Annotated in this window: 35 protein-coding genes and 3 pseudogenes; 16 read left to right on the top strand and 22 right to left on the bottom strand. The window is 71.8% G+C overall.

Annotated elements, in window-relative coordinates:
• Positions 1-135: 135 nt before the first annotated feature.
• The 5 genes from AB0L59_RS40425 to AB0L59_RS40405 form a co-directional block, all read right to left on the bottom strand.
• On the bottom strand, positions 136-1,449 hold the full coding sequence (locus AB0L59_RS40425; protein ID WP_365592693.1) for a DUF58 domain-containing protein: 1,314 nt from the start codon (positions 1,447-1,449) through the stop codon (positions 136-138).
• Positions 1,449-2,441, bottom strand: coding sequence for a MoxR family ATPase (locus AB0L59_RS40420; protein WP_365592691.1), 993 nt, complete (start codon positions 2,439-2,441; stop codon positions 1,449-1,451). Before AB0L59_RS40420 ends, AB0L59_RS40425 begins: the two co-directional genes overlap by 1 nt.
• Entirely contained in the window at positions 2,438-3,631 is a 1,194-nt protein-coding gene (locus AB0L59_RS40415) for a DUF4350 domain-containing protein (RefSeq protein ID WP_365592688.1), read from the bottom strand. Before AB0L59_RS40415 ends, AB0L59_RS40420 begins: the two co-directional genes overlap by 4 nt.
• Positions 3,628-4,338: a DUF4129 domain-containing protein gene (locus tag AB0L59_RS40410; protein WP_365592696.1), complete on the bottom strand. Its 711-nt coding sequence runs from the start codon at positions 4,336-4,338 to the stop codon at positions 3,628-3,630. Before AB0L59_RS40410 ends, AB0L59_RS40415 begins: the two co-directional genes overlap by 4 nt.
• Before the next feature lie 73 nt (positions 4,339-4,411).
• Entirely contained in the window at positions 4,412-5,806 is a 1,395-nt protein-coding gene (locus tag AB0L59_RS40405) for a glycerophosphoryl diester phosphodiesterase membrane domain-containing protein (RefSeq protein WP_365592685.1), read from the bottom strand.
• Positions 5,807-5,946: 140 nt separating this feature from the next.
• Between AB0L59_RS40405 and mtnA the strand changes: the two genes are divergently transcribed.
• From mtnA to AB0L59_RS40370, 7 genes are all read left to right on the top strand, one after another.
• Positions 5,947-7,089: an S-methyl-5-thioribose-1-phosphate isomerase gene (gene mtnA / locus AB0L59_RS40400; protein WP_365592683.1), complete on the top strand. Its 1,143-nt coding sequence runs from the start codon at positions 5,947-5,949 to the stop codon at positions 7,087-7,089.
• An 894-nt stretch (positions 7,090-7,983) separates the two neighbouring features.
• Complete coding sequence (mtrA, locus tag AB0L59_RS40395) at positions 7,984-8,673, top strand: two-component system response regulator MtrA (protein ID WP_191870552.1); 690 nt, start codon at positions 7,984-7,986, stop codon at positions 8,671-8,673.
• Position 8,674: 1 nt separating this feature from the next.
• Complete coding sequence (gene mtrB, locus AB0L59_RS40390) at positions 8,675-10,768, top strand: MtrAB system histidine kinase MtrB (RefSeq protein WP_365592681.1); 2,094 nt, start codon at positions 8,675-8,677, stop codon at positions 10,766-10,768.
• Entirely contained in the window at positions 10,758-12,599 is a 1,842-nt protein-coding gene (locus AB0L59_RS40385) for an LpqB family beta-propeller domain-containing protein (protein ID WP_365592678.1), read from the top strand. Before mtrB ends, AB0L59_RS40385 begins: the two co-directional genes overlap by 11 nt.
• A 223-nt stretch (positions 12,600-12,822) precedes the next feature.
• Positions 12,823-13,773 carry a ComF family protein gene (locus AB0L59_RS40380; RefSeq protein WP_365592676.1) on the top strand — a complete coding sequence of 317 codons (951 nt, stop codon included), beginning with the start codon at positions 12,823-12,825 and terminating at the stop codon, positions 13,771-13,773.
• A gap of 312 nt (positions 13,774-14,085) precedes the next feature.
• Entirely contained in the window at positions 14,086-14,778 is a 693-nt protein-coding gene (raiA, locus tag AB0L59_RS40375) for a ribosome-associated translation inhibitor RaiA (protein ID WP_365592673.1), read from the top strand.
• Positions 14,779-14,986: 208 nt separating this feature from the next.
• Positions 14,987-15,733, top strand: coding sequence for a response regulator transcription factor (locus tag AB0L59_RS40370; protein ID WP_365592670.1), 747 nt, complete (start codon positions 14,987-14,989; stop codon positions 15,731-15,733).
• 16 nt (positions 15,734-15,749) lie between these two features.
• Here the strand turns inward: AB0L59_RS40370 and AB0L59_RS40365 are convergent, their stop codons facing one another.
• Positions 15,750-16,925: a crosslink repair DNA glycosylase YcaQ family protein gene (locus AB0L59_RS40365; RefSeq protein ID WP_365592668.1), complete on the bottom strand. Its 1,176-nt coding sequence runs from the start codon at positions 16,923-16,925 to the stop codon at positions 15,750-15,752.
• Positions 16,926-16,988: 63 nt separating this feature from the next.
• Positions 16,989-17,555: a GNAT family N-acetyltransferase gene (locus tag AB0L59_RS40360; RefSeq protein ID WP_365592665.1), complete on the bottom strand. Its 567-nt coding sequence runs from the start codon at positions 17,553-17,555 to the stop codon at positions 16,989-16,991.
• A gap of 252 nt (positions 17,556-17,807) precedes the next feature.
• On the opposite strand from AB0L59_RS40360, the gene secA reads away from it, so the two are divergent.
• Positions 17,808-20,618 carry a preprotein translocase subunit SecA gene (secA, locus tag AB0L59_RS40355; RefSeq protein WP_365592662.1) on the top strand — a complete coding sequence of 937 codons (2,811 nt, stop codon included), beginning with the start codon at positions 17,808-17,810 and terminating at the stop codon, positions 20,616-20,618.
• 191 nt (positions 20,619-20,809) lie between these two features.
• Here the strand turns inward: secA and AB0L59_RS40350 are convergent, their stop codons facing one another.
• Positions 20,810-21,316 carry an Rv3235 family protein gene (locus AB0L59_RS40350; RefSeq protein WP_365592660.1) on the bottom strand — a complete coding sequence of 169 codons (507 nt, stop codon included), beginning with the start codon at positions 21,314-21,316 and terminating at the stop codon, positions 20,810-20,812.
• A gap of 330 nt (positions 21,317-21,646) precedes the next feature.
• On the opposite strand from AB0L59_RS40350, the gene AB0L59_RS40345 reads away from it, so the two are divergent.
• Positions 21,647-22,159 carry a hypothetical protein gene (locus AB0L59_RS40345; RefSeq protein ID WP_365592657.1) on the top strand — a complete coding sequence of 171 codons (513 nt, stop codon included), beginning with the start codon at positions 21,647-21,649 and terminating at the stop codon, positions 22,157-22,159.
• A gap of 57 nt (positions 22,160-22,216) precedes the next feature.
• Positions 22,217-22,885 carry an HAD family hydrolase gene (locus tag AB0L59_RS40340; RefSeq protein WP_365592654.1) on the top strand — a complete coding sequence of 223 codons (669 nt, stop codon included), beginning with the start codon at positions 22,217-22,219 and terminating at the stop codon, positions 22,883-22,885.
• A gap of 157 nt (positions 22,886-23,042) precedes the next feature.
• On the opposite strand, the gene AB0L59_RS40335 is transcribed toward AB0L59_RS40340, so the two are convergent.
• Complete coding sequence (locus AB0L59_RS40335; protein WP_365592650.1) at positions 23,043-23,609, bottom strand: DJ-1/PfpI family protein; 567 nt, start codon at positions 23,607-23,609, stop codon at positions 23,043-23,045.
• Positions 23,610-24,283: 674 nt separating this feature from the next.
• Here AB0L59_RS40335 and AB0L59_RS40330 point away from each other — a divergent pair.
• The 3 genes from AB0L59_RS40330 to AB0L59_RS40320 all read left to right on the top strand — a co-directional run bounded on the left by AB0L59_RS40330 (position 24,284) and on the right by AB0L59_RS40320 (position 31,333).
• Positions 24,284-29,218 (top strand): NAD-glutamate dehydrogenase, encoded by a 4,935-nt coding sequence (locus tag AB0L59_RS40330; RefSeq protein ID WP_365592648.1) that lies wholly within the window; start codon positions 24,284-24,286, stop codon positions 29,216-29,218.
• A gap of 137 nt (positions 29,219-29,355) precedes the next feature.
• Positions 29,356-29,841, top strand: a complete 486-nt coding sequence (locus tag AB0L59_RS40325) for a GtrA family protein (protein WP_365592645.1) — start codon at positions 29,356-29,358, stop codon at positions 29,839-29,841.
• 10 nt (positions 29,842-29,851) lie between these two features.
• Positions 29,852-31,333: a hypothetical protein gene (locus tag AB0L59_RS40320; protein ID WP_365592643.1), complete on the top strand. Its 1,482-nt coding sequence runs from the start codon at positions 29,852-29,854 to the stop codon at positions 31,331-31,333.
• 72 nt (positions 31,334-31,405) lie between these two features.
• Here the strand turns inward: AB0L59_RS40320 and AB0L59_RS40315 are convergent, their stop codons facing one another.
• The 5 genes from AB0L59_RS40315 to AB0L59_RS40295 all read right to left on the bottom strand — a co-directional run bounded on the left by AB0L59_RS40315 (position 31,406) and on the right by AB0L59_RS40295 (position 37,992).
• Positions 31,406-32,107: a rhomboid family intramembrane serine protease gene (locus tag AB0L59_RS40315; RefSeq protein ID WP_365592641.1), complete on the bottom strand. Its 702-nt coding sequence runs from the start codon at positions 32,105-32,107 to the stop codon at positions 31,406-31,408.
• Positions 32,108-32,174: 67 nt separating this feature from the next.
• The gene (locus AB0L59_RS40310) at positions 32,175-33,839 is read right to left on the bottom strand and encodes a glycosyltransferase family 2 protein (protein ID WP_365592638.1); all 1,665 of its coding nucleotides are present in this window, start codon (positions 33,837-33,839) and stop codon (positions 32,175-32,177) included.
• Positions 33,836-36,043, bottom strand: coding sequence for a CDP-glycerol glycerophosphotransferase family protein (locus AB0L59_RS40305; protein ID WP_365592635.1), 2,208 nt, complete (start codon positions 36,041-36,043; stop codon positions 33,836-33,838). The genes AB0L59_RS40310 and AB0L59_RS40305 overlap by 4 nt, the downstream gene beginning before the upstream one ends.
• 178 nt (positions 36,044-36,221) lie before the next feature.
• Positions 36,222-37,085, bottom strand: coding sequence for an ABC transporter ATP-binding protein (locus tag AB0L59_RS40300; RefSeq protein ID WP_365592632.1), 864 nt, complete (start codon positions 37,083-37,085; stop codon positions 36,222-36,224).
• Complete coding sequence (locus tag AB0L59_RS40295) at positions 37,078-37,992, bottom strand: ABC transporter permease (protein ID WP_365592629.1); 915 nt, start codon at positions 37,990-37,992, stop codon at positions 37,078-37,080. The genes AB0L59_RS40300 and AB0L59_RS40295 overlap by 8 nt, the downstream gene beginning before the upstream one ends.
• Before the next feature lie 212 nt (positions 37,993-38,204).
• On the opposite strand from AB0L59_RS40295, the gene AB0L59_RS40290 reads away from it, so the two are divergent.
• Positions 38,205-38,828 carry a TetR/AcrR family transcriptional regulator gene (locus AB0L59_RS40290; protein WP_365592627.1) on the top strand — a complete coding sequence of 208 codons (624 nt, stop codon included), beginning with the start codon at positions 38,205-38,207 and terminating at the stop codon, positions 38,826-38,828.
• Between the two features lie 69 nt (positions 38,829-38,897).
• Here AB0L59_RS40290 and AB0L59_RS40285 read toward each other — a convergent pair.
• The 4 genes and pseudogenes from AB0L59_RS40285 to AB0L59_RS40270 all read right to left on the bottom strand — a co-directional run.
• A pseudogene (locus tag AB0L59_RS40285) lies at positions 38,898-39,698 on the bottom strand (ADP-ribosylglycohydrolase family protein); the annotation flags it as partial.
• A 42-nt stretch (positions 39,699-39,740) separates the two neighbouring features.
• Positions 39,741-40,721 (bottom strand): UDP-glucose 4-epimerase GalE, encoded by a 981-nt coding sequence (gene galE / locus AB0L59_RS40280; RefSeq protein ID WP_365592625.1) that lies wholly within the window; start codon positions 40,719-40,721, stop codon positions 39,741-39,743.
• 128 nt (positions 40,722-40,849) lie between these two features.
• Entirely contained in the window at positions 40,850-42,487 is a 1,638-nt protein-coding gene (locus AB0L59_RS40275) for a glycosyltransferase family A protein (protein WP_365592623.1), read from the bottom strand.
• Positions 42,488-42,531: 44 nt separating this feature from the next.
• A complete protein-coding gene (locus tag AB0L59_RS40270) occupies positions 42,532-43,800 on the bottom strand; it encodes a glycosyltransferase 87 family protein (protein WP_365592620.1) in 1,269 nt (422 codons plus the stop codon).
• 241 nt (positions 43,801-44,041) lie between these two features.
• On the opposite strand from AB0L59_RS40270, the pseudogene AB0L59_RS40265 reads away from it, so the two are divergent.
• Positions 44,042-45,532, top strand: a pseudogene (locus AB0L59_RS40265) (glycosyltransferase family 39 protein); the annotation flags it as partial.
• Here the strand turns inward: AB0L59_RS40265 and AB0L59_RS40260 are convergent.
• Positions 45,468-46,025, bottom strand: coding sequence for a MarR family transcriptional regulator (locus AB0L59_RS40260; RefSeq protein ID WP_365592617.1), 558 nt, complete (start codon positions 46,023-46,025; stop codon positions 45,468-45,470). The pseudogene AB0L59_RS40265 and the gene AB0L59_RS40260 overlap by 65 nt on opposite strands.
• Positions 46,026-46,135: 110 nt before the next feature.
• Between AB0L59_RS40260 and AB0L59_RS40255 the strand changes: the two genes are divergently transcribed.
• Positions 46,136-46,549 carry an organic hydroperoxide resistance protein gene (locus AB0L59_RS40255; protein WP_365592614.1) on the top strand — a complete coding sequence of 138 codons (414 nt, stop codon included), beginning with the start codon at positions 46,136-46,138 and terminating at the stop codon, positions 46,547-46,549.
• A gap of 60 nt (positions 46,550-46,609) precedes the next feature.
• Here AB0L59_RS40255 and AB0L59_RS40250 read toward each other — a convergent pair whose 3' ends face one another.
• From AB0L59_RS40250 to AB0L59_RS40240, 3 genes and pseudogenes are all read right to left on the bottom strand, one after another.
• Positions 46,610-48,817, bottom strand: coding sequence for a CDP-glycerol glycerophosphotransferase family protein (locus tag AB0L59_RS40250; RefSeq protein WP_365592611.1), 2,208 nt, complete (start codon positions 48,815-48,817; stop codon positions 46,610-46,612).
• Between the two features lie 6 nt (positions 48,818-48,823).
• Positions 48,824-51,025, bottom strand: coding sequence for a CDP-glycerol glycerophosphotransferase family protein (locus AB0L59_RS40245; RefSeq protein ID WP_365592608.1), 2,202 nt, complete (start codon positions 51,023-51,025; stop codon positions 48,824-48,826).
• A gap of 124 nt (positions 51,026-51,149) precedes the next feature.
• Positions 51,150-52,553, bottom strand: a pseudogene (locus AB0L59_RS40240) (CDP-glycerol glycerophosphotransferase family protein); the annotation flags it as partial.
• Positions 52,554-52,680: the final 127 nt, after the last annotated feature.

The following is a 52,680-nucleotide window of genomic DNA, read 5'->3' as shown; positions in this document are numbered from 1 at the left end:
TGGTACTGCAGGGGGGACCCTGTGGGAGAGTAGGACGCCGCCGAACAATTCTTGGGAAAGGCCCACGCCACACGGCGTGGGCCTTTCTGCGTTTCAGGGCTTTTAATCCCCGAAGGGCGGCGGAGCGGGAGCCGGTCAGAGCCGGCCCGCCGCCTTCAGAGCCAGATACGCATCAGCCAGTGTCGGCGCCAGCTCCTCCGGCGTGGCGTCCACGACCGTCACCCCGTGACGGCGGAGCTGCTCGGCAGTCCGCTGACGTTCACTCTGGGCCTGAGCCGCAGCCGCCGCCTCGTAGACCGCTTCCGCGTCTCCCCTTGCCTCGGCCATACGCGCAATGTGCGTATCGGCCACCGAAGCGACCAGAAGCGTGTGCCGTTGGGTGAGCTGCGGAAGTACGGGGAGCAGGCCCTGTTCCACCGGAGCCGCGTCTAGCGTCGTGAGCAGCACGATCAGGGAGCGGCGAGGTGCCGTACGCAGAGCCGCCGCCGTGAGCCCGCGAGCGTCGGTCTCGACGAGCTCCGGTTCCAGCGTGGCCATGGCGTTCACCAGGCCCGGGAGTACGTCTCCTGCCGAACGGCTCTGGACCAGGGCGCGTACCCGGCGGTCGTACGCCAGGAGCGCGACACGATCGCCGGCTCGGGAGGCCAGTGCCGCGAGGAGAAGTGCGGCGTCCATGGAGGCGTCGAGGCGCGGTGCGTCGCCTACGCGGCCGGCGGACGTGCGGCCGGTGTCCAGGACGAGCAGGATGTGGCGGTCGCGTTCGGGGCGCCAGGTGCGGACGGCGACGGCGGACTGGCGGGCGGTGGCTCGCCAGTCGATCGAGCGGGTGTCGTCTCCGGGAACGTACTCGCGCAGGCTGTCGAACTCCGTGCCCTCGCCGCGGGTCAGCACGCTGGTGCGGCCGTCGAGTTCACGCAATCGGGCGAGTTTCGACGGGAGATGCTTTCTGCTGGTGAACGGGGGCAGGACGCGTACCGACCAGGGCAGCTTGTGGGTGCCTTGGCGAGAAAAGAGGCCGAGGGGCCCGTAGGAGCGGATCGTCACGCGGTCGGCCTGGTGGTCGCCACGGCGAGTCGGACGCAGCCTGGTCGTCACGCGTCGGCGTTCGCCCGGGGCGACGGTCAGGCGGTGGCGGGAGGCCGCGGTCTCGGTGCCGGGCTGCCAGCTGCTGGGCGGCCATGCGTCCCGCAGCAGCGCCCGCAGGGGGCGACGACGGGACGGGTTGGTGATCGTGAGCGTGACGTCTGCGGTCTCGCCCAGACGGGTGGAGGTGTCGCCGGACCGGGCCAGGACGAGCCGTCGTACGGGTGCGGCGAGCGCGTAGTCGCAGGCGCACGCGAGGGCCAGCGGGCCGTTGACCGCGAGGATGCCCGCCCAGCCTGGTTCGAGGACGCCGACGGGGATCGATCCGAGGGCCGCGAGGAGGGCGGCGCGTCCGGTGAGGGCCATCAGCGGGGGACCGGGACGTGGGTGAGGATGGCGTTGATGACGGAGTCTGCCGTCACGCCTTCCATCTCCGCCTCGGGCCGCAGCTGGACGCGATGGCGCAGCGTCGGCAGGGCGAGGGCCTTCACGTCGTCGGGGGTGACGTAGTCGCGGCCCGTGAGCCATGCCCACGCGCGCGAGGTGGCCAGGAGGGCGGTGGCACCGCGCGGGGAGACGCCGAGGGTGAGGGAGGGCGACTCGCGGGTGGCGCGGCAGATGTCCACGACATAGGCAGTGATCTCGGGGGACACGGCCGTCTTGGCGACGGCGGCGCGGGCCGCTTCCAGGTCGGAGGGGCCGGCGACGGGGCGTACGCCGGCGGCGTGCAGGTCGCGCGGGTTGAAGCCCGAGGCGTGGCGGGCCAGCACGTCGATCTCGTCCTGGCGTGAAGGCAGAGGGATCGTCAGTTTGAGGAGGAAACGGTCCAGTTGGGCTTCGGGGAGAGGGTAGGTGCCCTCGTACTCGACCGGGTTCTGCGTGGCGGCGACCAGGAACGGTTCGGGGAGCGGACGCGGTCTTCCGTCGACCGTGACCTGGCGTTCCTCCATGGCTTCGAGGAGGGAGGACTGGGTCTTGGGCGGGGTGCGGTTGATCTCGTCCGCGAGGAGGAGGTTGGTGAAGACCGGTCCTTCCTGGAAGGAGAACTCGGCGGTGCGGGTGTCGTAGACGAGGGAGCCGGTGACGTCGCTCGGCATCAGGTCGGGAGTGAACTGGACGCGCTTGGTGTCGAGTTCGAGCGCGGATGCGAGGGTGCGGACGAGCAACGTTTTGGCGACTCCGGGGACTCCTTCAAGGAGAACGTGTCCGCGGCAGAGGAGGGCGACGACGAGGCCGGTCACGGCGGGGTCCTGGCCGACCACGGCTTTGGCGATCTCGGCGCGCAGGGCTTCCAGGGAAGCCCGGGCGGTGGCCGCGTCCCCGGTGTTCCCGGCGTTGTCAGTGGTCGGGGCCATCATGGACGGCGTACCTCTCTTTCGAGGGCGTCGAGTTGGTCGGTGAGTGCGAGGAGGGCCGCGTCGTCGCCGGGCGGCGGTCCGAAGAGGAGGGAGTGCAGGGCGGGTCCGTCGCCGGTGAGGTGCGCGGACAGGGCGGGGAGCAGGGCCTCGGGTGTGTGCGCCTGGGCGACGGGGACGCCGACGAGCGGGGCGAGGCGGGTGCGGGTGGCGGAGCGAAGAGCGGTGGCCGCGCGGTCACGGGCGTTGGCTTTGCGGTAGAGGCGGGCGCGGCCTTCGGCGGTCTCGGATGCGCGGATCGCGACGGGGAGTTTCTCGGGCACGAGAGGGCCGAAGCGGCGTGCCCGCCAGAAGGCGGCGAGGACGGCCGCGAGGAACAGCTGCAGGGTGCCCCAGAGCCAGCCCGAGGGGAGCAGGTCGAGAAAGCCCTTCTGGCCGTCGGTGTCGGTGGCCGAGGAGTCGGAGAGTGAGGGGAGGTACCAGGCCAGATGGGGGCGGGAGCCGAGGAGTTGGAGGGCGAGCGAGGCGTTGCCCTGCTTGTCGAGGTGGTCGTTGTAGAGGATGTCGGGCGCGCCGAGCACGACGGTGTCACCGCCCCCGGACGTCTCGGGGATGCGCAGCAGGGTGGCGAGGCGCTCGCTGGGATAGCAGACGTCGGCGTCGAGGTGGGTGGTGGTGTAGCGGATGCCACCGGTGTCGGCGCTGCCGGCGCGTCGGGCTTCGGGCAGGGTGCAGCCGGGCGCGAGCGTGGTGCCGCTGCTGGTGGCGGGGTCCGCGGTGACTCCGGGGGCGAGACGCTCGACGGACGCGCTGCCGGCCGCGACGAGAAGGGTGCGCCCGCCGGAGGTGGCGACGGCCTGGCGCAGCTGAGTCTGTTGACGGCTCGTCAGCAGGTCGGGTACGGCGACCAGGAGGGTGGTGTCCGGACCGGCAGCGGCGCGTGCCCCGCCGAGCGTGGTGACCACGCGTGTGGAGACGCCTCGGTCGGCGAGGAGTTGGGCGATGGCGCGGCTGCCGTAGGGGTCGGCGGAGCGTGGGTCCAGTTCGCCGTGCCGGGCGGTGGAGCGTACGGCCGCGATGGCGACGGCCGCCGCGAGGATCAGTACGGCGGCGAGCGTGATGCCGCGCGCGCGGGTCCACACCTGGCGGACGGTGGGCGCGGTGGACGTGGGCGGCGTGGGCTCGGCGGTCACTGGGCGGCCCCTTGGCGGGTGCTGTGGGCCGTGTTGGCGGTGCTGTGGGCGAGTGCGGGCCTGGCGCGCTCCAGGTCGCGGTCGAGTTCGGCGATGCGGTGGTACGACTGCTCGGTGGCCCCGCGGCCGCCGTATGTCACGTCGTCGAACTCGCGGGCGGCGGCGCGCAGTCGGTCGGCGTGTGCGGGCAGCGTTCGGCCGGCCTCGGCGGCTGCTTCGTCGGCGGTGCGGCCCGGACGGACGTCGAGCAGAGTGCGCTCCTCCAGGGACCGGACGATCGCCCGCATGCGTTCCTGCACGGCTTGGTTCCAGTGGCCCTGGGCCGCGTGTGCCTCCGCGGTCGCGCGGTGTTCTGCGGCGCTGCGGGGGCGGTCGTCGAACAGGACCGTGGTGGTGGAGGGTTGCCGGCGTGGGGTGCCCAGGCGCCACCACAGGGCGGCCAGGACCGCGACGACGAACAGGGCCACGACGATCAGGCCGACCGTGCCGCCGGGTGTCGCGGCGGCGGCCGAGTTGAGCAGCCGGTCGAGCCAGTCCCAGAACGCGTTCAGGGCGCGCTCGAACAGTCCTGGGTCGTTCTCGTGGTACATCCGCTTGGACAGTTCGCGGCGAGCCGCCTCTCGCGCGGGACCGCGCGGGATGGTCACGGGCGGCTGGTCTCCCGAGCCGCCGACCGCGCGGACGGCCGTGTCCGTCGCGCGCAGCAGGCCTCGTACGACTGTGCTGCCGGCGCCCGACTGGGCCGCCGCCGTGAGCACTCCCCCCGTGAGACTCACCGCATCAGCTCCCCGGGACCGGGCCGGGGGCGCTGCTGCCCTGCACATCGGCGGCGCGGGCCAGTTCGAGGTCGAGGGCCTCGCGTCGGATGCGCTGGTCGATGTAGAGGAGGACGGTGACGCCCGCGCTGATGGGCAGGGTGAGCGTGGTGCCGATCAAGGCGCCGATTCCGCTGATGATCAGGGACGTCCAGCCGAGGTGTCCGCCGCCGGCGCCGAGCACGTTGTTGATGGTGTCACCGCTCACGGCGGCCCCGACGGCCGTGAAGGGGACGGTGATGATCGCCGACATGATGGCGGTGATGAGCAGGGTGAGCAGCACGATGCCGAAGGTGCGCCACCAGGCGCCGCGGACGAGTTTCGTGGAGCGCTTCAGTGCCTTCACGACGCTCTGCCGTTCCAGCATCAGGGCGGGTGCGGCCAGGTAGAAGCGGATCCCCAGCCACACCACGACGACGGTGGCTGCCAGCATGCCCAGGACGAGCAGGCCGGCTCCGCCGTCGCTGTTGCCGCCGAGCAGGACGAGGAGGCCGGGCAGTACGCCCACGGTGACGACGGCGGCGAAGATCAGGCCCAGCAGGATGAGCAGCCCGAAGAGCTTCGGAATCTGCGGCCGGGCTTCGCGCCAGGCCTCGCCCGCGCTGATCGGTCTGCCGAGGACGGCTCGGCTGGTGATGGTGGTGAGCAGGGCGGTCGCGATGATCACGGCGACCGAGCGGATCACCGAGATGATCCCGCTGCCGATCATGGTCTCGCGCAGGGCGTGCAGCGCTTCGTGGGGGCTGGCGTTGGGATCGCTGATCGTGGTCTGGACGGCGGTGTCGTTCAGGACGAAGCCCTGCAGCAGGACCATGCTGACGTCGAGGATGAGAGCGACCGCCAGGGAGATGCCGAGCACCGTACGCCAGTGGGCGCGCATGGTGGAGACGGCGCCGTCGAGGATCTCGCCGACGCCGAGCGGGCGCAGCGGGATGACGCCGGGCTTGGCCGCGGGCGGGGGGCTGCCCCAGCCGCCGCCCCAGCCTCCGTAACCGCCGGGGGTGCCGTAACCGCCGTAGCCGGCGGGCGGGCCTCCGTGGCCGCCGGGAGGGCCTGCGTATCCGCCGCCGTGGCCGCCGGTGCCGGGGGCGCCCGGTGGGCGGTCGGCCCAGCCCGGGTGGGGCGGTGGGGGCGGCGCACGGTGGGGGCTGGGGGCACCGGTGGGCGCCGACCACTGGCCGGGTGGCGGCTGCTCCTTGGACCACTTCACGCCGGGGCTCTGCGCGTTCGGGTCCGGCTGCTGTGCGGGCGCGGGGTCGCCGGGGCGGTCGGCAGGCTCGGCGGGATCGGACGCGCCGGGTTCCCGCCCCTCGTTCGACGGGGCGGATCCGGGCGAGGCCCAGCCCGGAGTGTCTGTCATCGAAGCTCCTTCTCGGTGCCCGTCCGCGGTCGCGGCGGCAGGTTGGCAGCCATCGTGCCATGGGGTGGTCATCCGGGGACCTGCCGCGGTGGGGGCTGGATGCCTTCAATTGTCCGCCGGATCCGGGGCAGACTGACCGCATGGCTGATCAGCAGGCGCGACCCGACAGGGACAACCGGCAGACCGAGATACCTGCGATCCGATGGGAGGAACCACCCGAAGGTCCTGTGCTGGTGCTTCTCGATCAGACTCGGCTGCCGGCCGAGGAGGTCGAGCTGGTGTGCACGGACGCGCCGGCGCTGGTGGAGGCGATCCGTTCGCTCGCCGTGCGCGGGGCGCCGCTGTTGGGGATCGCGGGCGCGTACGGTGTCGCGCTCGCCGCCGCGCGCGGCTTCGAGGTGGCCGAGGCGGCACGGGCGCTCGAAGGTGCCCGGCCCACCGCGGTGAACTTGTCCGTCGGCGTGCGCCGGGCCGAGGCCGCGCATCGGGCCGTTCTCGCGAGGAGCGGCGACCCCACGGAGGCGGCCACCGCGGCTCTGGCCGCGGCGCGCGCGCTGCACGAGGAGGACGCAGAGGCCAGCGTCCGGATGGCGGCTCACGGTCTGGCCCTGCTGGACGAGCTGCTGCCCGGTGGCGGGCACCGGATCCTCACGCACTGCAACTCCGGTTCGCTGGTGTCAGGGGGCGAGGGCACGGCCTTCGCGGTGGCCCTCGCGGCACATCGCGAGGGGCGGCTGCGGCGGCTGTGGGTGGACGAAACGCGTCCGCTGCTGCAAGGTGCTCGCCTGACGGCGTACGAAGCGGCCCGCAGCGGCGTGGCGTACACCTTGCTCACCGACAACGCGGCGGGTTCCCTGTTCGCCGCGGGTGAGGTGGACGCGGTGCTCATCGGGGCGGACCGGATCGCGGCCGACGGCTCGGTGGCGAACAAGGTGGGGAGCTATCCGCTTGCGGTACTGGCGCGGTACCACCATGTCCCGTTCATCGTGGTGGCGCCGGTGACGACGGTCGACCCGGACACTCCCGACGGGGCGTCCATCGAGGTCGAGCAGCGACCCGCCTTCGAGGTGACAGAGGTCACAGCGCCCCAGGTTCCGGTGTCGGGAGCGGGGGGCGGGATTCCGGTGGCACCCCTGGGGACCCAGGCGTACAACCCGGCGTTCGACGTGACGCCGCCCGAGCTGGTGACGGCGATCGTCACCGAGGAGGGTGTCGTTTCACCCGTGACGGCCGAGGCTCTCGTGGAGCTGTGTGCCAGGTCACGCCAGGTGACGATGAGCTGATGGGACGGCAGGTGGGACGGGGCTCCCCGCGTACGCCGCTTCCCGCCGGCACGCGCGAGCGGCGCCCTTCCGACCGCAGACCTCACGAGAGCCGTAAAGGAGCCAACCTGCCTACGCCGTGGGTAGGTGCGCCTGTCACGATCAATCCGTGGGCAACTTTTCGAAGGTCGTGAGCCGGATGGACCTCCTCCACGACCTGATGGGCCTGGCGGTCGGCGCAATGCTGTTGGCCGTAGGTGTCAGCATGCACCGCGAGGGCGGATCCGTGGGCTGGCCCATCGCAGGAGCGGTGGTGCTGGTCTCGAACAGCGTCTGGGTGGCTCGGCGCCGACTTGCTCGGCGCCGTAAGCCGACTCCGTCGCCTGACGGCACACAAGGATGAGGCGGATCGGTCAAGGCTCCTGACGGCGCTCCGTTGGCGGTGGAGCGCCCGTGCCCATGCTCGCCGGAGTGGCCGCGTGAGCGCCGATCTAGCCGCCCAGGCGACGAACCGCGCGGGTCGGAAGGCCGCGAAAAGGCCCCGAGTGACCCCTGTGCGCCCCCGATCTTCCGAACTGGTGCTCTGGGGCCCGGCGGCGGCCCTTGACCGGGTCGTCCGGACTCGCCGGGCGCGTCGTACCGGGAGGCGCCCATCGGTGGGGGCGGCGGCGATCGATGATCGCGGGACGACGGGCGATACGGGCTCCCAGGACCAGACGGGGAGCGGCAGGGCTTCACCGACGCCGGCCCTCGTAGTGGTGTCGGGTCACGGCGCCGGCGGGACTCCGCCGAGCCGACCTTCGTCACGGACATCGACGGCGGCGGCCAGGGGCAGACAGTGACGGCTCCGTACGACTAAGGTCACCGGCCAGTGACCTCCCTCACCAGGGCGCCTGTCGCTGTTATGAGAATGGGATGATGTCGTTTATGAAGGGACGAGTCCTTGTCGTCGACGACGACACCGCACTGGCCGAGATGCTCGGCATCGTGCTGCGTGGTGAAGGTTTTGAGCCGTCTTTCGTAGCCGACGGCGACAAGGCGCTGGCCGCTTTCCGGGAGACCAAGCCCGATCTGGTGCTGCTCGACCTGATGCTGCCCGGCCGGGACGGCATCGAGGTGTGCCGGCTGATCCGGGCGGAGTCCGGGGTGCCGATCGTGATGCTCACGGCGAAGAGCGACACCGTAGACGTGGTCGTGGGCCTGGAGTCGGGCGCCGACGACTACATCGTCAAGCCGTTCAAGCCGAAGGAGCTGGTCGCCCGGATCCGGGCGCGGCTGCGGAGGTCGGAGGAGCCGGCGCCGGAGCAGCTCACCATCGGTGACCTGGTCATCGACGTGGCCGGGCACTCGGTCAAGCGGGACGGGCAGTCGATCGCACTGACGCCGCTGGAGTTCGACCTGCTGGTCGCGCTGGCCCGCAAGCCGTGGCAGGTGTTCACGCGTGAGGTGCTGCTCGAGCAGGTCTGGGGCTACCGGCACGCCGCCGACACGCGGCTCGTCAACGTGCATGTCCAGCGGCTGCGCTCCAAGGTCGAGAAGGACCCGGAGCGGCCGGAGATCGTGGTGACCGTCCGTGGTGTCGGTTACAAGGCCGGGCCGAGCTGACGTGTCCGGGGACAGCGCCGCTTCGGCTCCCGGTCGGTCCGGGGCCCCTTCGAGGCGGCCTGTCGGCCGGACGGCGGGCGCCCGGTTCAGGAGTCTCTTCGAGGGCGGGCTGCTCGAGGGCGGGGTCCACGGCAGCCCGGTGTTCCGGCTGTTCCTGCGCTGGGTGCGCCGTCCGCTGCTGCCGGTGATGCGGCTGTGGCGGCGCAACATCCAGCTGCGGGTCGTCGCCACGACGCTGGTGATGTCGTTGGGTGTGGTCCTGCTGCTGGGCTTCGTCGTGATCGGGCAGGTGCGCAACGGCCTGCTGGACGCGAAGGTGAAGGCCTCGCAGAGCCAGGCCACCGGCGGCTTCGCGGTGGCCAAGCAGCGAGCCGACGAGGCGGCCACCGGCACCGGCACCGGTGCCGGGACCGGTACCGCCGACGGCACGGCGAGTACGGACGGCCGGCAGTCGCAGAACGTCATCCAGTGGATGAGCGACCTCGTGGAGTCGCTGTCCAGTGGCGGCGCGGGCGCCTTCGACGTGGTCACCCTGCCCGTCGGCGACGACAGCGGCGGCGGTCGCAGCCCTCGCGGCTCGGGGAACGTCAACCCGACCTCCAGCGTGCCCGCCGACCTGCGCGAGCGGGTCAACAGCGGGACGACTGCCGCCCAGAGCTACACCCGGATCGTCTACTCCAACGGCAAGGACTCGCAGCCGGCGCTGGTCATCGGCAAGCAGGTCAACGACCCCAACGGGCGGCCGTACGAGCTGTACTACCTCTTCCCGCTCACGCAGGAGGAGAAGTCCCTGAGCCTGGTCAAGGGCACGCTCGCGACCGCCGGGCTGTTCGTCGTCGTCCTGCTCGGCGCCATCGCGTGGCTGGTGGTGCGCCAGGTCGTCACGCCGGTGCGGATGGCGGCCGGGATCGCGGAGCGGCTGTCCGCCGGGCGGCTGCAGGAGCGGATGAAGGTCACCGGCGAGGACGACATCGCACGCCTGGGCGAGGCGTTCAACAAGATGGCGCAGAACCTCCAGGTGAAGATCCAGCAGCTGGAGGACCTGTCGCGGATGCAGCGCCGGTTCGTGTCGGACGTCTCGCACGAGCTGCGCACCCCGCTGACGACCGTCCGTATGGCCGCCGATGTCATCCATGAGGCGCGCGAGGACTTCGACCCGGTGACCGCCCGGTCGGCCGAGCTGCTCGCCGACCAGCTGGACCGGTTCGAGTCGCTGCTCGCGGACCTGCTGGAGATCAGCCGCTTCGACGCGGGCGCGGCGGCGCTGGAGGCCGAGCCGATAGACCTCAGGGAGGTCGTGCGGCGCGTGGTCAGCGGCGCCGAGCCGCTCGCCGAGCGCAAGGGCACGCACATACGCGTGCTCGGCGACCAGCAGCCCGTCGTCGCCGAGGCCGACGCCCGGCGCGTGGAGCGCGTGCTGCGCAATCTCGTCGTCAACGCCGTCGAGCACGGCGAGGGCAGGGACGTCGTCGTCAGGCTCGCCGCGGCGGGCGGCGCGGTGGCCGTCGCGGTGCGCGACTACGGCGTCGGGCTCAAGCCGGGCGAGGCGACACGTGTCTTCAGTCGCTTCTGGCGGGCGGACCCGGCACGCGCGCGTACCACGGGCGGCACGGGCCTCGGGCTGTCGATCGCCCTGGAGGACGCGCGGCTGCACGGCGGCTGGCTGCAGGCCTGGGGTGAGCCCGGCGGCGGCTCCCAGTTCCGGCTGACGCTGCCCAGGACCGCCGACGAGCCGCTGCGGGGCTCCCCCATACCGCTGGAGCCCAAGGACTCGCGCCGCAACCGCGGCCTCGACGAGGCCGGTCTGCCCGGCGGGGGCGAGGAGAAGCGGGCGACCGTGCCCGTACAGCAGGGTGGCGCCCAGGCGTCGGCGCTGCCGTCGCGCGCCCCGATCGCGCCGCGGTTGTCCGCCGTCGCACCCGCCGCCGACCCGGCCGCACTGCCCGGCAACGGAAACGGCGCGCGCGTGGTGCCCCGGCCCACCGGTGGCCCACGGCCCGCGGACGACAGGCCCGCCACGGAACCGGCACCCGGCACGGACGCGGCCGCAGCGGAGAACTCGACGGAGCCAGGGGAGGCATTTCGTGGGCGATGACCGCACGGGGGGCGCCCGGCCCGGGCCGGGACGCGCGGTGGCCTACGCCGCCTTGGGGACCGTACTGCTGGCCGGTTGTGCCTCGATGCCCGACAGCGGGGATCTGCGTAACGTGGAGTCCACGCCGCGGCAGGACACGGGTGTCCGGGTGTTCGCCATGCCGCCGGCCGAGGGCGCCGGGCCCGCCGAGATCATGCAGGGCTTCCTGGAGGCGCTGACCAGCGACGACCCGGCGTACGACACGGCCCGCAAGTATCTGACGTCCGACGCGGCGCGCAGCTGGCGGCCCGAGCAGTCCACCACCGTCCTCGCCAACGGGCCGAGCATCGAGCCCGACTGCCGGGCGGGCGGCGGCACGGAACCGACCAGCGTCGTCACCTGTGTCCTGGCAGGCAGCCGGGTCGCGACCGTGGACTCGCAGCAGGCGTACGAGCCCGCCGACGGTCCCTACCGCAAGAAGGTGCACCTTACGCGGGACCCCAAGAACGGCCAGTGGCGCATCGACGCGCTCCCCGACGGTGTCGTCATGGGCAAGTCGGACTTCCAGCGCAACTACACGTCCGTCGACAAGTACTACTTCGCCTCTGACGCCACGGTCGGGTCCACGGGGGAGCCGGTGGCGGTCGCCGATCCGGTGTTCGTGCGCAGCAAGGTCGACCCGATGACACAGATGGTCCGCTCGCTGGTGAACGGCCCCACCCGCTGGCTCGGTCCTGTTGTCAGGTCCAGCTTCCCGACCGGTACGGCGGTGCAGAAGGACGTGTCGGGACTGGCGCCGGACGACCAGAACAAGCTGACCGTGCCGCTGAACCTCAAGGTGTCCCAGGTCGCGGCCACCAAGTGCACCGAGATGGCGACGCAGCTGCTGTTCACGCTGCGGAACCTGGCGCCGACGCTGGAGTCCGTCGAGCTGCAGGGTGTCGGCGGCCACCGGCTGTGCGACCTGAGCGAGGAACGCGCCGAGACCACCGCCTGGCGCGGGTCGGCCAAGAGCCCCGACAACCTGTACTACCTTGACAGCAAGCACCGGCTGGTGCGGACGCCGACGGGGAGTACGACCACCAGCGCCGTCCCGGTGCCCGGTGCGCTGGGCGAGGGCGGCAAGGCGCTCGAGTCGGTGGCGGTGTCGCGGGACGAGCACACCGCGGCCGGCGTCGCCGACCAGGGCAGGTCGCTGTACGTGACGTCGCTGGCGTCGGGCGGTTCGCTCGGAAACGCGCTGGTGACCAGTCAGGGCCCGACCCCGGACGAGCGGTTGACGACACCGAGCTGGGACGCCCGCGGCGACCTGTGGGTGGCCGACCGCAACCCGCACCGTCCGCGGCTGTACGTCCGCCAACAGGGCGCCGCCAAGACGGAGGAGGTCGCGGTCCCGGACCTGTCCGGCCGGATCAAGGACGCGCGGGTCGCCGCCGACGGGGTGCGGATCGCGCTCGTGGTGGAGGGCAAGGACGGCAAGCAGTCCCTGCTCATCGGCCGGATCCAGCGTGACGACGGCACCGGGCAGGGCACGTCGGTGGTCGAGCTGCGCTCCGCGGCACCCGATCTGGAGCAGGTCAGCGCCCTGTCGTGGGCCGGGGACAGCAGGCTGCTCGTGGTCGGCCGGGAGCAGGGCGGTGTGCTGCAGATGCGGTACGTCCAGGTCGACGGCTCGACGCTCGACGGTCCGGCGCCGGGTGCGCTCACCGGCGTCAAGGCGATCGCCGCGTCCGAGGACGAGCGGGTACCGCTCGTGGCCTACTCGGAGGACGACGGGATCGTACGGCTGCCGTCCGGGGCGCAGTGGCAGAAGGTGGACAAGGACGGGACGGCACCGGCTTACCCGGGCTGAGCGACGGTCCGTCCGGTGGGGGTGCCGGTTCAGTTCGTGCCCCTTACGTCCCCTTGGCCCCGCAGAGGCCTGTCGACGGCCCTTGGTTGTTCCGGGAGGTCTGGCTACGGCCTGGCTACGGCCGTTCCCTCGGGATGTCGTGCGGTGGGCGCCGCTGCGGTTGTCCACAGGGGGTTTTCCACAGGGGTGGCCTCGCGGCTGCGACATGGGCACAGTGGTGGACATGCGGGGGTGGTGGCGGGACCTCACCGATCTGGTGCTGCCGGCCGACTGCGCGGGCTGCGGGGCACCTCGTACGCTGCTCTGCCCACGCTGCCGGGCCGCGCTGGACGGAAGGGCGCCGCGCCGGGTGCGGCCGGTGCCGGAGCCGGCCGGACTGCCGGTGGTGCATGCGGCGGCCCCGTACGCGGGGGAGGTGCGCACGCTCCTTCTCGCACACAAGGAGCGGGGTGCGCTGGCGCTCGCGGGAGCGCTGGGCGCGGCCTTGGCCGGGGCCGTGCGGGCGGGGCTCGGCGGGAGCGGTACCGGTAGCGCAGTCACGGCCGTTTCCGGTCATCTCGGTGCTGGTGCTGGTGCTGGTGCTGGTGCTGGTGCGGTCGCCGAAGGCGGTGACCGGTCGGGCCGGGGCGGGAGTCTCGAGCCGGTACTGCTCGTCCCCGTGCCCTCCGCTCGGTGGGCCGTGCGGGCGCGTGGGCACGATCCGGTACGGCGGATGGCACTCGCGGCGGCCGGGCAGCTGCGCCGCACCGGGACGCCGGCCAGGGTGGCGGCCGTGCTGCGCCAGCGGCGGCCGGTGGCGGACCAGGCAGGGCTCGACGCGCGGCGGCGCCTCGCGAACCTCGCTGGTGCCCTGGAGGTGACGGCAGGCGGTGCGCGGCTGCTCGGCTCCGGTCATGTCGTGCTCGTCGACGACCTGATCACGACGGGCGCGAGCCTCGCGGAGGCGGCGCGGGCTGTCCGAGAGGTGGCAGAGGAGCGAACTGGAGTGAGTGCGGCCGTGTACGAGGCCGTAACTCGGGAAGGAAGGGATGAACGACGGATCGGAGCGCGGTGGGAGAACGGGAAGTGGGTGCATGGTGCACCGGAAAAGACGGTGGCGAACCCCCTCCCGCATGCGCTCCAAGCGGCCGTGGTCGCCGCTCCGTGGGATTCTTTCGAAATAAACAGAGACTGACCGCTGACCTGCATCGTTGCAGGTGGCGTGAGGGGTAATTCACCTGAACGGAGGTACGCCGGAGTAGAGGGTGACGACATCCGTCCGGGCGAGATATGTTCGGTTGTGAGGAAAGGCGCAGGCCACACCTCTCATATCGGAATGCCGTGTCACGGGTTTTCCGCAATCACCCGTGCCGGTGGGGTGGAGATCTCGCCCTAGGGGGAGGAGGAGGTGGAAGTCACCGAGTCCGCGGTCCGGTGCTCACCGGACCTGGTGCAAAAGGGAGATGCTCCGCCGAGCGAGCGGGGCGATCCGGGAACGGAGTTCTGCGTGGACATCGTCGTCAAGGGCCGCAAGACCGAGGTGCCCGAGCGGTTCCGCAAGCACGTGGCCGAGAAGCTGAAGCTGGAGAAGATCCAGAGGCTCGATGCCAAGGTGATCAGCCTCGACGTCGAGGTGTCCAAGGAGCCCAACCCCCGACAGGCCGACCGCTGTGACCGAGTGGAGATCACGCTCCGCTCCCGCGGTCCGGTGATCCGGGCGGAAGCGGCGGCCAGCGACCCGTACGCGGCACTCGACCTGGCGGCGGAGAAGCTGGACGCCCGGTTGCGCAAGCAGCACGACAAGCGTTTCTCGCGGCGAGGCGCACGCCGGATCTCGGCGGCCGAGGTGCCCGACCACGTTCCGGGCGCGGCGACGCTGAACGGCAACGGACTCCCCGCCCACGACGAGGACACGGACGGAGTGCCGACGAAGAAGATCGGCTCGCTGGAGGTCAAGGGCGAAGGCCCACTCGTCGTCCGCGAGAAGACCCACGTCGCTGCCCCGATGAGCCTCGACCAGGCCCTCTACGAGATGGAACTGGTCGGCCACGACTTCTACCTGTTCGTCGACGCGGAGACGAAGGAACCGAGCGTCGTCTACCGGCGACACGCCTACGACTACGGCGTGATCCACCTCAGCACGGACCCGATGGTCGCTGAGGCGCAGCCCCCCGCGGCGGGTGGCACGCTGGGTGGCTGACCCACCCGGCCCACGGCGAGCCGGTGCCCGTGCCCCTGGAAGCGCGTGTGCGCCCCCAGGGGCACCTGTGTGCGACCACTTCACGCCCCGCACGTCACCTCTGTGCCGCCCGGGCATGAAATCATGGCCGGACGGCCCAACCGGTGGGCCGCTGCCTTGGGTTGGCGATGGCACAGGACCACAGGCCACAGCCTCAGGGGGAGGAACGATGGCGGACACCTTCGGACCGATGCGGGACGAGGATGGCGACGACGCTGTCATCGGCGTGGGCCCGGACACGGGCTCCGTGCGCGCGGAGCCGATCAGAGTCCTGGTCGTGGACGACCACGCCCTCTTCCGGCGCGGCCTGGAGATCGTGCTCGCGGCCGAGGAGGACATCCAGGTCGTCGGCGAGGCCGGCGACGGCGCCGAGGCCGTGGACAAGGCAGCCGACCTGCTGCCCGACATCGTGCTGATGGACGTCCGCATGCCCAAGCGCGGTGGGATCGAGGCCTGCACCTCCATCAAGGAGGTCGCCCCCAGCGCCAAGATCATCATGTTGACGATCAGCGACGAGGAGGCCGACCTCTACGACGCGATCAAGGCGGGCGCGACCGGATACCTGCTCAAGGAGATCTCCACGGACGAGGTGGCGACCGCCATTCGCGCGGTGGCCGACGGACAGTCGCAGATCAGCCCGTCCATGGCGTCCAAGCTCCTCACCGAGTTCAAGTCGATGATCCAGCGCACCGACGAGCGCCGGCTGGTGCCCGCGCCCCGGTTGACCGACCGCGAGCTGGAGGTCCTCAAGCTCGTCGCCACCGGGATGAACAACCGGGACATCGCGAAAGAGCTGTTCATCTCCGAGAACACCGTGAAGAACCACGTCCGCAACATCCTGGAGAAGCTTCAGCTGCACTCCAGGATGGAAGCCGTGGTCTACGCGATGCGGGAAAAGATCCTCGAGATCCGGTAGCCGGAATCCGGCGGGGTCAGCCGAGGGCGCGGGCGAGTTCCCTGGCCAGGGGCTCGCGCAGGTCGGGCGCGTCCACCCGCTCCACCCGGACGTTCGTGCAGTTCACCCAGGTCGCCGCCTCGATCAGGGCCTGGGCGACCGCCGGGACCGCCTTCGGGCCGTCCAGCGTGACCTGCTTGGCCACCAGCGTGTGCCCCTCGCGCGCCGGATCCACCCGCCCGACCAGGTGGCCGCCCGCGAGCACCGGCATCGCGAAGTAGCCGTAGACCCGTTTGGGCTTGGGCACGTACGCCTCCAGGCGGTGGGTGAAGCCGAAGATGCGCTCCGTGCGCGCCCGCTCCCAGATCAGCGAGTCGAACGGGGACAGCAGCGTGGTGCGATGACGGCCGCGCGGCGCTGTCGCCAGCGCCGCCGGGTCGGCCCACGCCGGCTTGGACCAGCCCTCGACCTCGACCGGCACCAGACCCGAGTCGGCGATCACCGCCTCCACCTGCTCTCCCTTGAGGCGGTGGTAGTCGGCGATGTCCGCGCGCGTGCCGACCCCGAGGGACTCGCCGGCCAGCCGGACCAAGCGGCGCAGGCACTCGGTGTCGTCCAGCTCGTCGTGCAGCAGCGCGTCCGGGACGGCGCGCTCGGCGAGGTCGTACACCCGCTTCCAGCCGCGCCGCTCGACGCACACCACCTCGCCGTACATCAGCGCGCGCTCCACGGCGACCTTGGTGCCGGACCAGTCCCACCAGTCGCTCGTCTTCTTCGCGCCGCCCAGCTCCGTGGAGGTCAGCGGGCCTTCCGCCCGCAGCTGTTTGATGACCTGGTCGTAAACACCTTCGGGCAGCTCGTGGTTCCAGTGCGGGCGGTCCCGGTAGGCGCGGCGGCGGAAGGCGAAGTGCGGCCACTCCTCGACGGGCAGGATGCACGCCGCGTGCGACCAGTACTCGAAGGCGTGCGTGTCCTGCCAGTAGGCGGCCTCGACCGTCTTGCGGCCGACCGCGCCGAGCCGGGCGTACGGCACGAGCTCGTGGGAGCGGGCGAGAACCGAGATCGTGTCCAGCTGGACCGCGCCGAGGTGGCGCAGCACCCCACGGACCCCGGCCCGCCGGTCGGGCGCGCCGAGGAAGCCCTGGGCCCGCAGGGCGATACGGCGGGCGTCGTCCGCGGTGAGGGTGGTGGTCGGGCGCGGAAGGGTCGTCATGCCCCGGACGATAGAGGGTGCCACTGACAGTCGGTCTCGACCTGCGCGGACGTACCCGGGCGGTCAGGAGCGGGGCAGGTACGGCGCCGTGGACGGCAGGCCCAGGTCCGAGGGGAGCAGGGAGCCGACCCAGCAGTCGCGGCGCACTCCCTTGTTGTTGATCGCCGAGCGCAGGGTGCCCTCCATGGTGAAACCCGCCCGTTCCGCCACCGCGCGGGAGGCGTGGTTGCCGACCTCGGCACGCCATTCGACCCGGTCGACGCCGATCTGGGTGAAGATCCACCGGCAGGCGGTGAGTGTCGCCTCCGTGACATAGCCGCGGCCTCGGTGCTCCTTGGCCGCCCAGAAGCCGACCTCCGCCACGCCGAGGGAGCGCATGGTGAGGCCGAGCATGCCGGCGAGGTCCCCGCCGGTGAGGAAGACGCCGAACGTGAACATCGAACCCTGTGCCCAGCCGTCGGGGACCAGCTCTTCGGTGAAGCTGCCGGCGTGCTCGGGCAGATACGGCGACGGCACCGTGGTCCAGCGCTGGATGTCGGGGTCCTGCGCGGCGTCGTACACCGCCTGGGTGTCGTGCGGGCCGACCGTGCGCAGGACCAGGCGGTCCGTGGTGAGTGTGACGGGTTCCATCGGCTGATTGTGCTCGGCGGTACGCGGCCGGGCCATCGATTTTCGCTATACGTGAGCACGTGATCACAGTTCGCGCAATTCCTCGCGCCGATGCGGCACTATCCGCTTATCCCGTCCGTTGTCCTGGATGAAGCAGCCGTCGGGCCGCCAGGCCTCCCGGCCCAGCCGGGTCCTCGCATACGATGGCCGTTGCTCAGTACGTCAAATGGAAACCGACCGTCCCAGGCCCGACCGGCAAGGAGACAAACCCCCGTGTCCGTCCTCTCGAAGATCATGCGTGCAGGCGAAGGCAAGATCCTGCGCAAGCTGCACCGCATCGCGGACCAGGTCAACTCCATCGAAGAGGACTTCGTCGACCTCTCCGACGCCGAGCTGCGGGCCCTCACCGATGAGTACAAGCAGCGGTACGCCGATGGTGAGAGCCTGGACGACCTGCTCCCCGAGGCGTTCGCCACCGTCCGTGAGGCCGCCAAGCGCGTGCTCGGCCAGCGGCACTACGACGTGCAGCTGATGGGCGGCGCCGCCCTCCACCTCGGCTACGTGGCCGAGATGAAGACCGGTGAGGGCAAGACCCTCGTCGGCACCCTGCCCGCGTATCTGAACGCCCTCTCCGGCAAGGGCGTCCACATCGTCACGGTCAACGACTACCTGGCCGAGCGCGACTCCGAGATGATGGGCCGCGTTCACAAGTTCCTCGGCCTGAACGTCGGCTGCATCCTCGCCAGCATGACCCCGGCCCAGCGCCGCGAGCAGTACAACTGCGACATCACCTACGGCACGAACAACGAGTTCGGCTTCGACTACCTGCGCGACAACATGGCGTGGTCGCAGGACGAGCTGGTGCAGCGCGGCCACAACTTCGCGATCGTCGACGAGGTCGACTCCATCCTGGTCGACGAGGCCCGTACGCCGCTGATCATCTCCGGCCCGGCCGACCAGGCCACCAAGTGGTACGGCGACTTCGCCAAGCTGGTCCTGCGCCTGAAGAAGGGCGAGGCGGGCAACCCGCTCAAGGGCGTCGAGGAGACCGGCGACTACGACGTCGACGAGAAGAAGCGCACGGTCGCCATCCACGAGTCCGGCGTCACCAAGGTCGAGGACTGGCTGGGCATCGACAACCTCTACGAGTCGGTGAACACCCCCCTCGTGGGCTACCTGAACAACGCCATCAAGGCCAAGGAGCTCTTCAAGCGCGACAAGGACTACGTCGTCATCGACGGCGAGGTCATGATCGTCGACGAGCACACCGGCCGTATCCTCGCGGGCCGTCGCTACAACGAGGGCATGCACCAGGCGATCGAGGCGAAGGAAGGGGTGGACATCAAGGACGAGAACCAGACGCTCGCCACGATCACCCTGCAGAACTTCTTCCGCCTCTACGGCAAGCTCTCCGGCATGACCGGTACGGCGATGACCGAGGCCGCCGAGTTCCACCAGATCTACAAGCTCGGCGTGGTCCCGATCCCGACCAACAGGCCGATGATCCGCAAGGACCAGTCGGACCTGATCTACCGCACAGAGGTCGCCAAGTTCGAGGCGGTCGTCGACGACATCGCCGAGAAGCACGAGAAGGGCCAGCCGATCCTCGTCGGCACGACCTCCGTCGAGAAGTCGGAGTACCTCTCGCAGCAGCTGAGCAAGCGCGGCATCCAGCACGAGGTGCTGAACGCCAAGCAGCACGAGCGCGAGGCGTCGATCGTCGCCCAGGCCGGCCGCAAGGGCGCGGTGACCGTGGCCACCAACATGGCCGGTCGCGGTACGGACATCAAGCTCGGCGGCAACCCCGAGGACCTCGCCGAGGCGGAGCTGCGCCAGCGCGGCCTCGACCCCGAGGAGCACATCGAGGAGTGGGCCGCGGCGCTGCCGGCCGCCCTGGAGAAGGCCGAACAGGCCGTCAAGGCCGAGAAGGAGGAGGTCGAGGAGCTCGGCGGCCTCTACGTCCTCGGCACCGAGCGGCACGAGTCGCGGCGCATCGACAACCAGCTGCGCGGTCGTTCCGGCCGTCAGGGCGACCCGGGCGAGTCCCGCTTCTACCTGTCGCTCGGCGACGACCTGATGCGTCTGTTCAAGGCCCAGATGGTCGAGCGCGTGATGTCCATGGCCAACGTGCCCGACGACGTGCCGATCGAGAACAAGATGGTCACGCGCGCGATCGCGTCCGCGCAGTCGCAGGTCGAGCAGCAGAACTTCGAGACCCGTAAGAACGTTCTGAAGTACGACGAGGTCCTCAACCGGCAGCGTGAGGTCATCTACGGCGAGCGCCGGCGCGTGCTCGAGGGCGAGGACCTGCACGAGCAGGTCCAGCACTTCATGGACGACACGATCGACGCGTACATCCACGCGGAGACCTCCGAGGGCTTCCCCGAGGACTGGGACCTGGACCGGCTGTGGGGCGCCTTCCGGCAGCTGTACCCGGTGAAGGTCACCATCGAGGAGCTGGAGGAGGCCGCCGGCGACCGCGCCGGACTGACGGCCGAGTTCATCTCCGAGTCCATCAAGGAGGACATCCACGAGCAGTACGAGGCCCGGGAGGAGCAGCTCGGCTCCGAGATCATGCGTGAGCTGGAGCGCCGGGTCGTGCTGTCGGTCCTCGACCGCAAGTGGCGCGAGCACCTCTACGAGATGGACTACCTCCAGGAGGGCATCGGCCTGCGCGCGATGGCGCAGAAGGACCCGCTGGTCGAGTACCAGCGCGAGGGCTTCGACATGTTCACCGCGATGATGGAGGGCATCAAGGAGGAGTCCGTCGGCTATCTGTTCAACCTGGAGGTCCAGGTCGAGCAGCAGGTCGAGGAGGTCCCGGTCGAGGCCGAGGAGCTGGTCGGCGAGGGCGCCCAGGAGACGGTTCCGGCGCAGGCCGGGGCGCGTCCGGAGATCCGTGCGAAGGGGCTGGACGTCCCGCAGCGGCGGGACCTGCACTTCTCGGCGCCCACCGTGGACGGTGAGGGCGGCATCGTCGAGCGCGACCTCGAGGACGACGAGCCGGTGCGGTCCGAGGCGGATGGGCTGACCCGGGCCGAGCGGCGCCGGCAGGCCAAGGGCGGACGGCGCCGTAAGAAGTAGCGCGGGGCACCTGCGGCGCGTTGGCCGTTGAGGAGGGCCGGGTTCCTTAGGGAACCCGGCCCTTCGGTGTCGCCGCGCTACGGTGCGGCTGGGTGGGGCCGCTTGCCCGCACTGCCGCGCCGGCGCTGCGGTGCAAGGCCGCTTCGCGGTCGCCCGCAGCTACCGCGCCCGGCCGTGCCGGGACCGCACGCCTAGGGGCGGGGGCCGGTCTCTACGGCTGTGCAGCGCCAGCGGAGGTCCTGGCCTCGTTCCAGGCGGAAGGCCAGGGCGCGGAGTCGGTCGCCGGCGGCGATGCGGGCGAAGACCTCCAGGGCGCCCTCGCTGGGGACGTAGTAGCCGATGTCGTGGACGACGGGGCGGGATCCGTGCGCGCGCAGGGGCCTGTGCTCCGCCAGGCGGGCCAGCTCGTCGTAGGCGCGGCCCGCGGTGTGGCGGAGCATCCAGTGGACGGGCCGCTGACCGCTCAGAACGGCCAGCAGACGGTCTGCGAAGAGGTCGGTGGGGCGAACTGGCGGCTGGGCGCTCTGCGGCGTTGTGACGTCCGTGCTCCCGCTCCGCGTCACGGCCGGAGGCAGCTCGTGCCTGCCCCTGATCGACGGCTTCCGGGGCGGGGCGCCGCCCGGGCGGCGGGTGTCGTGGCGGGTCGGCGGGCGGTGGCGCGGGCGGGGCTGGGCGGTGCGGCTCATGACCTTGTTCATGGGGTCCCCGTTCGGCTGGCCCGGGTGATACCGGGCGGTAACTCGCTGGTGGGGATCTTGTACGGGGGCGGAGAGCGGGGTGGCAAGGACGGGCACGAGCGCCCGTGAGCGGCGGAGAAGTTCCCCTATCCGAGGGATCGGAGGGGCCCGAAACCCCGGTACGGGGCGGGGGAACCGGGTGAATTCCCGGCCCGGAGTGGACGCCTACGAGGAGGTGGGCAGGGACCCGAAAGGGGACGGGCGCACGTATCCTGAAGGCCCTCCGGGAGACGCGGCAGCGGGCCTTCCCGGGGCCTCAGCGGAGCCTTTGAGCGGAAAAGAGCGGCCAGCATGCGCGTCTACGTCCCCCTGACCCTCCCCGGTCTCGCCGAGGCGCACAGAACGGGTGAGCTGGGGAGCGGCCCCTTCGTCGCGTATGCCGTCACACCCGCGTTGCGCGAGTGGTATCTCTCCGAGGACATCGAGGAGCTGGAGTACGCGGCGCTCAGCCGGGCCGCGCTGGCCTCGCTGCGGCTGCTCGCGGCGGAGCCGGGCGCGGTGCGGCGCCGGGTCGTGGTCGCCGTGGACGTGGCCGACGGCGCGGCGAGTGCCGACCCGGACCGCGGGCTCGACCCGTCCGCACTCGGCGAGGTGACCGTGGCCGTGACGGTGCCGCTCGCCGAGGCGGCCGCGGTGCATGTCGACGCCGATGACGCGGAGCGGGACGTGGCCGCGGCGGCGGAAGCGCTGGAGGCGGCCGACGGCGGGGACGACGACGCCCAGTTCGTCGTGGACGGAGCGGACGACCACGAGCTGCTGTGGTACGCCACGCAGGAGATCCCCAACCTGATCGGACCCTCCTGACCTGGGTGGATCGGCCGACCGCCGGCGTTGTCAGTGGGGGCGGGTACGGTTTTCGGCATGGGGATGCAGGCAAGCGCGCACATCGTCTGGGACTGGAACGGCACGCTGTTCCACGACAACGAGGCGATCATCGGCGCCACGAACGCGGCCTTCGCCGAACTGGGGCTCGCGCCGATCACGCTGGAGCAGTACCGGTCGCTGTACTGCGTGCCGGTGCCGAACTTCTACGAGCGGTTGCTGGGCCGGCTGCCGACCGATGCCGAGTGGGAGCTGATGGACGGGGTCTTCCACCGGCACTACGCGACGCACCGGGAACGGTGCCGCCTGACCGAGGGGGCGGCGGAGCTGCTCGCGGGGTGGCGGTCGGCGGGGCACAGCCAGTCGCTGCTGAGCATGTACGGGCACGAGGAACTGGTGCCGCTGGTGCGGGGCTTCGGGATAGAGACGCACTTTCTGCGGGTCGACGGGCGTACGGGGCCGTCCGGAGGCAGCAAGGCCCAGCACATGGTGCGGCATCTGGAGGCGCTGAGCGGCGTTGTCCAGCCGGCGCGGACCGTGGTGATCGGGGACGCGGCGGACGACGCGGTCGCGGCGCGTGAGGCGGGGGCTCGGGCCGTGCTGTACACCGGGGGGTCGCACAGCCGGGACAGCCTGGAGGAAGTGGGGGTACCGGTGGTGGACACGCTGGCGCAGGCGGTGGAGGAAGCGCAGCGAATAGCGGCGTAACCGCGGGCGCCGGCCGCGCCGGGAGGCCGACGGTACGGCAGCTCCCCGGGGCGCGGGGAACTGCGCGACCAGCCACGACGGCGCCACGAGGGAACCCCACCCGGATCCGGCCGACAGGCCGGTGCGGCCCGCAGCCCAGTACCGCTCCCGCGGCCCCTCAGCTCGCCGGTGCCTTCGTGCGCAGGACCTTCAGGAACTCGCGCATCCAGGACGGGTGGTCCGGCCAGGCTCGGGAGGAGACGAGGGTCCCGTCGATCACGACCTCGGTGTCCTGGAAGCGTGCGTCGGCCGCCTGCATGTCCGGCTCGAGCGCGGGGTACGAGGTGACCCGGCGGCCGCGCAGGCCGTCGATCGCGGCGGTGAGCAGCGGGCCGTGGCAGATCTGGGCGACCGGCTTGTCGGAGTCGAAGAACGCCTTGAGGATCTTGCGGAGTTCGGCGTCGTTGCGCAGGTACTCGGGGGCCCGGCCGCCAGGGATGACGAGCGCCGCGTACTCGCCGGGGTCCACGTCGGAGAAGGCCAGGTCGGCGGGCCAGGTGTAGCCGGGCTTCTCGGTGTAGGTGTCGTAGCCGGGTTCGAAGTCGTGGACGACGAAGCGGAGAGTCTTGCGGGAGGGGGCCGCGATGTGGACCTCGTAGCCTTCCTCGAGCAGGCGCTGGTACGGGTAGAGGACTTCCAGGGACTCCGCCGCGTCGCCGGTGACGATCAGGATCTTCGCGGGCATGTCGGCTCCTCCGGGTACTCCGGTGCTCCTGGGCGGGACGCACTGTCCCTGGGCAACGTGCCGGCACCGGGCGTGCTTGCCAAGGGGGCCCTCGCGGTTCCGGCCCACGGCCGGGCGCCCGACGCGGTGCAGGGTGCCCTGTACTCAGAGTGCGGTCGGGGCTCGTACCGCGCGACCGGACACCGTGGGCGGCACACGCGCCCGACACCCGCCCTCCACCGGATACGCCACCGACCCCCACCCCACCCCTGTGCAGAACGTCAAACTTCACCCCTCGGTTTTGTACACATACGGCTCATGACGGGCCCCGGGTGAGGAGCGATAGCCTTGTGGCGTGATCAGCGCGATATCTCGCGGGGGCGCTCCTGCCCCTGCCCTGCGCCCGGGTTGCACGGAACACCTCCGTGACCGGGCGGCGGTCGCTGGTCTTCGCGGGCGGGGCGGGGCCGCGGCAGCTCCCGAGGCGCCGAGGGCACTCCTGGACACGGCGGCGCCGAGAGCAGCGTCACACCCGACAGGCGTGTCGAGAATGGCTGAAATCCCCCCGCTCATCTCACCTCGCGGCATAGCGTCTAAGCGGACCGGACACCCCGGGCCGTGGCGTCGAGCCGGAGGGAAAGAGACCGTACTTCCTTCTACGTCACGCAACGGCGCGCGACAGGAGTCAGAGGACAATGCAGACCAAGCTGGACGAAGCCAAGGCCGAGCTGCTCGAGAGGGCTGCCCGGGTAGCTGAGAACAGCCCGGTCGGGGGGCACCTACCGACCGGGACCACGGGCAAGGGCTCCCCGGGCACCCCGGACAGCGAGTCCGTACTCGCGTTCCTCCAGCGCTACTACCTGCACACCGCCCCGGAAGACCTCACCGACCGCGACCCGGTCGACGTCTTCGGTGCCGCGCTCTCGCATTACCGCCTCGCCGAGAACCGCCCGCAGGGCACGGCGAACGTGCGGGTGCACACCCCGACCGTGGAGGAGAACGGGTGGACCTGCAGCCACTCGGTCGTGGAAGTCGTCACCGACGACATGCCCTTCCTCGTCGACTCGGTCACCAATGAGCTGACCCGCCGCGGGCGCGGCATCCACGTCGTCATCCACCCGCAGTTCGTGGTCCGGCGCGATCTCACCGGCAAGCTGATCGAGGTGCTGCCGATCCCGCCGGGCGGTGACCTCCCGCACGACGCGCACTTCGAGTCCTGGATCCACGTCGAGATCGACCGGGAGACGGACCGTGCGGACCTGAAGGAGATCACCGCCGATCTGCTGCGCGTGCTGTCCGATGTCCGTGAGGCCGTCGAGGACTGGGAGAAGATGCGGGAGGCGGCGACCCGGATCGCCGCCGATCTGGAGCACGAGCCCGTCCCGGACGACCTGCCCCGGTCCGAGACCGAGGAGGCCCGCGAACTGCTGCGCTGGCTGGCCGACGATCACTTCACCTTCCTCGGCTTCCGCGAGTACCAGCTGCGCGACGACGACACGCTCGCCGCGGTGCCCGGCACCGGCCTCGGCATACTGCGCTCCGACCCGCACCACGCCGAGGACGAGCAGCACCCGGTCAGCCCGTCCTTCGAGCGGCTGCCGGCCGACGCCCGGGCCAAGGCCCGCGAGCACAAGCTGCTGGTGCTGACCAAGGCCAACAGCCGGGCCACCGTGCACCGGCCGTCGTACCTGGACTACATCGGCGTCAAGAAGTTCGACGCGGACGGGAACGTCGTGGGTGAGCGGCGCTTCCTCGGGCTGTTCTCCTCCGCCGCGTACACCGAGTCCGTGCGCCGGGTCCCGGTGATCCGCCGCAAGGTCGACGAGGTGCTGGAGCGCGCCGGGTTCTCGCCCAACAGCCACGACGGCCGCGACCTGCTGCAGATCCTGGAGACCTACCCGCGCGACGAGCTGTTCCAGACGCCCGTCGCCGAGCTGCAGTCCATCGTCACGTCCGTGCTGTATCTGCAGGAGCGCCGCCGGCTGCGGCTCTACCTGCGCCAGGACGAATACGGACGCTACTACTCGGCCCTCGTCTACCTGCCCCGCGACCGCTACACCACCGGTGTCCGCCTCAGGATCATCGACATCCTGAAGGAGGAGCTCGGCGGCGTCAGCGTCGACTTCACCGCCTGGAACACCGAGTCGATCCTGTCCCGGCTGCACTTCGTCGTGCGTGTCCCGCCGGGCACCGAGCTGCCCGAGCTGTCGGACGCCGACCGGGACCGCATCGAGGCCCGCCTGGTGGAGGCGGCCCGTTCCTGGGCCGACGCGTTCGCCGAGGCGCTGACCGCCGAGTGCGGCGAGGAGCGCGCGGCCGAGGTGCTGCGCCGCTACAGCAACGCCTTCCCCGAGGGCTACAAGGCCGACCACACCCCGCGCGCCGCGGTTGCCGACCTGGTCCACCTGGAGCAGCTCAGCGAGGACAAGACCTTCAGCCTGAGCCTGTACGAGCCCGTGGGCGCCGGGCCGGAGGAGCGCCGGTTCAAGATCTACCAGAAGGGTGGCACCGTCTCCCTCTCCAAGGTGCTGCCGGTGCTCAGCCGCCTCGGCGTCGAGGTCACCGACGAGCGGCCGTACGAGCTGCGCTGCGCGGACCGCACCACCGCCTGGATCTACGACTTCGGTCTGCGCATGCCCAAGGCGGTTGGCGGCGACCACCTCGCCGACGACGCTCGCGACCGCTTCCAGGAGGCCTTCGCCGCCACCTGGACCGGCAAGGCCGAGAACGACGGCTTCAACGCGCTGGTGCTGAGTGCCGGGCTGAGCTGGCGGGAGGCGATGGTGCTGCGCGCCTACGCCAAGTACCTGCGGCAGGCCGGGTCGACCTTCTCGCAGGACTACATGGAGGACACCCTCCGCAACAACGTCCACACCACCCGGCTCCTCGTCTCCCTCTTCGAGGCGCGGATGTCCCCGGAGCGGCAGAAGGCCGGCCTGGAGATCACGGACGCCCTGCTGGAGGAGCTGGACGCGGCCCTGGACCAGGTGGCGAGCCTGGACGAGGACCGGATCCTCAGGTCTTTCCTCACCGTCATCAAGGCGACCCTGCGCACGAACTTCTTCCAGGAGGCGCACGGCGGCGAGCCGCACGACTACGTCTCCATGAAGTTCGACCCGCAGGCCATCCCGGACCTGCCGGCGCCGCGCCCGGCGTACGAGATCTGGGTCTACTCGCCCCGTGTCGAGGGCGTGCACCTGCGCTTCGGCAAGGTCGCGCGCGGTGGTCTGCGCTGGTCCGACCGGCGTGAGGACTTCCGTACCGAGATCCTCGGCCTGGTCAAGGCGCAGATGGTGAAGAACACCGTCATCGTGCCGGTCGGTGCCAAGGGCGGCTTCGTCGCCAAGCAGCTGCCCGACCCGAGCGTGGACCGCGACGCGTGGCTGGCCGAGGGCATCGCCAGCTACAAGACGTTCATCTCGGCGCTGCTCGACATCACCGACAACATGGTCGCCGGCGAGGTCGTGCCCCCGCAGGACGTGGTCCGGCACGACGGGGACGACACCTACCTGGTGGTCGCCGCCGACAAGGGCACCGCGACCTTCTCGGACATCGCCAACGGGGTCGCGGAGAAGTACAACTTCTGGCTGGGCGACGCCTTCGCCTCCGGCGGCTCGGCCGGCTACGACCACAAGGGCATGGGCATCACCGCGCGCGGCGCCTGGGAGTCCGTCAAGCGGCACTTCCGCGAGCTGGGCGTGGACACTCAGTCCGAGGACTTCACGGTCGTCGGCATCGGTGACATGTCCGGCGACGTGTTCGGCAACGGCATGCTGCTCTCCGAGCACATCCGCCTGGTCGCGGCCTTCGACCACCGGCACATCTTCATCGACCCCACCCCGGACGCGGAGACGTCGTACGCCGAGCGCCGTCGCCTGTTCGAACTGCCCCGCTCCAGCTGGGCCGACTACAACACCGAGCTGCTGTCGGCGGGCGGCGGGATCTTCCCGCGCAGCGCCAAGTCGATCCTGATCAACGCCCACATCCGCGAGGCCCTCGGCATCGAGGACAAGGTCACCAAGATGACCCCGGCCGACCTGATGAAGGCGATCCTGCACGCGCCGGTGGACCTGCTGTGGAACGGCGGCATCGGCACGTACGTGAAGTCGTCGGCGGAGTCGAACGCGGACGTGGGCGACAAGGCCAACGACGCCATCCGAGTCGACGGCAGGGACCTGCGGGTCAAGGTCGTCGGCGAGGGCGGCAACCTGGGTCTGACCCAGCTCGGCCGGATCGAGTTCGCCATGCACGGCGGCAAGATCAACACCGACGCGATCGACAACAGCGCCGGTGTGGACACCTCCGACCACGAGGTGAACATCAAGATCCTGCTGAACGGCCTGGTCGCGGACGGTGACATGACCGTCAAGCAGCGCAACAAGATCCTCGCCGAGATGACCGACGAGGTCGGCGCGCTGGTCCTGCGCAACAACTACGCGCAGAACACCGCGCTGGCCAACGCGCTGTTCCAGGCGGGCTCCATGCTCCACGCCCAGCAGCGGTTCCTGCGCCACCTGGTGCGCGAGGGCCACCTGGACCGGGCGCTGGAGTTCCTGCCCACCGACCGGCAGATCCGCGAGCGCCTCGCCCAGACCCAGGGACTGACGGGCCCGGAGACGGCCGTCGTCCTGGCCTACACGAAGATCACGGTCGCCGAGGAGCTGCTGGCGACCTCGCTGCCGGACGACCCGTACCTGCGCAGCCTGCTGCACGCGTACTTCCCGACGGCGCTGCGCGAGAAGTTCGCCGAGGCCATCGACAACCACCCGCTGCGCCGCGAGATCACCACGACCGTGCTGGTCAACGACACGGTCAACACGGGCGGTACGACGTATCTGCACCGACTGCGCGAGGAGACCGGCGCCTCCCTGGAGGAGATCGTCCGGGCCCAGACCGCGGCCCGTGCGATCTTCAGCTCGGCGCCGGTGTGGGACGCGGTGGAGGCCCTGGACAACAAGGTCGACGCGGCCGTCCAGACCCGGATCCGGCTGCACTCGCGCCGGCTCGTCGAGCGCGGCACGCGCTGGCTGCTCAACAACCGGCCGCAGCCCCTGCAGCTCGCCGAGACGGTCGAGTTCTTCGCCGAGCGGGTCGAGCGGGTCTGGCAGGAGCTGCCGAAGCTGCTCAGGGGCGGGGACCTGGAGTGGTACCAGCACGTGTACGACGAGCTGTCCGCGGCCGGCGTCCCGGACGAACTCGCCACCCGCGTGGCCGGGTTCTCCTCCGCCTTCCCGGCGCTGGACATCGTGTCGGTCGCCGACCGCATGGGCAAGGAGCCGCTGGACGTCGCCGAGGTGTACTACGACCTCGCCGACCGGCTGAACATCACCCAGCTGATGGACCGCATCATCGAGCTGCCCCGCAACGACCGTTGGCAGTCCATGGCCCGCGCCTCCATCCGCGAGGACCTCTACGCGGCGCACGCGGCGCTCACCGCGGACGTCCTGGCGGTCGGCAACGGCACCTCCACTCCCGAGCAGCGGTTCGAGGCCTGGGAGCAGAAGAACGCGCCCATCCTGAGCCGGGCGCGCACCACCCTGGAGGAGATCCGGGGTTCGGAGACCTTCGACCTCGCCAACCTGTCGGTGGCGATGCGCACGATGCGGACGCTGCTGCGCACGCATTCGTAGCCGGACCGCTATGAGAGCGCCCCGGGCCGACGTCGAATCGACCCGGGGCGTTCCCTTTCTTGCCGACCCTTAGCCAAAAATGATCAGCGAATTTACCGTTTCCTGCTAATCGGTGCTTTTCGGATAGGGTCTGCGCTGTGACTGTTCATCTCACCGAGACCCGCCCGGCAGCAGCACCAGCACCCGCGCCGGCTCCGGCCCGGCGGCCCGTCAGACGGGTCGTGCTGGAGGTCGCGAAATTCGGGGTCGTCGGCGGCAGCGGTGTCCTCGTCAATTTCCTGATCTTCAACCTGCTGCTGCACGGCCTGGGTTGGCAGGCGATGACCGCGACCGTGCTGGCCAGCTGTATCGCGATGGCGACCAATTACCTGGGCTTCCGCTATTTCGCCTATCGTGACCGGGCCTCGCGCACACGCAGCCAGATCATCCTGTTCTTCGTGTTCAGCGGCCTCGGCGTCGTGATGGAAATCGCCCTGTTCTGGCTCGGTTACCACGGTCTCGGCCTGCACAGTGTGCTGGAATCCAACGTGGCGAAGGCACTGTCGATCGTGCTCGCCTCCGCCTTCCGTTTCCTCGTCTACCGCACATGGGTGTTCCAGCAGGATGCACACCGCACCGTCTGACATCGAACCGGTGAGCCGCACCCAGCCGCCGTCCGGCGCCGCGCGGGCCGGCCGGGCCCTGCCCCAGGTGGCCGCCGCACTCGTTCTGGTCCTCCTGCTCCTGGTGATCGTCCGCCTGCCGTGGGCGGGTGACCTCGGCATGCACGCGGCCACCATCCAGCGCCTGAGCCACAACCCGTTCCACCCCGGCAACCCACTGGTCGACGCGGACACACCGAGCCCCTACTACTCGCCGTGGATGCTGGTGCTGGGCCTGCTCGCCAAGGTGACCGGCCTGTCGGTGTTCGCGGTCCTGCGCATCGCCGCCCTCGTCTCACTGGCTCTGCTGGCCGGCGGCGTCCTGCGGTACGTCCGCACCCTCACCCCGCACCGCGCGGCCCCCGCGCTGGCCCTGCTCAGCCTGGTCTTCCTCTGGGGGCCGCTGCTGTTCAACTGGTCCGGCTTCCTGGGCCTGAACTCGCTGGCGCTGACGGTGTCGTACCCCAGCGTCTTCGCGCTCGGCCTCACCTTCCACTTCTGGGCCTGGCTCACCCGGGCGGTGCGCACGGAAGCCGCGTGGGGCAGGTGGCTGTGGCTGGGCGTGCTGTGGGCACTGATCCTGCTGTGCCACCAGTTCACCGGCGTGGTGGCCTCGCTGGGCGCCCTGGCGATGGTGATCGCGGCGCGACCGCCCCGCCCGGTACTGCTGCGGCTGGGCGCCGCGCTGGCCCTGGGGCTGCTCCTGCTGGGGCTGTGGCCGTACTACGACTTCTTCTCGCTCTTCTCCGCGGGCGCGGACCTGGAGGCCATCCACAAGCCGCTGTACGAGCACCTGGCCGCGCGGTTCGGGTTGGTGCTGCTCGGGGTGGCGGCGCTGGTGCTCCGCTTCCGCCGTGACCGCTGGGACCCCTTGGCCCTGTTCTTCGTCCTGGGTGCTCTGGTGTTCGCCGCGGGCGGGCTCACGGGCCACTACTCCTGGGGCCGGGCCCTGCCGGCGGCGCTGATCCCGGCGCAGCTGGCTGCCGCGCTCGAGGTCGTGTCGGCCGGGCGACGGGCCGTGCGGGTGGGGTGGGCGTGTGTGCTGGGCGCCGCGCTGGCTGTCGGGGCGTGGACGCAGGCCGGGACGCTCGGTTATGTGACCGGGAGGGCGGCGCTGCCTTCGGCGGTCTCGGCGAAGTACCGGACGCCGTGGGTGGGTTACCACTGGATCACGCCCTGGGTGAAGTACGGGGACGTGGTGATGGCTCGGACGTTTCCCGAACGGCAGATCCCGGCGTACGGGCCCTACACCGTGGCGCCCGGGTATCCGGACGTGTTCCTGCCGGACGCCGCGCGACGGGAGGCGGCGGTGACGCGGTACTTCGCCGCGGGGACCTCTGCCGCTGGGCGCGCGGGGATTCTGCGGGAGTACGGGGTGCGGTGGGTCGTGGGACCGGAGAGCTTGGCGGGGCCGGGGCTTCGGAAGGTGACCGCGGGTCCTGGGAACCAGGTCCTGTACCGCGTGGTGGGGTGAGCCGCGGTGGGCCGGGGGGGGTGACTCTCACCGGTCGGGCAAAGGCCCTGCCCAGGCCCGGTCGTCGAACTCCTAGAGCAGGCCCAGGTCGCCGAGTTCTTTGTGCAGATCGGCTCGGGGGTGGTCGGAGCGGGGCTGGAGGGTGTCGTCGGAGCCGTTGGGCCGGGGCCTGCGGTCTCGGAACAGCCAGGCGCCCAGGAGGCCTCCGACCAGCCCGCCGAGGTGGCCGAGCCAGCTCACCCCCGGTGTGCCGGGTACGGCGACGGTGAGGAGGTAGGCGAAGGAGGCGCCCATGACGACTCCGACCAGCGTGTCGATCAGATGCCGGTCGAAGAGGCCGCGGACGACGACGTAACCGAAGTACCCGAAGATCAGGCCGCTGGCGCCGACCGTCTGCACATCGCCCCGTTCGAAGAGCCAGACCACGGCGCCACTGGTCACCGCGATCAGCAGGGTGAGCCCGAGGAAGCGCACCACCCCTCGGTAGGCGGCGAGGAAACCGAAGACGAACAGGGGCCCCGAGTTGCTCTCGATGTGCGCCCAGCTCCAGTGGAGCAGAGGTGCGACGAGGATGTCGGGGAGTCCGCCGACGTCGCCGGACACCACTGCGTAGTCCCGGGAGAGAGCGTAGTGGTCGGCATAGTTGGCAAGCTGCAGGAGCCAGACGACCGCCAGCAGCCCGAACATCACGAAGAACGCCTTCCGCGCCTCCGCGATCATCTGCTCGGGACCGGCCGGCAGCACGCCGAGCCGGTCCTTGTCCGGTGTCCCCATGGCAGGCCCCTCCCGGTGGGGTCCCGCGTCCCCGTCCCCACCATGGCGCACTCTAAGGCACGGACCCTTACCGCAGCACGCTGGACAGCAGCTTCGCCGCCTCGCGGATCTTGGGTCGGGCCACTCGTCGGACGACCGGGCGGATGACCCGGGCGGTCACGCCCACGGGACGCCAGCGGAGCTGCAGGCGGCCGGGGTTGCGGCCCTCCGGTTCTATGGTGAGCTCGTGCGGGGTCGCGCCGGAGCGGTACTCGATGCGGGCCGTGAGGGTGGGGAAGGAGAGCGGGGCCAGCAGGAGGCCGGAGTGGGACAGGCCCTGCTGCTGGAGCCGGACCACGGGGTGGCGTACGCCCGCGAAGCCCTGCAGGGGAAGCGGGGCCTCGGTCAGGTCCAGGCGGACCGTGCCCTCGAAGACACCGGGGCTGACCGGGTCCAGGCGGAAGGGAACCGTCATCCGGCGCCTGCCGGGGGAGAGGATCAGGCCGGCCCGCTGGGGTCCGACCGGGAGGCGGAGTCCCGGGTCGTAGGTGCGGACGGCCAGGGTGAGGGAGGCACCGGGTCCCGGGGTCAGCTCCGTGATCTCGTGGCGGAACTGTGCGCTCGGGAACGGGCGGGTGTCCAATTCCAGGTCGGACACGTCCAGTTCGCGGCGGCCGCGGTCGGAGGAAGGCACGCGGTCGCCCCAGTACGGGACACCGGACGCGTCCGCCGTGACCTGCCGCGGCGCCACCCCGTGGCCGAGGCCGCGCGCCGCGAGCTGGGCGTCGGCCGGACGGCCCTGCCGCAGCAGCTCCAGCACCACTCGCTCCGCGCGCGGCAGCCGGGTGTAGGCGCCGTCGGCCAGCGTCTCCAGATACGGGTTCATGATGTCCGCGAAGGCGGTCAGCCACTCCTCGTCCCGGTAGGGCAGGTCGCCCGCGTACATCCGGAAGTCGTGCTTGAGGAACTTGTAGTCCTTGTCCTCCCGCAGCCCAGCGTGCCCGCTCTCCACCAGGAAGTCGTCGATCAGACGCTGGACATGGACCCGGTCGCGGACGTTGGTGACCTTGTGCCGCTGATTGGAGATGGACGCCGAGGCCGCCGCCGCGAACGGGTCGATGTACCAGACGTACACCGGGTCCGGGATGATCGTGAACGCCTTCGCCAGGCAGTACGCCTGCGCCGAGAACAGCTGGTCCTCGTAGTGGATGCCCTCCGGGAAGCGGAGTTCGTGACCGTCCAGGAAGGAGCGCGCGTACATCTTGCTCGTGGACAGGTGCTCGAAGAGCAGCCGCGGGTCCGCCTCGATGCCCTCCACCGTGCGGCGCTCGGAGACCAGGTGCGGCATCCACGTGGTGCGGCGGCCGTTGTCCACCCGCACCCGGCGCACCGCGCCCATGGTGAAGTCCACCTCCCGCTCGCGGTGTGCTGCGAGCAGCAACTCGACCGCGCGCGGCGGGAGTTCGTCGTCGCTGTCGAGGAACATCAGGTACGGCGCCCGGGCGATGTCGATGGCCCGGTTGCGCGGGGCGCTGCAGCCGCCGCTGTTCTCCGGCAGGCGGAGGTAGCGGACGCGGTCGTCCTCGGCCTCCAGCCGGCGCGCCACGGCCGGCGTGTCGTCGGTGGAGTGGTCGTCGCTGATGATGATCTCGATGTTGGCGTGCGTCTGCGCGCGCAACGAGGCGACCGCCCGGGGAAGGCGGGCGGCGTCGTTGTAGACGATGACCGTCACCGTCACGTCGGGGGTCGTCATGCCGAGGCCTCCTCGGGGGTCGGGGCGGGGGTGCGTTCCTCGAGCGGGATCACCGGTGGCAGTGACTCCTCCGGTTCGCCCAGGAACACCCGTCGTACGACCCGTTCGGCGGCGCGGCCGTCGTCGTACTCGCAGAACCGGCGCCGGAAGGCGGCCCGGGCCTTCGCCGCGCTCTCGTCGCGCCAGGCGCCGGAGGCGAAGATCTCCGTCAACTCCTCCTGGGTGCGGGCGACCTGGCCGGGGTGGTCGGTCATCAGGTCGAAGTAGACGCCGCGGGTGGTCCGGTAGGTCTCCCAGTCGTCGGCGTAGACGACGATCGGGCGGTCGAGGTTGGCGTAGTCGAACATGATCGACGAGTAGTCCGTGACCAGCGCGTCGGCGGCCAGGCACAGCTCCTCGACGGGGTCGTAGGAGGAGACGTCGATGATCCGGCCGGAGCGGCGCAGGCCGGTCAGCGGGGAGGCGGCGCCGCCGTAGAAGTAGTGGGCGCGGACCAGCAGCACGGTGTCCTCGCCGAGGCGGTCGGCCAGGGCCGCGAGGTCCAGGCGCGGCGTGAAGCCGGCCTCGTAGTCGCGGTGGGTCGGGGCGTAGAGGACGGCCGTCTTGCCGGGCGCGATGCCGAGGCGCTCGCGCGCGGCGCGGACGTCGGCGGCCGTGGCCGAGTAGAAGACGTCGTTGCGCGGGTAGCCGTGGTCCAGCGAGGTGTAGCGGGCCGGGTAGGCGCGCTCCCACATGCGGGTGGAGTGGCTGTTGGCGCTGACGCTGTAGTCCCACTTGTCGATGCGGGCCAGCAGGGCGTCGAAGTCCAGGCCCTTGGCTGCGGCCGGGTGCTCCATCTGGTCCAGGCCCATCCGCTTGAGCGGCGTGCCGTGGTGGGTCTGCAGGTGGATCGCGTCGGGGCGCTTGACCACCGCGTTGGGGAAGTTGACGTTGTTGACGAGGTACTTGGCGGTGGCCAGGGTCTCCCAGTAGCGGCGGGTGCCGGGGATCACATGGTCGGTGCCGGGCGGCAGCAGGGCCTCGTTGCTCTTCGACACCACCCACACCGGGTGGATGTGGGGGGCGAGTTCGCGGAGTTTCGCGGCGATCGCGGCCGGGTTGCAGGCCACTCCGCGCTCCCAGTAGGCGGCGAACACGGCCAGGTTCGGGTCGACCGGGTGGGTCAGGGCACGCCGGTACTGCTGGTCGCGGAGCTTGGCGCCGACCTGCTTCTTACGGGTCCGCACGGCCTTCTTGGCGGCGCGGCGGGTGCGGTTGGCGGCCTGGAACGCGCGGTACTTGGTGTACGCGCCCTCCTCCAGCAGGGCGTGCCGTACGCCCTCCACGCCCGCCGGGCGCTCGTGGTGCTCGGGGCGCCAGCGCACCGCGGCGAGGGAGGCCCGGTGGAAGAACTCGCGGGCCACCGCGTCGGGCAGGTTCTCCCCGGCGAAGGTGCGCACGAGGTCGCGCATCATCAGGTCGTACAGCACCGCGCGGGCGGCGCGGCGGTCCTTGGCGAGCGCGAGCAGCGACTCGTAGCGGTCGATCAGCGCGAACCGGTCCTCGGGGGCGAGCGGCGGCAGGCTCTCCGGGCGCAGTTCACGGTTCTCGTACGCCACCTGGTTCAGGCAGGCGACACGGCCGGCGTGCAGCAGGGCGGCGTGGGCGGCGTGGGGTTCGTCGTCGGTGGTGAGCCGCTCCTCGTGCGCCCGCCAGAAGTCGGCGCGCAGGGCGCGGTTGCCGAGCAGCGGGGTGAGTCGCAGCAGGTCGGCGGCCTCGTCCAGGGGCAGGCTCTCGCGGCCTACGGCGGCGAGGAGGCGACCGTCTCGGGAGGGGCCGGCGGCGGTCTGCCAGGTGGTGGTGACGTGGTCGAAGACGAGGACGTCCGCCGCGGTGCCGTCGGTGGCGTCCAGTTCGGTGGTCCGTTCCGCGATCAGCCGGGGAGCGCCGGCCGGCAGGCTGTCCTTGGCGTGGACGAAGTGCAGCCAGCGGCCGGTCGCGCGGGCGGCGCCGGCGGCCCGGGCCGCCGCGTCACCGGTGCTCTCGGGCAGCGGTACGACGACCGTCTCCGGGGCGTGGCCCTCGGCGGTCTCCCGCGCCCAGTCGCCGACCGCGGCGACGATCACCTCGGCATCGGCGAGGGGGCGGGCTTCCAGGGAGTCCAGCAACTCTGTCAGATGCCCCTGTGCGTTCGGTCCGTAGACGATGACGCTGAGTTGGGGCATCGCAGTGGACTCCTTCGGCTCGTGGGTGGGATCCCTCTTCATAACATACTGTCACTAAGTGGATGAAAGGGATAACCGCGTTCGGAGTAAGAGAGGGCTCACAGAGGAAGAGGGAGTTCCGCGGCCTGCGGTTTCCCTCCCGGTAACTTTTATGTCGCCTTCTTACTCTGGACGCGGGTCAGGCCGCCTTCTTGGGGGCCGGCTTCTTGGCCGTCTTGTCGTTCTTGTCGCCGGTGAAGGCCTCGTACTCCCTCAGGACGTCCTCGGTCGGCCCGTCCATGCGCAGCTCGCCGCGCTCCAGCCACAGGACCCGCTCGCAGGTGTCGCGGATCGACTTGTTGTTGTGGCTGACCAGGAAGACCGTGCCCGCCTTCTCGCGCAGTTCGCGGATCCGTTCCTCCGAGCGCATCTGGAACTTGCGGTCGCCGGTGGCCAGGGCCTCGTCGATCAGCAGGACGTCGTGGTCCTTGGCGGCGGCGATGGAGAAGCGGAGCCGGGCGGCCATGCCGGAGGAGTAGGTGCGCATCGGCAGGGTGATGAAGTCGCCCTTCTCGTTGATCCCGGAGAAGTCGACGATGTCCTGGTAGCGCTCCCTGACCTGCTCGCGGGACATGCCCATGGCCAGGCCGCCGAGGTAGACGTTGCGCTCACCCGTGAGGTCGTTCATCAGGGCCGCGTTGACGCCCAGCAGGGAGGGCTGGCCGTTGGTGTAGATGTTGCCGTTCTCCACGGGAAGCAGTCCGGCGACCGCCTTCAGCAGGGTCGACTTGCCGGAGCCGTTCGTCCCGATGAGGCCGATAGCCTCGCCCTTGTAGGCGACGAACGAGACCTTCTTCACCGCGTGCACCCGGCGCACACCCGCCGCCTTCTCGGACTGCTTGCGGCGCAGGATGCGGTTGAGGGCGACGGTGGCGGAGCCGCGGCCGGCGCCGGTGCCGTTCACCCGGTAGACGATGTCCACGTCGTCGCAGACGACGGTGGGGACCTCGCTGCTGCGGGTGGTGCCGGCGGGGGTGTTGTCGATGGGGGTCTGCTCAGCCACGGCCGTAGGTCTCCTCAGCCTTCCAGAAGTAGATGAAGCCGCCGATGCCGACGATCAGGGCCCAGCCCGTTGCCGCCGCCCAGACGTGCGGGGGGAGCTGCTTGCCGTGGAAACTGTGGATCAGGGCGTACCGCATGAGGTCGATGTAGACCGCGGCCGGGTTGGTCTCCAGCAGCACCGTGACGATGTGCGGCAGGTGGTCCTTCTTGGTGAGCTTGCTGATGCTCCACATCACGCCGGACACGTACATCCAGGTGCGCAGCACGAACGGCATCAGCTGGGCGATGTCCGGGGTCTTGGCACCCCACCGGGCCATGATCATCGACACGCCCGCGTTGAAGATGGACTGCAGGATCAGCGCGGGGATCGCGAGCAGCCAGCGCGGGGTGACGGGGATGCCGAAGGACAGGATGATCACGACCAGCGCGGTCATCGAGAACAGCAGCTGCTGCAGCTGCTGGAGGCAGAAGGAGATCGGCAGGGCGGCGCGCGGGAAGTGCAGGGCGCGCACCAGGCCGAGGTTGCCCGAGATCGCGCGGGTGCCCGCCATGATCGAACTCTGCGTGAACGTCCAGATGAACACGCCCGTGACCAGGAAGGGGATGTAGTCCGGCACGCCCTTGCTGGTGCCCAGCAGCACACCGAAGATGAAGTAGTAGACCGCGGCGTTCAGCAGCGGGGTCATGACCTGCCAGATCTGACCGAGCTTCGCCTCGCTGTACTGCGCGGTGAGCTTGGCGGTGGCGAAGGCGCTGATGAAGTGGCGCCGGGCCCACAGCTGGCGGACGTACTCCGGCAGGGAGGGCCGGGCGCCGCTGACCGACAGGCCGTACCGCGCGGCCAGTGCCGCGAGGTCGTCGTCGGCCGGGGCCTGGGTGGGGGGCGGTGTGTCGAGGACCTGGCTCACATCCGCTGCTTTCGCTCGGGGGGAGGGGGTGGCGCGGCCCGGCCGGCAGCCGGGGCGCGTCGGTGGCCCGTCGTCCGACATCGCGTTCGTTTCCTTACGCTTCTCTTCACGTTCTCTTACGTCGGAACGGGACCGTATCGTCGCAACGCGAGCGTAGAACCAATCGACGTCGGAACGCAACCGTTTCGTCGTAACGGCCTATGCTGTGGGTCATGACCACGAACGCCGACGACCCGCCGACGCGTCCGCGCCGGACCCCCGCCGGGGCCGCCGTACTCCGGGAGGACGTGACCGAGGCCATCCGGGCGGCCGTCTTCGAGGAACTCGCGGCGGTGGGCTATGCCCGGATGTCCATCGAGGGCATCGCGCGGCGGGCGGGCGTCGGCAAGACGGCGGTGTACCGGCGCTGGCGTTCCAAACTGCACCTGGTGCTGGACGTGGTCTCGGCGATGGCGGTCCTGGGCCTCCCGGTCCCCGACACGGGCTCCCTGGAGGGGGACCTGCGCCTGCTGTACGAGGTCACGTCCCGCGCCCTGCGCCATCCGGTGGCCTCGCAGATCATCCCCGACCTCCAGGCGGAGGCGGCCCGCAATCCCGACATCGCCGACGCCTTCCAGAAGGCCCTGCGGGACGGGCAGGAGGGAGTGGCCAGCAAGATCGTGGCGGCGGCGGAGGAACGGGGAGAGGTGCGGGCCGGGCTGGATCCCGACCTCACGCTCGACCTGATCTCCGGCCCGCTGTACTGGCGCGCGGTGGTGATCCGTTCCCCGAAACCGCCGAAGGGCTACCTGGAGCAGCTGGCCCGGGCCACGGCGGGGGCGCTCAAGGCGTTGTGAGGGCGCCCGGTTCCCCGGTCGGCCGTCGGAGGGTTCGACCAGCTGTGCGGTCACTTCCACCAAGCCCTGCGCGCGCGGGACCCGGCCGTCGAACCCCGGCAGCGGCATGTGCGGGGGCCCGGTCCGGTGTGCCGGTATCGGGCCGACTCCGTACACCGCAGTACACCGCTCCCGCCGGCACGCCGTGACCGCCGCGACCGTGTCCGTGTCGCCGCCGAGGTCGACGGCCGCGCGGACCGCTTCCCCCGTCCGACGTGGTCGGTATGCCGGTCCGGGGAGAGGACCGCCTGGTAGCGCTGCCGGTGGCCGGGGTGGAGGGCGTTCAGGGGCGCGGGTACGGCGGAGAGCGGGTCGTCTCCGGTCAGGGCCACGCGGATCAGCTCGTGCAGCGCGGCCGTGCCCTCCCACGCCGCGCGGTCGCCGTGGGTGAGCGCGGAGAGGCGGCGGGCCGCGTTCATGGTGGGCTCGCGGCACCTGCCGCGGAGTACTCCGCGGCAGGTGCCGCCCGCATCGGCGCGCCGCTGCCCGCCGGCCGTCCGCTGACCGGAAGTGCCGAGCGGCGGCCGTGTCCCAGGAACCGCCGCTGGTCAGGACCGCCTCCGTCGGGAGGCCGATGTCCTTCGGGTCGGCTGCCGCCCACCGCTGAAAGCGCCCGAGGACGTCCGGCAGGTCAAGGCCGCCGTGGTCCAGCGGGGAGTCGGCGGTCAGGACCGCCATCCGGGTGTCGTCCGTCGCCGCGCCCGGCTCCGAGCCCCCGCCGCCGCACATCTGGCCGCCCTGTCCGGGGTGGGGGAAACGGGCGGAGAGGGCGCCCTCGGGGCCGAACTCGAAGGGCGCTCCGAGGGCGTCGTCGACGGCGGAGCCGAGCACGGCGCCGACCGCGCGTCCGAGAAACTCCGGGAGCCGCCCGGACTACGACCGCGCCGCCTCCGGGTGGTGGTGCACCCAGCCCTCCCAGGCCGAGGTGATCATGTCCTGGACGTCGTACTTGGCCTGCCAGCCCAGTTCGGTGGCGATGCGGGTGGCCGAGGCGACGACGCGCGCGGGATCGCCGGGGCGGCGCGGGGTGACGGTCGGCGGGCGGTCGTACCCGGTGACCGCGTTGATGCGGTCGATCATCTCGCGGACGGAGGAGCCCTCGCCGCGGCCGATGTTGAGGGTCAGGTCGGTGCCGGGGGAGGAGGCCAGGGCGCGGGCGACGGTGACATGCGCCTCGGCCAGATCGACCACGTGGATGTAGTCGCGGACGCAGGTGCCGTCGGGCGTCGGGTAGTCGTCGCCGAAGATGCGCGGCGGCGCGCCCTCGGTGAGCTTCTCGAAGACCATGGGGATCAGGTTGAACACGCCGGTGTCGGCGAGTTCGGGACCGGCCGCGCCCGCCACGTTGAAGTAGCGGAGGGAGGCCGTGGAGAGGCCGGTCGCCCTGCCGGTCGCGCGGACCAGCCACTCGCCGGCCAGCTTCGTCTCGCCGTAGGGGGACATGGGCAGGCACGGGGTCTCCTCCGTCACCACGTCGACGTCCGGCATGCCGTAGACCGCCGCCGAGGAGGAGAAGACGAAGGACGGGACCTCCGCCTTCGTCACCGCGTCCAGGAGGGTGCGCAGGCCCTCCACGTTCTCCCGGTAGTAGTGCAGCGGGCGCTCCACCGACTCGCCCACCTGCTTCTTCGCCGCCAGGTGCACGACGCCGCTGATCTCGTGCTCGGCGAGCGTGCGGGCCACAAGCTCGGCGTCCAGGACGGAGCCCCGCACCAGGGGGACCTCCGCGGGTACGCGCTCGGCGACGCCGGTGGACAGGTCGTCGTAGACGACGGTGCGCTCGCCCGCCTCGGTCATCGCCCGTACGACATGTGCCCCGATGTATCCGGCACCGCCGGTGATCAGCCAGGTCATTGCGGCCGTCTCCTCGTCAGTTGGCCCGTTCAGCCGCTCGGCGGAGCAGCGGGCGTCTCTCCAGTCAAGCAGGGGGCGCGCCGGATCGGCGGGCGCCCCCGGGTGAACCCGGTGAATCAGCGGGCGTCTCAGTGAAGCAGGCGGCGGAGCCGGCCGCGCGCCACCTGCACCATCCCGTGCACACCGGTCGCCAGGCGTACGGCCAGCGCGCCGGAGTGCGTGGCGTACGGCTGTACCAGGAGCACGCCGTGCCGGGCGCTCGGAACGGCACGCCGGCGCAGTCGGCCGGCGCCCGCCACGGCGTGCGCCGTGACGTCCCGCTGCGCGCCGTCCGCGAACCGCACGGTCAGCCGCAGATCCCAGGTACCCGCGCCGAGCGCGGCCAGGTCGACGGGCAGCTCGGCCGACCAGCTCTCAGGGCCGGAGGGCGTGAGCGGGACCGTCGTGCGCCCCCGCGTCCGGTCGTCGTCCCGGGACTGCCACTCCACGTCCACCTCGCGCGGGCCCGCCTCGGCCACCCTTCCGTACAGCTCGTGCAGCCGCAGGTGCAGCCGCGAGGCACGCGCGCGTGGCCGCAGTTCCGCGTCGAACGTGAGCGGGAGGAGACCGGCGGGGCGGGTCAGAAAGGGCGTGAGGGTGACCTGGGGGAGGTCGGCGGCCCAGACGGGGACGCCGTCGGGGGTGCGGGCGTAGGGCGGCAGCAGGCGTGCCGGGCGGGCGGCCAGCTCACGCAGCCGGGGCAGGTCGCGGGGCTCGGGCGACTCCAGGACCACCCGTGCCAGCAGCCGGCCCGGAGCGCTCGGGTTCAGCTCCCAGTCGGCGGCGTCGTAGCGCGCGAGGTACTCCCGGGTGTGTGTCCACCACGCGCGCTGGTAGTGCGCGTCGCGCAACCCCAGCTCACGTGTGTACATCCGCACCTCGTGGTCGAGGAACTTGGCCCGAGCCGCCCGCGCCAGCTCCTTCTGCCCGGCACCCAGAAGGAGGTCGTACGCCAGCGCGCACGCCTCGGTGCGCGCCTTCCAGTTGTCGATGTGCTCCCGGTCCAGCGAGAGCGACAACTGCTCGGCGCCGCGACGCACGTGCCACACGTACACCCGGTCCGGTACGAGCGCGATGCGCGGGCCGGCGGCCAGCACGCGCGCGGTGAAGACGATGTCCTCGTAGAGGAAGCGGCCCTCGGGGAAGCGGATGCCGTGCTCGCGCAGGAAGTCGGTGCGGTACAGCTTGTTGACGCACAGCGTGTCGTGGACCAGGCGCGGGTGCTGGGAGGGGCGCGCGAGGACGGTGTGCGCCGTGTAGAGGGGCGCCTGCCAGGGCTGCTCGCGCCCCGAGGGCAGTTCCCGGCGTACGCACAGTCCGCCCGCGACCTCGGCGTGCGCCCCCGTGGCCGCCGCCAGCAGCGCGTCCACCGCACCCGGCGGCAGCACGTCGTCGCTGTCGAGGAACATCACGTACGGGGTCGTCACCGCGTCGATCCCGGCATTGCGCGGGCTGCCGCAGCCGCCGCTGTTCGTGTCCCTGCGCACCACCCGCAGCCGAGGTTCGCCGGCGGCCAGCCGGTCGAGCAGCTCGGCGCTGCCGTCGGTGGAGCAGTCGTCCACGGCGACGACCTCGGCGACCGCCGGGCCCTGGGCGAGCGCCGAACGCACGGCGTCGCCCACATGGGCGCGGTCGTTGTAGCCGATGACGACGACACCGACCTGTGCCGCGTGCGGCGCATCGGCAGTGGCGGCTGTGTCGGGAGTGTCTGGCGTGTCTGATCGCATCGGGTCCACGGGCCGGGAGCGTAGGTTTGTTCGGTAATACGGCGTTAAGAGAGACTTAACGTTCGGTCCGGAAGACGGTCGGAATCGGGGCGGGGTTCCGTTGTTTGCACGGTCTTTTCATCCGGCCGTGTCGATCGCCACAGCCGGACGAAGGACAGCACGGCCGCGCCCGCCAGGAGTCCGTTGCGGGCCAGCATCAGCAGACAGCCGGTCCAGGTGCCGTCGACCACCTCCCGGTAGTGCATCGGGAACACCACCGTGCTCAGCGTCGTCGCCGCCAGGATCAGCGTCGCGACGGGCCGCTGGCTGGTGTGCCGTGAGGTCAGGCACACCGCGGCGAGACCGACCAGCCAGATCATGTACTGCGGGCTGATCACCCGGCTCGTGACCGTGAACAGCAGCACCGCACACAGCGCCGCGTCGAACGGTGTGGCCTCGCTCCAGTGCCGCGCCCGCACCCGCCACAGCACGAGCAGCGCGAAGGCGACGGCCGTCAGTCCCAGCGAGGCGGTGGCGACGGCGTCCACATGGGGTCCGGCCAGCTCGACGGCGCCGTACTGGTAGCGCGCCCGGCCCGACCAGCCGGCGTGCCGCGCCAGGTTGAGCGCCGTACCGCCGAGCGACTCGATCTGCACGCCCCGCCCGCCCTGCTCCCGCAGAAACGACAGCGGATGCTCGAACCTCACGGCGAGGACACCGAACGAGGCGGCTCCGGCGGCCGCTGCCCACCCCCACGCCCCGCGCGTGGCCCGCCCCCGCGGCGTGCCCAGCAGCACCAGCGCCGGCCACACCTTCACCAGCGCGCCCAGCGCCCCGAACACGCCGCTCGCGCGGGGCGAGCGGCCCAGCGTCAGCAGGGAGAGCACGGCCAGGGCGGTGACCTGGACGTCGTACCGGGCCAGCGGGAGGTGCAGCAGCAGCGGCAGACCGCCCGTCCACAGGCCCGCGCCGCGCAGGCTGCGCCCGGGAAGCCCGCCCGCGCGGACCAGCGCCACCGTGACCAGCGCGTCCACGGCCAGCGTGAGCACCACGAAGGCCTGGAAGTACGTCAGCCCCGGCAGCAGGCCGGGCGCCAGCAGCACCGCGCCCGCGCCCGGCGGGTACTGCCAGAGCGTGTCGTGCGTCGGGAAGGAACCGTGCGCGAGGACGCCGTACCACTGGAAGTACAGCCGCCACACCTCGCGGGCCACCGACCCGCCGCCCAGCACGGGGACGCTGTCGTGGGCGAGCAGCCACAGCATCAGGGCACGGGTGCTCAGCCAGAGGACGGTGACGCCGAGGACCGGGCCGCAGTTGACACGGAGACGGTTCATCGCATGGGAGCCTAAGCGTCGCGAATGGTATGTCTCTGCCGATACGCCGTCATGACCGTAAAAAGATTGGCTAATCGCAAAAGGTCGGGCGGTGGTGAACGTGGGGCTTCCTGTGAGGCCGCGGTCGCGTCGGGCGGCCGGCGCGACAGTCGTCGTACCGGCCGGCGGGGCGCCGCACGTGCCGACGGGCCGGCGGGCCCGGATCCGCCGCCGGGTCGCCGTGGGGGTGCCCGTCCTGGTGATGCTCGCGGTCGGGCTCTGGGGGCTCGACCGTGGCGGGATGTGGCGCGACGAGGCCGTCAGTTTCCAGGTCGGGCGGCGTACGGTGCCGCAGATCTGGCTGCTGCTGCACGGCGTGGACGCCGTGCACGGCCTGTACTACCTGCTCGCGCACGCCGTCCTCGCCGTCCACCCCGGCGAGGTCGCGCTGCGGCTGCCGTCGGCGTGCGCGGCGGCGGCGACGGCCGGGCTGGTGGCGGCGCTCGGCACGCGGCTGGCCGGGCCCCGCGTCGGGTTGTGGGCGGGGCTGCTGTACGCCGTCGCGCCGATGGCCGGGCACTATGCGCAGGAGGGCCGCAGTTACGCCCTGGTGGCGGCCGGGGCCACGGCGGCGACCCTGCTGTTCGTACGGGCCGTGCAGAGCGGTTCCCCCGGTTCCTGGGCGGCGTACGGGGCCGTCCTCGGCCTCACCTGCTGGCTGCACGAGTTCGCGGTGCTGCTGCTGTGCGCCCACGCGGTGTCGCTCGTGCTGGCCCGGGCGGGCGCGCGGGCCTGGCGGGGGTGGGGCTGTGCGGCGGCGGGGGTCGTGTTGTCGCTGGTGCCGATGGTGCTGGTGTCACGGGGGCAGGCGGCGCAGGTGGCGTGGCTGCGAAGACCCACGGCGTGGACGGCGGAAGAGCTGCTGCGGGGGTTCCTCGGTCCTTCGTACGGGGTGTACGCCGTCTGTCTGGTGCTTGCTTCGGTGGGGGTGGCGCGGCTCTTCGGGCGGCGGGGGGACATCACTCTCGCGGGGGTGGCGTTGCCGTTGACGGTGGTGCCGCCGGTGGTGCTGATGGCGGCGTCCCAGATCTCGCCGCTGTTCGTGGAACGGTATGTGCTCTACGCGTTGAGCGGGGCGCCGTTACTGGTGGCGGCGGGGGCCGAGCGGGTGGCGGGGGCGGTGGGGCGTCCGCGGCGGCCCGGCGGTCCCACTCCGCGCAGTGACGACCCACGCGGGGACCGTCGGCCCGGCATCCGGACCGCGCTGCGGCCCCGTCTCGTCGCGCTCGCCGGTGTTCTCGCCGTCGCCCTCGCCTTCCTGCACCAGTTCCCCCTGCTGCGCGCGGACCGCGACCCCGGCACCCGGCCCGACGATCTCGGGGCTGCGTCACGGGTCGTCAGGCGGGAGGTGGCGCCCGGGGATGCCGTGCTGTTCCTGCCGGCGAGCGTGCGGAACGTGGCCCTCGCCTATCCGGGGGCGTTCCGGGGGACGCGGGACGTGGCGCTCGCGGAGGGGGCCGCCGCCTCGGGGACCCTGTACGGGCGGGAGGCCGGGGCCGGTGAGGTGCGGCGGAGGATCGCGCGGCTGGAGCGGGTGTGGGTCGTGGCCGACCAGGATCTGTTCGCCGGGCGCTGGAGCCCCCGCAGTGCCGCCGAGCGGGCCAAACTCGCCGTGCTGCGGCGGGAGTTCACCGGGCGGGAGGAGGTGCGGCGCGGCGGGATGGTCGTGCGGCTGTACGTGCGCAGGATGGCAGCGGCGGCTGGCCGGCCTCGGACGCCGCCGTCAGGGCAGCCGCGTCCAGCGCGGTCGTGAGCCGGTCGAGGCGTTCGCCCAGCTCGGCGATCTCCGCCACGTCGAAGCCGGTCGCGCGGGCGATGCGGCGCGGCACCTCCAGGGCCCGCTCGCGCAGCGCCGTGCCCTCCTCGGTGAGCCGCACCCACACTGAGCGCTCGTCCTGCGTGCTGCGCTCCCGGCGCACCAGGCCGACCGCCTCCAGCCGCTTGACCAGCGGGGACAGCGTGCCGGAGTCCAGCCGCAGCTGTTCGCCGAGCTTCTTGACGGGCACATCGCCCTGTTCCCACAGCACCAGCATCACCAGGTACTGGGGGTAGGTGAGCCCGAGGTCCTTGAGGACCACGCGGTAGACGCCGTTGAAGGCGCGGGACGCGGCGTGCAGGGAGAAGCAGATCTGGCGGTCCAGGCGGAGCCAGTCGGCGTCGGGGACGGGGGCGGGCGTGGCGGTCATGGGTCCAGGGTAGCTCTTGCGGCCCATTTAGTTGTGCGCAATTTAATTGTGTGCTCTACTCGTACTCGCAACGGACAACGCATCGAGAACATCCAGAAGGACGGGTCACCATGGACGCGCTCTACACCGCCGTCGCCACCGCCACCCACGGCCGTGACGGCCGTGCCATCTCCTCCGACGGCAAGATCGACCTCAAGCTGGCCCCGCCCGTGGAGCTGGGCGGCAACGGCGAGGGCACCAACCCCGAGCAGCTCTTCGCCGCCGGTTACGCCGCCTGCTTCGGCAGCGCCCTCGGCCTCGTCGGCCGGCAGGCGAAGGTCGACGTCACCGACGCGGCGGTGACCGCCGAGGTCGGCATCGGCAAGCAGGGCGAGGGCTTCGGCCTGAAGGTGACGCTGCGCGTCGAGCTGCCCGACACCGTGGACCAGGAGACCGGCCGCAAGCTCGTCGAGACCGCCCACCAGGTCTGCCCCTACTCCAACGCCACCCGCGGCAACATCGAGGTCGACCTCGTCGTCGAGTAGCCGACACGTCCCGAGGGTGCCGGTGGCCGTCCTGGCCCGGCACCCTCGTGCGTGTGCGCCCTACGCCGACGTCAGCGTGTCCCGGCCGACCGCCTGGCCGGGGATCCGGACCGCGCCCGGGCCGGTCATCGGCTCGCCCAGCAGCAGCGTCCGGACCACCCGCTCGGCGGCCCGGCCGTCGTCGAACTCGCAGAACCGGGCCCGGAAACCCGCGCGCAGCCGCGCCGACTCCTCGTCCCGCCAGGACCCCGAGGCGAAGAGCCGGGTCAGCTCCCGGTAGGAGCGCGTGACATGGCCCGGCGGCTCGGCCGTGATGTCGAGATAGGCGCCCCGGCTCGCGGTGAACGCCGGCCGGTCGTCGGCGTGCACGACGATCGGCCGGTCCAGGTCGGCGTAGTCGAACATGACCGACGAGTAGTCGGTGACCAGCGCGTCCGCCGCGAGCAACACGTCCGCCAGGCGCGGCTCGTCGGTCGCGTCGACCACGATGCCGCGCCGGGCGAGCTCGGCCAGACCCATGCCACGTGCGGGACCCTGCGCCAGCGACGGGTGCAGCCGGACCACGAGGGTGTGTCCCTCGCCCAGGTCGGCCGCGAACCGGGCGAGGTCGATCCGGTCCACGTGCCCGCTGCGGCGGTAGTCGCGGCGGGTCGGCGCGTACAGCACGACCGTGTGGTCCGTCGGGATGCCGTGCCGCTCGCGGAAGTCGCTCGGACCGCCGTTCACCAGCACGTCGTTGCGCGGGCTGCCGGTGCGCAGTGAGGTGAAGTGGCAGGGGAAGGCCCGCTCCCACACCAGCTCCGAGTGGCGGTTGGCCACCAGGCTGTAGTCCCAGCGGTCCGCCCGGCGCAGCATCTGCGGCACGTCGAAGCCGAGCCGCGCACCCGGCTTGTCCAGCAGGTCGACGCCCACGTACTTCAGCGGGGTGCCCTGGTGGGTCTGGATGTGCACGCTGCCGGGCCGTTTGACCAGCGCGCCCGGCCAGTTGACGTCGTTGACGAAGAACGTCGCACGGGCGGTGACCTCCAGGTAGCGGCGGGAGCCGACGATCACGTGCTCCACGTCCGGGGGCAGTCGGGCCGCGGTCTCCGCGTCCCTCACCACCCACACCCCGCGCAGCCGCGGGGCGATCTCCCGGGCCTTGGCGTGGATGGCGGCCGGGTCGCCGAACATGCCGCGGTGCGAGGACGCCGAGTAGACGACCAGTTCCGGGTCCAGCGGGCGGTGCGCGTGCAGGGCCGCCCAGCCGGAGCGAACCCGCGCGGCGGCCGCCTCGCGGACGACCCCCGCCTGCCGTGCCGCCTCCCGTCCGGCCCGCGTCGCCTGCCGCCTGATCCGGTAGGCCGTCCAGGAACCCTCCAGCAGGCCGGCCTCGCCGTCGGCCGGGGTGCCCTCGGGCCGGTGCGCGCGGAACATCGTCGCCGTACGCCGGAAGAACTCGGCCCTGTCGGTGGGCGGCAGCCGGTCCGGCTTGGCCAGGATGTCCAGGCAGTGCTCGCCCATCTTGCGGTGCAGATAGGGCCGCCAGTGCGCCAGCTCCGGCCGCTGCTCGACGAACGCGAAGACCCGCTCGTACTGGTCGTGGATGTCGAAGTGCTTACGGCTGGTGGTGGACAGGATGTTGCCCTGCCGGCGCTGCCGGTAGTTGACGCAGATCCGGTCCAGCGCGGCGATCCGGCGGGCGCTGAGCAGGGCCGGGAAGGTCCAGGGGGTGTCCTCGTAGTAGCCCGGCGGGAACTCGAAGCCCTCCGACGCCACGAACTCCCGCCGGTAGACCTTGTTCCACACCACCATCAGCAGGTCCAGGACGCGCGGGAACGCGTCGACGGTGAACGTGCCCGCGCCGGCCTCGGCGAGCACCTCGGCCAGGGCGTTGCGCCGGGTGCCGCCCCACCAGTAGGTGCGCGCGTAGTCGAAGACCAGCACGTCCGGGTCCTCGGCCTCGGCCAGCCGGTCTGCGATCGCCCGCAGCGCGCCCGGGGTGAGCGTGTCGTCGCTGTCCAGGAAGAACAGGTAGTCCCCGGTGGCGTGCGGCATCCCGGCGTTGCGGGCCCTGCCGAGGCCCACGTTCTCCGGCAGGTGCAGCACCCGCACCCGGGGGTCGCGCGCGGCGTACTCGTCGAGGATCGCGCCGCAGCCGTCCGGCGAGCGGTCGTCCACGGCGATCAGCTCGAGGTCGCTGAAGGACTGCAGCAGCACCGAGTCGAGGCACTCGCGCAGAAAGCCCTGCACCTTGAAGCAGGGCACGATCAGACTGAAGCGGGGCACGGCGGGTCAGCTCCTCACGAGGGTCGCGGCGGCGGGGGCGGGGACGCGCTCCGCGAGCGGGATCACCGGCGGCACCGCCTCCGGCGGCTCGCCGAGCAGCACCCGCCGTACGACGCGCTCGGCGGCCTGCCCGTCGTCGAACTCGCAGAACCGCTCCCGGAACGCGGCCCGCAGGGCCGTGGCCTCCCCGCCGGCGTAGGAGCCGTCACGGAAGACGGCGGCCAGCTCCTCGGGGGTGCGGGCGACCGCGCCGGGCGGCTCGGCCAGCAGGTCGAAGTAGACCCCCCGGGTCTCCCGGTAGACGTCCCAGTCGTCGGCGTACACGACGATCGGCCGGTCCAGGTTGGCGTAGTCGAACATGATCGACGAGTAGTCGGTGACCAGCGCGTCCGCGGCCAGGCACACGTCCTCGGAGGAACGGTGCGCGGTGACGTCGATGATCCGGCCGGAACTCCTCGCGGATCCTTGGTCGTAGAAGTAGTGGGCGCGCAGCAGTACGACGACGTCCTCGCCGGCCGCCTCGCAGAACGCCTCCAGGTCCAGGCCGGGCTCGAAGCCGGTGTGGTGGTCGCGGTGCGTCGGCGCGTACAGCACGGCCGTCCTGCCCTCCGGGACGCCCAGCTCCCGCCGGATCCGCGCCACGTCCTCGGCGGTCGCCGTGTAGTAGACGTCGTTGCGCGGATAGCCGTACTCCAGCGCCTCCCAGGAGCCGGGGAAGGCGCGCTCCCACATCTGGGTGGAGTGGCGGTTGGAGGAGAGGTTGAAGTCCCAGCGGTCGACCCGGCCGAGCAGCCGGGTGAAGCTGCCGGACTGGGCGGCCACCACCGGATACGTCGACTGGTCCACGCCCATCGTCTTCAGCGGGGTGCCGTGCTGGGTCTGCAGATGCACGCTGCCGGGCCGCTTCACGATTCCCTCGGCGAAGTTGGCGTTGTTGACGAGGTAGGTGGCGCGGGCCAGCACCTCCCAGTAGCGGCGGGAGCCGATCACCGCGAAGTCCACGCCCTTCGGCATGGCGTGCGCCTGGTCGGCCTCGACCAGGAACACCGAGCGGATGTGCGGGGCGAGTTCGCGGGCCTTGGCGTGGATCGCGGCCGGGTTGCAGGCGTAGCCCCGGCCCCAGTAGGCGCAGTACACCGCCAGGTCGGGGTCGAGCGGGCGGCGAAGGTCGCGCAGGTAGCGCAGCCGGGTGCGCACCATGCGCGGGCGCGGCAGCCGCTCGGCCGCCCCGGAAGCCATCCGGTTCGCGCCGCGCAGTGCCTGGAAGGCGCCGTACGCCCCGGCCGCCAGCAGCCGGTGCTGCACCCCCAGGCTGCCGCCGGGCGCCTGGAAGCCGGCCGGCCGGTGGCGGCGGTAGAGGCGGGCCGCGCGGCGGAAGAACGCCCGGTGCCCGGACGGCAGCCGCTCCGGCCGGGACGCGGTCCTCAGCACGTAGGTGAACAGCTGCTCGAAGAGCGCCCGCATGCGGTCCGCGGGAAGATCCTGCTCGGCGCCCCGGGTCAGCACCAGGTCCACCTGGTCGAGCACGGCGTGCTGGTGCGGCCCCGGCAGATTGAGCCGGCTGCCCTGCCGGCGCAGCCGGTGCCGTACGACGACCCGGCGCAGCACCGCGATCCGGCGGGCCGCGACGGTGGTCAGTCCGCCCCAGCCGAGGTCGGTGAAGTGGCTGTCGGGGAAGGCGAGTTCGTGCTCTCCGAGGAAGGCGCGCCGGTAGACCGCGCTCCACGCCGGCAGCTGGACGCCGGTCAGCTCCGGCAGGTCGGCCGGGGCGAAGGCGCCCTTCGGGGCCCGCGCGAACAGCGGCGCGGCGGGGTTGGTCGGCTCGCCCTCCCACCAGGGGGCGCGCTCGTGCTCGGCGTAGAGCACGTCCACACCGGCGGTCTCGGTCAGCCGGGCGTCCAGCGCCGCCAGCGCACCCGGCAGCAGCAGGTCGTCGCCGTCGAGGAACAGCACGTACGTGCCGGTCGCCGCCCGCATCCCCGCGTTGCGCGCCCCGCTCAGACCGGCGGACGGCGGCGAGTTGACCGGCGTCACCCGGCAGTCCCGCGCCGCGTGACCGGCGGCCACCGCGGCGGCCGGGGAGTCGGGGGCGTCGCAGACCGGGATCAGCTGGAGATCGGCGAAGGACTGGCCGAGAACCGAGTCCAGCGCCTGGGACAGCCGGGCGGCCACCCCATGGGACGGGACGATGATGCTGAAGCGGGGCATTCTGCTCTTTCTGTCGTCTTGCGGACGCGGCCGGGCCGCCCCGCCGGACGCCAGGTGGACGGCCGGCTCGGGGTGGGCCGCGTCGAGCCGAGGGGCATGGGAACTCCCGGAGGGATCAACGGGTTCAGTGCCTCTCGGTGACGGGGAGGCAACCGGAAGGTTGCGGCACGGTGGCCAGCGGGGAGCGGTCGCAGGCCGAGGGCACCGGGTGGCGCTCGGCGAGCGGCACGCACGCCGGCAGCCCCTCCTCCTCGCCCCGCACCACATGCCGTACGACCCGCTCGGCGGCGCGTCCGTCGTCGTAGGGGCAGAACCGCTCCCGGAACGCCGCCCGCAGCTGGGCCGAGCGGGAGCCGCGCCAGTGGCCGCTCACGAAGATGTCGATCAGCTCGTCCTCGCTGCGCGCCACCGCGCCCGGCGGGAAGACGCGCAGGTCGAAGTACGTCCCGCGGGAGGCTCGGTACGCCTCCCAGTCGCCGGTGTGCACGACGATCGGGCGGTCCAGGTTGGCGTAGTCGAACATGACGGACGCGTAGTCGGTGAGGAGGACGTCCGAGGCGAGGCACAGGGACTGCACGCTCGGGTGGTCGCGGACGTCGATGATCCGCGCGCCCTCCGGGCGGTGGTCGCCGTGGGTGCGGGCCAGGATCACGAAGCGCGGGCCGAGGCGGCGCACGATCCGCTCCAGGTCCAGCAGCGGGCGCTGGGTGCGCAGATGGTCGCGGTGGGCCGGCGCGTACAGGATCGCGACCGCGCCCTCGGGGATCCCCAGCGCCTCGCGCAGCCTCGTCACGTCCGCCGAGGTCGCCCGCTGGAAGACGTCGTTGCGCGGCGACCCGTACTCCAGCGTGCGGTACCGGCCCGGGAGGACCCGCTCGCAGGTCAGCGTCGAGTGCCGGTTGCCGGACACGACGAAGTCCCACTGGTCGACGCCGCGCAGCAGCTGGGCGAAGTCGGTGCCGCGGGCCGCCGCCGGGCGCTCCTGGAGGTCCAGACCCATGTGCCCCAGGGGTGTGCCCTGCCCGGTCCGGACGAGGATCTGCTGGTGCCGCTTGCGCAGGCCCCGGTCCAGGGAGTCGTCGGTGACCAGGTACTTGGAGCGGGCGAGCGCCGTCCAGTAGGCGGCCGTGCCGGGGCGCAGGCGGCGCGGGCCGGGCGGGACGGTGTGCTGGTGCTCGGGGCGGGCGATCCACGCGGTGCGGATGTGCGGGGCGTGGGTACGGAACGCCTCCTCCAGGGCGCCGGGGTCGCCGCCGTGGCCCCGGCCCGCACCCGAGGCGAACACCGCCCGGTCGGCGCGGACGGGGAGGCGCAGCTGGATCCGGTAGTGCAGCCGCAGCGCGCCGGAGCGCACGGCGCGGGCCAGCTTCACGGCCGCCTTCAGCGTGCGCCGGCGCACGGCCGAGACCAGCCGGAGCGCGCGGAACGTGCGGTGCAGACCGAAGCGGACCAGGATGTTACGGCGCCGCATCGGGGCTCCGGGGACGCGGTAGCGGCGGTAGTGGGCCCGGGCCCGGCGCAGGAACTCGCCGTGGGGGGGGGGGGGGGGGCCGCCCCCCCGGGGGGGGGGGGGGGGGCGGGCGGGGGGGGGGGGGGCGGGGCCGCCCCCCCCCCCCCCCCCCCGCGGGGGGGCGGGGGCGAGCAAAACCACACCC

Source organism: Streptomyces sp. NPDC052109, from assembly GCF_040680195.1.
Classification (GTDB): domain Bacteria; phylum Actinomycetota; class Actinomycetes; order Streptomycetales; family Streptomycetaceae; genus Streptomyces.
This window is presented reverse-complemented; position numbering and strand designations above follow the sequence as displayed.

Excerpts from the sequence above, each read along its gene's own strand:
- AB0L59_RS40270 (WP_365592620.1), bottom strand. The coding sequence starts at position 43,800 with ATGAACCGTCTCCGTGTCAACTGCGGCCCGGTCCTCGGCGTCACCGTC.
- mtnA (WP_365592683.1), top strand. The coding sequence starts at position 5,947 with ATGGCTGATCAGCAGGCGCGACCCGACAGGGACAACCGGCAGACCGAG.
- galE (WP_365592625.1), bottom strand. The coding sequence starts at position 40,721 with ATGACCTGGCTGATCACCGGCGGTGCCGGATACATCGGGGCACATGTC.
- AB0L59_RS40315 (WP_365592641.1), bottom strand. The coding sequence starts at position 32,107 with ATGGGGACACCGGACAAGGACCGGCTCGGCGTGCTGCCGGCCGGTCCC.
- AB0L59_RS40365 (WP_365592668.1), bottom strand. The coding sequence starts at position 16,925 with ATGACGACCCTTCCGCGCCCGACCACCACCCTCACCGCGGACGACGCC.
- AB0L59_RS40340 (WP_365592654.1), top strand. The coding sequence starts at position 22,217 with ATGGGGATGCAGGCAAGCGCGCACATCGTCTGGGACTGGAACGGCACG.
- AB0L59_RS40370 (WP_365592670.1), top strand. The coding sequence starts at position 14,987 with ATGGCGGACACCTTCGGACCGATGCGGGACGAGGATGGCGACGACGCT.
- AB0L59_RS40245 (WP_365592608.1), bottom strand. The coding sequence starts at position 51,025 with ATGCCCCGCTTCAGCATCATCGTCCCGTCCCATGGGGTGGCCGCCCGG.
- AB0L59_RS40330 (WP_365592648.1), top strand. The coding sequence starts at position 24,284 with ATGCAGACCAAGCTGGACGAAGCCAAGGCCGAGCTGCTCGAGAGGGCT.
- AB0L59_RS40420 (WP_365592691.1), bottom strand. The coding sequence starts at position 2,441 with ATGATGGCCCCGACCACTGACAACGCCGGGAACACCGGGGACGCGGCC.
- AB0L59_RS40380 (WP_365592676.1), top strand. The coding sequence starts at position 12,823 with ATGCGGGGGTGGTGGCGGGACCTCACCGATCTGGTGCTGCCGGCCGAC.
- AB0L59_RS40345 (WP_365592657.1), top strand. The coding sequence starts at position 21,647 with ATGCGCGTCTACGTCCCCCTGACCCTCCCCGGTCTCGCCGAGGCGCAC.
- AB0L59_RS40305 (WP_365592635.1), bottom strand. The coding sequence starts at position 36,043 with ATGCCCCAACTCAGCGTCATCGTCTACGGACCGAACGCACAGGGGCAT.
- AB0L59_RS40360 (WP_365592665.1), bottom strand. The coding sequence starts at position 17,555 with ATGGAACCCGTCACACTCACCACGGACCGCCTGGTCCTGCGCACGGTC.
- AB0L59_RS40425 (WP_365592693.1), bottom strand. The coding sequence starts at position 1,449 with ATGGCCCTCACCGGACGCGCCGCCCTCCTCGCGGCCCTCGGATCGATC.
- AB0L59_RS40255 (WP_365592614.1), top strand. The coding sequence starts at position 46,136 with ATGGACGCGCTCTACACCGCCGTCGCCACCGCCACCCACGGCCGTGAC.
- AB0L59_RS40310 (WP_365592638.1), bottom strand. The coding sequence starts at position 33,839 with ATGACGACCCCCGACGTGACGGTGACGGTCATCGTCTACAACGACGCC.
- mtrA (WP_191870552.1), top strand. The coding sequence starts at position 7,984 with ATGATGTCGTTTATGAAGGGACGAGTCCTTGTCGTCGACGACGACACC.
- AB0L59_RS40275 (WP_365592623.1), bottom strand. The coding sequence starts at position 42,487 with ATGCGATCAGACACGCCAGACACTCCCGACACAGCCGCCACTGCCGAT.
- AB0L59_RS40290 (WP_365592627.1), top strand. The coding sequence starts at position 38,205 with ATGACCACGAACGCCGACGACCCGCCGACGCGTCCGCGCCGGACCCCC.
- AB0L59_RS40350 (WP_365592660.1), bottom strand. The coding sequence starts at position 21,316 with ATGAACAAGGTCATGAGCCGCACCGCCCAGCCCCGCCCGCGCCACCGC.
- AB0L59_RS40335 (WP_365592650.1), bottom strand. The coding sequence starts at position 23,609 with ATGCCCGCGAAGATCCTGATCGTCACCGGCGACGCGGCGGAGTCCCTG.
- AB0L59_RS40260 (WP_365592617.1), bottom strand. The coding sequence starts at position 46,025 with ATGACCGCCACGCCCGCCCCCGTCCCCGACGCCGACTGGCTCCGCCTG.
- AB0L59_RS40405 (WP_365592685.1), bottom strand. The coding sequence starts at position 5,806 with ATGACAGACACTCCGGGCTGGGCCTCGCCCGGATCCGCCCCGTCGAAC.